Here is a 55,857-nt window from a genome sequence, read left to right as displayed (position 1 = left end):
CTCGATCGCCTGCATCCGGCTGTTGTAGCGCTGGATGTCGCCCACGCCGTGCAGGCGCGAGGCCTCCCGCCTGCCGGCCACGCCGAGCACCTGCTCGACGCGCTCCATGTGCAGCTCGAAGAAGTCGATCACCGTGCACCGGGTGCGGTGCAGCGCGACGCGGATGTCGTCGGCGGCCGCGGTGGCGAACACGAGCGGCTCGGGCCCGCCGGCGTCCAGCGCCGCGTCGAGGCGCTCCACGACCCGTTCGGCCTCCTCGGTGGAGGAGATGAACGGGATGACCGTGCGGTCGAACAGCAGGTCGGGGAACTGGATGAGCAGGGCGTTGCCCATCGTCTCGGCGCTGATGCCCGTCGAGTCGGACAGGAAGAACACCGGGACGGCGCTCGCGTCTGCCGGGGTCTGCGACACGGGCAGCACCTCCAGGGGTCGACGGGGTGCTCGACCGTACCGCGTCCACGCCCCGGCGCACGTGGGCCGCGTCACGCCGACGGGCGGGAAGGGTGCGACGTCGGTGTGCGCTGCACCTCACATGACGACTCTTGGACACAGCGACATCGACGTCTTCGGCCTCGCGCTGGGGACGAACACCTTCGGCTGGACCTCCGACGAGGCGGCCTCCCACGCCATCCTCGACGCGTTCGTCGACGGCGGCGGCAACCTGCTCGACACCGCGGACGTCTACTCCGCGTGGGCCGACGGCCACACCGGCGGCGAGTCCGAGGCCGTCATCGGCTCGTGGCTGGCGCGGACCGGCCGTCGGGACGACGTCGTCATCGCCACCAAGGTCGGCCAGCACCCCGCCAACCAGGGCCTGGGCGCCGACACCGTCCGCGCCGCGGTGGACGCGTCCCTCGGCCGTCTTCAGACCGACGTCGTCGACGTGCTCTACGCGCACTACGACGACGCCGACACCCCGCTCGTGGAGACCCTCGGCGCCTTCCAGGGCCTGGTCGAGGCGGGCAAGGTCCGCGAGGTCGCGATCTCCAACTACGAGCCCGCGCGCGTCCGCGAGTGGCTCGCCACCGCCGACGCCGAGGGCTTCCGCGCCCCGGTCCTGCTCCAGCCGCAGTACAGCCTGCTGCACCGGCAGGAGTTCGAGGCCGAGCGTCGTCAGATCGCGCTCGACCACGACCTCGCCGTCACCCCGTACTGGGTGCTCGCGAGCGGCCTGCTCACCGGCAAGTACCGCACCCGCGCCGATGTCGAGGGCCGGGCCCGCTCGAGCATGGTCCAGGGCTACGTCAGCGACGCCGCGTTCGACGTCGTCCGCGTGCTCGACGACGTCGCGACCGAGGTCGGCTCGCAGCCGGCCACCGTCGCCCTGGCCTGGACGCGCCTGCAGCCGGGCGTCACCGCCCCGATCGCCAGCGCCAGCAGCCTGGACCAGCTGCAGCCGCTGCTCGACTCGGTCACGCTCGAGCTCGACGACGACCAGCTCGCGCGGCTCACCAAGGCGTCGGACGCCGTCGGCGCCTGACGCCGGGGGTGCTCGCCGGCAGGCACCGACGGACGCTCACCGAGACCCGAGCACGGCCGCCGACCCTTCCCGCCGCGTACGACCTGGGTCGTCCGCGGTGCGTCAGTAGCCGCGGCCGGGGTTCATCAGGCCGTCGGGGTCGAAGGCGGCCTTGACCCGGTGCATGAGGGCGATCTCGGCGTCGCCGTACATCTCGGGGACGAACGGGAGCTTGAGGCTGCCGATGCCGTGCTCGCCGCTGACGGTGCCGCCGAGGTCGATCGCGGCGCGGACGATGGCCGCGAAGGCCTGACGGGCGCGCTCGCGCTCGGCGTCGTCGGCGGGGTCGTAGATGAGCGTGGGGTGCAGGTTGCCGTCGGCGGCGTGGCCGAACGTGCCGACGGTGACGTCGTGCTCGGCGGCGATCTTCGCGATCGCGGCGACCATGTCGGGCAGCAGACCGACGGGCACGCCGACGTCGTCGAGCAGGATCGAGCCCTGCTTCTCCAGCGCGGGCAGGGCCATGCGTCGGGCGTTCATCAGCTCGGCGCCCTCGGCGCGGTCGTCGGTGCGGAACACCTCGGTGGCGCCGTGCGCGGCGGCGACCTCCTCGCAGACGGCGGCCTCGGCCGACGCGGCGGGCCCGTCGCAGGTGATGAGCAGGACCGCCTCGGCGTCAGCGTCGATGTCCATGCCGGTCATGGCGTTGACGGCGGCGATGGTGGTGCGGTCCATCAGCTCCATCGCCGACGGGGTGGTGCGGGCGGTGGTGGCGACGACGGCCTGGACGGCGGCGTCGACGGTGGCGAACATGGCCACCAGCGTCGACTCGTCCTCGGTGACGGGCTTGAGCCACACGGTGGCCTCGACGACGACGGCCAGCGTGCCCTCGGAGCCGATGAGCAGGCTGGTGAGGTCGAGGCCGGTGACGTTCTTGCGGGTGGCGCCGCCGGTGCGCACGACGGTGCCGTCGGGCAGCACGGCCGTCAGCGCGGCGACGTGGTCGGCGGTCACGCCGTACTTGCAGCAGGTCATGCCGCCGGCGTTGGTGGCGATGTTGCCGCCGATGGAGGAGATGTCGCGGCTGCCGGGGTCGGGGGTGTAGCGCAGGCCGTGCTCGGCCGCGGCCCGGCCGAGGTCGGCGTTGATGACGCCGGGCTGGACGGTGGCGGTGCGGCGGGCGGGGTCGACGGACAGGATCCGGTCCATCCCGGCCACGGAGAGCAGGATGCAGCCGTCGGAGGCGTTCGCGCCGCCCGCGAGGCCCGAGCCGGCGCCGCGGGTGACCACGGGGACGCCGTGGGCGGTGGCGGTGCGCAGCGTGGCGACGACGTCCTCGACCGACGTCGCGCGGACGACGGCCAGGGGGGTGCCGACGTCGGCGATCGGGCTCTGGTCACGGCTCCAGGGAGCGGTCAGGTCGGGGTCGGTGACCACCTTGGGGCCCAGCACACGACCCAGCTCGGCGACGGCGTCTGATGACATGCGTGGGCCTCCTGTGACGAGCGTGACGTGAGGTGACCATCCTCCCACCCGGTCGAGCTGGTCGTTTCTCCTCCGAACGGACGATCCAGCACCGATGATTGACCAGTGAGCGTCGCCCCCGTCCGGTTGCACCCGGCCCCGGCCTGGACCGTCCTGGGCCTGATGCCCGTCCTCGTCGGCTCGTTCGCCCTCACCCGCAGCCCGGTGGTGGCCGCCCTCGTCGTCGTGCTCGCCCTCTCCTCGGCGTGGGTCGGCGGCAGCCGCCACCTGGTGTCCCCGCTGCTGCGGTGGTCGCTGTTCTCGTGCGCGCTCGCGTTCAGCGCCTCGGAGGCCGTGCGCCAGGTCGGCCTCGGTCTCGACGACCGCCCGCCAGCGTTCGTCGTCCTGCAGGCCGGGCTCGCGATCGCGGCCTACCTGCTCGGCCTGGTCTTCGTCGCGGTGATGGTCCGTCAGGTGGCCCATCGCGCGGGGCTCGTGATCTGGCTCGACGCCGCGATCATCGCCACCGGCGCCATCATCGTCGCCTGGCGCTACGTCGTGACGCCGGCCGTCGCGAGCGGTGGCGACGTGGCCGCCGCGGCCCTGCAGATGGTCTACGTCGGCTTCGACGCGCTCATCCTCGGTCTCGTCGTCCAGCTGACCGTCCGCCGGGTCGCCCGGATGCCCGCGTTCTGGATGCTCCTCGTCGGCTTCGTGTGCGTGCTCGTCAGCAACCTCGCCCGTGGCCTGACGTTCGCGGGCCTGGTCACCGACGCGCCGGTGCTGGCGCTGGAGGGGGCGTCCATCGCGGCGTTCTGCCTGCTGGCCGCGATGAGCCTCCACCCGTCCGTCGCCGACCTGCGGGCCGAGCCCGTCGACGACTCCGTGCACGCCCGTCCCGCCCGTCTGACGATCTCGTACCTCGCGCTCGTCGCGCCCACGGTGGTGCTGGTCGAGGACCAGGCCGGCGGTGGGCTCGAGCTGCACCTGCGCACCGCGCTGTACCTCCTCCTCGTCACCGCCGTGTTCGGACGGATGGCGCTGGCCGCGTCCCGGCTCGTGCGGCTGCAGAGCGCCACCAAGCACCGCGCCGACCACGACGAGCTGACCGGCCTGCTCAACCGCGCCGCCACGCTCCACGCCCTGCAGCGACGCATGGCGATGGACGAGCGCGACCTGCACGTCCTGTTCATCGACGTCGACCACTTCAAGCGGGTCAACGACACCTGGAGCCACGCGGCGGGCGACGCGGTGCTCCAGGAGGTGGCACGTCGGCTCGGCGCGGCGTGCGGGGACGAGGCCGTCGTCGGACGGGTCGGGGGCGACGAGTTCGTCGTCGGCTGCCACGAGGAGCCGCTGGCGCTGGCCGAGCGCGTCCGGGCGGCGTTCGGCCGGCCGTTCACGCACGACGGCGAACGGCTCACGGTGACCTGCTCGATCGGCGTCGCCAACCAGGGACGCGGCGACGTCGATGCCCTCGTGGCCGACGCCGACGTCGCGATGTACGCCGCCAAGGCCGCCACCCGCAACTCCGTGCGCCGGTTCGCCGACGCCGACCGGGCGCCGCTGGCGCTCGAGTCGCACCTGCGTCAGGAGCTCGACGGCGCGCTGGACCGCGGCGAGCTGGAGGTGCACCTGCAGCCGCTCGTCGACGCCCTCGACGACCACGTCAGCGGGTACGAGGCGCTGCTCCGCTGGCGCACCCGCGACGGCGTGCAGGTGCCGCCCGACCAGTTCGTGCCCGTGGCCGACGCGGCCGGGCTGATGGAGGGCATCGGGGCGTGGGTGCTCGTCGAGGCGTGCGCCCACCTCGCGCGGCTGCGCGAGCACAGCGGCGGCGACGAGTTCGTCAGCGTCAACCTCACCGCCCGCCAGCTCGCCGACCCGGCCCTCCCGCAGGCGGTCGAGCACGCGCTCGGTGCGCACGGGCTGCCCCCGCAGGCCCTGTGGCTCGAGCTCACCGAGTCGTCGATGGTGCGCGACCCCAGCGGCACGGACGCCAACGTGGCCGTGCTGCAGGCGGCGGGGGTCGTCATCGCCCTGGACGACTTCGGCACCGGCTTCGCCTCGCTGGCCCACCTGCACGACATCGCCTGCCAGGTGGTGAAGATCGACCGCTCCTTCGTCTCGCGCCTCGACCACCCGGACGCGGACGGCGCCATCGTCGTCTCGATCGTCGCGATGGCCCACGCGCTGGGTCTGACCGTCGTGGCCGAGGGCGTCGAGACGCCCGCACAGACCCAGCGGCTGCAGCACCTCGGCGTCGACTACCTGCAGGGGTACCTGTTCGGACGCCCCACCTCGGTCCGGGCGATCCTGGACCAGGCGGGCGTGACGCACCGCTCGGAATCCTCGACCCCGCACGGTCGTTCCACAGATGACGGGCCAGCCTTGACGGGCTCGGCTACGAACCACCGATGACCTCCCGCACACCACTCCTGAGGAGCAGCCCCATGGCCACGGCCACGCTCAAGATCTCCGACCGCTGCGACGCCTGCGGCGCCCAGGCCTTCGTCATGACGAGGTCGCAGAAGGGGCTCGAGCTGAAGTTCTGCGCCCACGACTACCGCAAGAACGAGGACGCCCTCAAGGCCTCCGCCGCCCGCGTCGTCGCCGACGACCGCCACCTGATCAACGCCTCGCCCTCGGTCTCGGCCAACGCCGAGTAGAGCCGGCACCACGACGAAGACGCCTTCCGTCGCGATGTCGGCGCGTCTCCCATGGCCGACCCACGGCAAGTCCGCCTGCGCCGGGCACATGAGCAGCTGCTGGCCGCAGACGGCCGGATGACGACGGTCAGCACCATCGCGGTCGGTCCGGGATCCTGAAGCTCGGGCGCTTCGCGGCCGCCCACCGGAAGGCGTTCGGCGATTCACCGTCCGAGACCTGAACCCTGGGACCTGACCCCCACGATGCGGTCACGTCGCGACGGGTCGCCGGACGGCAAGTGCGCGTAGGGTGAAGGTCTCTCCCTCGGGCCCGGCGAACGGTGGTTCCCATGAACGGTTTGAGTCTCGGGATCCCCGGGGTCGGCGAGGTCAGCCCAGGAACTCACTTCTGTGCGCTGTACTCAGGCCAGATCGAGCGCGACCGATTGCTGTACCCGTTCCTCGAGGAGGGGTTGCGGCAGGGCGACAAGTGTCTGGTGCTGGTCGACGACGTCGAGCCGGCGCTGGTCCGGGACCGGGCCGTCGGACGACCCGGCCCGGATCACTCCCGTCGATCGGCGTCGCTGGACGTCGAGCGAACGTCGGACGCCTACCTCCGAACCGGTGAGTTCACGGTCGAGGACATGACGATGTTCCTCTCCGACAGCATGGACGCGGCGATCGAGGACGACTTCGATCTGCTCCGAGCCGCGGGGGAGATGTCGTGGGTGCTGCCCCGACCTGGCGACCTGGATGCGTTGTTCCGCTACGAGTCGGGTCTCAACCGTCTCGTCGAGGAAGCGCCCATGCTCCTCGTCTGCTTCTACGACCTGCAGAAGTTCGGCGCCGACATGCTCGTCGAGGTGCTCCGCACCCACCCCAACGTGCTCCTGGACCGTACGGTCAAGGACAACCCCCACTACCTGGATCCGACGGAGTACCTGGGCCCGGTCCATGCACCCACAGCCCCACGCTTCCCGCTCGTGAAGCTGGGTGGGGACGGCGAGGACGGGACCACCTCCCGATGGGTCTCGCTCACCCAGGCTGAGCTGCGGGTCGTCTCGAGCGTTGCCGACGGCAGGACGAATCGCAGCATCGCCGAGGAGCTCTGCCTCTCCCACCACACCGTGGATGCCCACCTGAAGCACATCTACCTGAAGCTGGACATCCATTCGCGCGTCGAGCTGACTGTGCTGGCGATGCATCAGCGCACCTCGATCCGATAGGCGACGCGCCTCTTCGAGGTGCACCCGTTCACGGGATGCAAGCCGGTCACGCACCTCACAAGCATGGGCGTGCGACGTGCTCCATGGCTGTCGTCCCGTCGCGGCCGTCGGCCGAGACGTCGCCCCTTGGATGAAGGAGTTCAACCATGCTGACCAAAGCATTGCTCGTCCGTCTCGAAGCACTGCCCGGCAAGGAGGAGGAACTCGCCGAGTTCCTGACCCAGGCCCGGTCGATCGTCCTGGAGGAGCCAGGGACCGTGGCGTGGTTCGCCCTGCGGTTCGGCCCGTCGACCTTCGGTGTCTTCGACGTGTTCCCCGACGACGAAGCCCGGGACGCGCACCTGGCCGGCGGTGTGGGCCAGGCACTCGGACCCAACACCGGCGTCCTGTTCAGCGAGCCGCAAGTCGAGCGGATCGACCTGCTCGCCGACAAGATCCCTGCCTAGGCCTCGGGTCGGTGCCGACCGCCCGGCCGAAGCACCCGTTCACGGGATGCGAGGTGCCGCGGGTTCCGAGAAGCATCGGTGGCACGAGCTTCTCGACGAACGGAGTGGTCATGGGCAGGGCAGTCGGCATCGACCTGGGAACGACGAACTCGGTGATCGCGGCGACCGAAGGCGGTCAGCCGCAGGTCGTCCCCAACGCGGAGGGCAACCGCACCACACCGTCGGTGGTCGCCTTCCTCGAGAACGGAGAGCGGCTGGTCGGCCAGATGGCCCGACGGCAAGGGATCCTGAACCCGAAGGGGACGATCTACTCCGCGAAGCGCTTCGTCGGCCACAGGTACGACGAAGTCAGCAGCGAGATGACGGGCGTCTCCTTCGACGTGGTTGCCGGCCCTGACGGCGCCGCGCGCTTCGAGGTCGGCGGCAAGCTCTACGCACCCGAGGAGATCTCGGCGCAGGTGCTGCGCAAGCTGGTCGACGACGCCGGCAAGTTCCTCGGCGAGCGGGTCACCGAGGCGGTCATCACCGTCCCGGCGCACTTCAACGACGCGCAGCGGCAGGCCACCAAGGACGCCGGGAAGATCGCCGGACTCGAGGTCCTCCGGATCATCAACGAGCCGACGGCGGCCGCGCTGGCCTACGGGATGGACAAGCTCGAGAACGAGACCGTGCTGGTCTTCGACCTCGGTGGCGGCACGTTCGACGTGAGCATCCTGACCGTCGGAGACGGCGTCGTCGAGGTGCGGTCGACGGCGGGGGACACGCATCTCGGTGGCGACGACTTCGACCGCCGCATCGTCGACTACCTGGCCGACGACTTCAAGAAGTCCCACGGCATCGACCTGCGCGAGGACGCCCAGGCGCTCCAGCGACTCTTCGAGGCCGCCGAGAAGGCCAAGGTCGAGCTGTCCGCGGTCACCCAGACCGCGGTCAACCTGCCGTTCGTCACGGCGGACGCCTCGGGGCCCAAGCACCTCAACGTCAACCTGATGAGGTCCACGTTCGAGCAGCTCACCTCAGACCTCGTCGACCGCTGCCTCGGCCCGGTCGAGCAGGCCATGGTGGACGCAGGAGTCACCGCCGACGACCTCGACGAGGTCATCCTGGTCGGCGGGTCCAGCCGGATCCCGTCCGTCCAGGCGCTGGTGCGCCGCCTGACCGGCGGCAAGGACCCGAACATGACCGTCAACCCGGACGAGGTGGTGGCGATCGGCGCGGCGGTCCAGGCGGCGATCATCAAGGGCGACGTCAAGGACGTGCTGCTGCTCGACGTCACGCCCCTCTCGCTGGGCCTGGAGACGATGGGCGGGGTGATGACCAGGGTCATCGAGCGCAACACCACCATCCCGGCCCGGCGCACCGAGGTCTTCAGCACCGCCGAGGACGACCAGTCCGCGGTCGACGTCGTCGTGCTCCAGGGAGAGCGGGAGCGGGCGGTGGACAACCGCGTCCTGGCCAGGTTCCGGCTGGAGGACATCCGTCCCGCTCCACGTGGCGTGCCCCAGGTCGAGGTGACCTTCGACATCGACGCCAACGGGATCCTGCACGTCTCGGCGCGCGACAAGGACACCGGTGTCGAGCAGCAGGTGACCATCAGCGAGACCTCCACCCTCAGCCAGGATGAGGTCGACCGGATGATCACGGACGCCGAGACCCACCGCGCTGACGATTCCGCGCTGCGTGAGCGGGTCGATGCCCGCAACGAGCTCGACTCGGTCGCGTACCAGGTGCGCAAGGCCCTGGACGATGCCGGCGCCTCGGTGGCTGAGCACGACCGCGCTCGTGCCGAGATGCTGGTCGAGGAGGCCCGCCAGGCCATCGACGGCGACGAACCCGTGGATCGCCTCCGCGCGCTGACCGGAGAGCTCCACCAGCTCAGCCAGGTGCTCGGTGCCGCATCCCGCAGCGGCGCTCCGGGGTCAGCCGGGTCGGCGAGCGCCACGGACGAGTCGTCCGAGAGCGACGACGACGTCATCGACGCCGAGTTCACCACTCACTGACGGCCATGTCCGAGCACGAGGTACCGATGACGACGGCCCCGGAGGACCAGGGACCCGACGACGACGCAGGCGCGCGCCCCGACCCGGCGCTCCAGATCGCCGAGCTGAATGATTCGTGGCGACGTACCGCTGCCGAGCTGGACAACGTCCGCAAGCGGTGCGCCCGAGACGTGGTCCTCGCCCGCGAGCAGGAGCGTGCCGCAGTGGCGGCCGGCTGGCTGCCGGTCCTGGACAACCTGGAGCGCGCGCTCGAGCACGCGTCGTCCGATCCCACCTCGGTGGCCGAGGGCATCCGCGCCGTGGTCGAGCAGGGCGTCAGCGTCCTGGCGGAGCTCGGCTACCCGCGTCGCGAGGACGTCGGTCGGGCCTTCGACCCCGCCGTCCACGAGGCCGTCAGCACCGTGGTGGGCGAGGGTTCGGTGCCCGGCACCGTGGCCCAGGTCGTGCGGGCCGGGTACGGATCCGATGACAGGCTCCTGCGTCCGGCCGCTGTCGTGGTGGCCACCAGGGCGTCCTGATGGCCAAGAACTTCTACGACGTCCTCGGGGTCTCGCGCGACGCCGATCCGGCGGACGTCCAACGGGCCTACCGGAGGTTGGCGCGCCAGAACCACCCGGACGTCAACAAGCAGACCGGCGCCGAGGAGCGGTTCAAGGACGTCGCCGAGGCCTACGACGTGCTCTCGGATCCCGAGCAGCGTCGCCGCTACGACGCGTTCGGCGAGGACTTCCGCCGAGTGCCTCCTGATACCGATCCGGCCGCGTGGCGTCAGACCCAGGCGTACGCCGGTGCCGGTGCCCGCGGCCGCGGGTCGCCGAGCTCGGCCCCGCCGGGCGGTTTCGGCGACGGGGTGGACATCGAGGACCTGCTGCAGGGGATGTTCGGGAGTCGCAGCCGAGGTGGCTGGGGGCCGGGCCCGGTGCCTGGTTCGGACCACGAGCTCGAGGTGGAGGTGTCGGTCGAGGAGGCCTACCACGGCGCCGAGCGCAGTCTCTCGGTCGACGGCGCGGACGGTCCCCGCACCATCGATGTCACCATCCCGGCCGGCGTGGTCGACGGTCAACGAATCCGCCTTCGTGGCCAAGGTGGCCCCGGCAGCGGGTCGGCGGCAGCTGGAGACCTCTTCCTGGTCGTCCGCATCGCCGACCACGCGCGTTACCGGGTGGAGGGTCGCGATCTGCACGTGATCCTGCCCGTCGCTGCCTGGGAGGCCGCCCTCGGTGCGTCCGTGTCCGTCGACACTCCCGCCGGGGCGGCCACGGTCACGGTTCCGGCCGGCTCCTCGAGCCACCGTCGGCTACGGCTCAAGGGCCGAGGACTTTCTCACCGGCGGGGGAGGCCGGGAGACTTCTACGCCGAGCTGCAGGTCCGCCTACCCGGGGCTCCCAGCGACGAGGAGCGGCGGCTCTTCGAGGAGCTCGCGACCGTGTCGGGCTTCGACGCGAGGAGCGGGCGATGACCGCGACCTCCCGCTTCGCCCTCGCTCGACCTCACCGGCTCAGCCTGGACAGCTACGCGCACCTCACCGGCGTGCACCCCGAGCTCGTGCGCCGCTTGGTCGCCCTCGGGCTGTTGGACGCCACCCGTGACGGGGACGGCCACTGGTGGTTCACCCCCTCCCAGGTGAAGGAGATGGCCAGGATCCAGCGGCTTCGGACCAGCCTGAACCTCGGCTACTGCGCCATCGGGCTGGTCGTCGAGCTGCTCGACAGGATCGCGGAGCTCGAGAGAGCACAACGACGCTCGTCACGACCAGGAGGCGCTCCATGGACATGAACAGACTGACCCAGAAGTCGCAGGAGGCTCTGCACGACGCCCAGACCAAGGCGCTGCGGTTCGGCCACACCGAGGTGGACGGGGAGCACCTGCTGGTGGCGCTGCTCGACCAGGCAGAGGGGTTGGTCACGCCCCTGCTCGCCCGGGCCGGGGTCGAGCCGGACCGGCTGCGCGAGGAGCTCGAGGTCGAGCTCGGTCGACGACCGCGGGTCAGCGGGCCGGGTGTGACGCCGGGGCAGGTGCACCTCACCCAGCGGCTGTCGCGGCTGCTCGACGTGGCCGAGCGCGAGGCCCGCAGGCTCAAGGACGAGTACGTCTCGGTCGAACACCTCGTGATCGCCCTGGTGGAGGAGGGCTCCGGCTCGGCGGCCGGCCGTGTCCTCCGCGCCCAGGGGCTGACCCGGGACGTCTTCCTGGCAGCCCTGACCGAGGTGCGGGGCCACCAGCGGGTGACCTCGGCGACTCCCGAGGGGACCTACGAGGCGCTGGCGAAGTACGGCCGCGACCTCGTCGTCGCGGCGACGTCGGGCAGGCTCGAGCCTGTCATCGGCCGCGACTCCGAGATCCGACGCACCGTCCAGATCCTGTCGCGCAAGTCGAAGAACAACCCGGTGCTCATCGGTGAGCCCGGGGTCGGCAAGACGGCGATCGTCGAGGGCCTCGCCCAGCGGATCGCCGACGGTGACGTGCCCGAAGGACTGCGGGACAAGACCGTGTTCGCCCTGGACATGGGAGCGCTGATCGCCGGGGCGAAGTACCGCGGGGAGTTCGAGGAGAGGCTGAAGGCAGTGCTCAACGAGGTGCAGAGCGCTGAGGGCCGCATCCTGCTGTTCGTCGACGAGCTGCACACCGTGGTCGGTGCCGGCGCCGGCGAGGGTGCGATGGATGCCGGCAACATGCTCAAGCCCCTGCTCGCTCGCGGCGAGCTGCACATGATCGGCGCGACCACCCTGGACGAGTACCGCACGCACATCGAGAAGGACGCGGCGCTGGAGCGCCGGTTCCAGCCGGTCCTGGTCGGTGAGCCCGACGAGGAAGACGCGCTCTCGATCCTGCGTGGGCTCCGGGAGCGGCTCGAGGTCTTCCACGGCGTGAAGATCCACGACGGTGCCCTGGTGGCAGCGGTGACCTTGAGCCACCGCTACATCTCCGACCGGTTCCTGCCCGACAAGGCCATCGACCTGGTCGACGAGGCGTGCGCGATGCTGCGCACCGAGATCGACTCGATGCCGGCCGAGCTCGACGAGCTCTCCCGACGCGTGACCCGGCTGGAGATCGAGGACGCGGCACTCGCCCAAGAGGACGACGCCGCGAGCAAGGCCCGCCTGGAGGAGCTGCGCAGGGAGCTCGCCGACGCGCGGGCCGAGGCCGACGCCCTGCGAGCGCAGTGGGAGGCCGAGCGGTCGGCGCTTCGCGAGGTCCAGTCCCTGCGCGAGGAGCTGGAGCAGGTACGGCTGGAGAGCGAGCGGGCCGAGCGCGAGTACGACCTCAACCGCGCGGCGTCCCTGCGCCACGGCCAGCTGCCGGGGATCCAGCGTCGGCTGGAGGCGGCCGAGTCCCGGCTCGTCGGCAAGCAGGGCGGTCGCCGCCTGCTCCGCGAGGTCGTGACCGCCGACGAGATCGCCGACATCGTCGCGCGCTGGACCGGCATCCCGGTCACGCGCCTGCAGGAGGGGGAGCGCGAGAAGCTCCTCCGCCTCGACGAGGTGCTCCACGAGCGTGTCATCGGACAGGACGAGGCGGTCCAGCTGGTGGCCGACGCCGTCGTCCGCGCCCGCTCAGGCATCAAGAACCCGCAGCGACCGATCGGGTCGTTCATCTTCCTGGGGCCCACCGGCGTCGGAAAGACGGAGCTGGCCAAGACGCTGGCTGGTGCCCTGTTCGACACCGAGGAGAACCTGGTCCGGATCGACATGAGCGAGTACCAGGAGCGGCACACCGTCAGCCGCCTGGTCGGAGCACCGCCCGGTTACGTCGGCTACGAGGAGGGGGGGCAGCTCACCGAGGCGGTACGTCGCAAGCCGTACTCGGTGGTCCTGCTCGACGAGATCGAGAAGGCCCACGTCGACGTCTTCAACACCTTGCTGCAGGTGCTCGACGACGGCCGGTTGACCGACTCGCACGGCCGCACGGTCGACTTCCGCAACACCGTGCTGATCATGACCTCGAACATCGGCTCGGACCACCTCCTCGAGGGGGTCACCGCCGATGGCGAGGTCAAGGAGGACGCGCGCTCGATGGTGATGCGGACCTTGCGGGCGCACTTCCGCCCGGAGTTCCTCAACCGGGTCGACGAGATCGTGATGTTCAAGCCCCTGACGCTCGCCGAGATCGAGCGGATCGTCGACCTCCAGTTCACCGAGCTGCGCGAACGGCTGGCCCGGATGCGGATCACCTTGGACGTCACGGCCGCTGCGCGTCGCTACATCGCCGACCAGGGCTTCGACCCGGCGTACGGCGCCCGCCCGTTGCGCCGGCTCATCGCCCGGGAGGTCGAGACCGCGGTCGGGCGTGCGCTGCTGCGTGGCGACGCGGCCGACGGGGGCGGCATCTCGGTCGATGTCACCGACCAGGAGATCGTCGTGACCGCGACCGGGGCCCCGACCGAGGGGAGAGCAGTCGCATGATCGCGAGAACCATCAGGTCGACGAAGGTCGAGTGCAGCAGCTGCGGAGCCAAGAACCGGGTGCCGGCGGTCGCCGAGGGCGCACCGCGCTGCGGGAGGTGCGGCACGGCGCTGCGCTGGGTGGTGGACGCGAACGACGAGGACTTCCACGCGGTCGCCGACGAGTCGAGCCTGCCCGTGCTGGTCGACGTGTGGGCTCCGTGGTGCGGCCCCTGCCGGATGGTGAGCCCCGCCCTGGAGAAGCTGGCCGGTGAGCTTGCCGGCCGCCTCAAGCTGGTCAAGGTCGACGCCGACCGCAGCTCCGAGGTGAGCCGGCGGTTCGAGGTCCAGTCGATCCCGACGTTGGTCCTCCTGGACCGCGGTCGGGTGGTCGACACGCGGATCGGCGCCCTGCCGGAACCCCAGCTGGTCAGCTGGCTCGAGTCGAAACTGCCCAGGAGGTTGCCATGACCACCGACCTGCACCTGGCCCTCGTCCGGCCCGTACCTGCGCCGGAGCGGCTCGTCTGCCCCGAGTGCGTGCGGCTGGGGACCCCGTGGGTGCACCTGCGCCAGTGCCTGACCTGCGGCCAGGCCGGCTGCTGCGACTCCTCGCCGATGCGGCACGCGCGGGCGCACGCCGCTGAGACGGGTCACGTCGTCGTGCGTTCCCTCGAGCCGGGGGAGAACTGGAGATGGTGCTATGTCGACGAGCAGTTCGTCTGAGCTCGAGAGTCTCCCCGAGACGCCGGACACGATCGGCGCGTACCCCCGGCTCACCGACGAGCAGGCCATGCTGCTCACGCAGCACGGCGACCGGAAGCGCCTGACCAAGGACACCATGCTGTTCTGTGCGGGAGATCGCGGTTGCAGCTTGTTCGTCGTGCTGGAGGGCATGGTGCGCGTCGTCGACGAGGGCGGGCCCGGGGGAGATCAGCGCGTGCTCGCCGTTCACGGTCCCGGCCGCTTCGTGGGCGACCTCTCGATCCTGACCGGCCAGGCGGCTTACGTCACCGCCGTGGCCCAGACCGATGCCGAGGTGCTGGAGGTGTCCTACGACCGGCTCAAGGCGGCGGTCAACCACGACCAGGCGCTGGGAGACCTGATCCTGCGAGCCTTCATCGCGCGCCGCACGCTGCACGTCGACCTCGGAGCCGGCCTCCGGATCATCGGCTCGCGGTACTCGGCGAGCACCCGCGTGCTGAGGGACTTCGCGAGCCGCAACCGCATCCCGTACCGCTGGGAAGACCTGGAGGAGGATCCCGAGGCTGAGGCGACCCTGCACGCCTTCGACATTCCTCCCGATCAGACTCCCGTCGTGATCTGGAAGGGACGGACCGTCCTGCGCAATCCCAGCACCGCCGAGCTGGCGGACCTTCTCGGGTTGCGGGTGGCCCCGAGCCGGGCGGCCTACGACCTGGTCGTGGTGGGCGCTGGGCCCGGCGGTCTGGCAGCGGCCGTTTACGCCGCCTCCGAGGGACTCTCGACGGTCGTCCTGGACGCGCTGGCCACCGGCGGTCAGGCGGCCACGTCGTCCCAGATCGAGAACTACCTCGGCTTTCCGGCCGGCATCGCGGGGGCCGAGCTGGCCGACCGTGCGGTGGTGCAGGCCCGGAAGTTCGGCGCTCTGTTCACCATCCCCGGCGAGGCGGTCTCGCTGTCCCAATCAGACGGCTACCACGTGGTGGGGCTGGCGGAGGGAGACGCGGTCGTCGCGCACGCCGTGCTCGTCGCCACGGGGGTGCGCTACCGGCGCTTGGAGGTCCCCGGCAACGATCGCCACGAGGGCAGCAGCGTCTACTACGCCGCCACGGAGCTCGAAGCCCGGCTGTGCCGCCTGGCCCCGGTCACCGTGGTGGGCGGCGGGAACTCGGCCGGCCAAGCGGCCTGCTTCCTGGCTCGCCGGTCGCCGGTGGTCAACCTGGTCATCCGGCACGACGACCTGCGGCGGGACATGTCGCGGTACCTGGCCGACCGGGTCGAGCAGTCGTCGCGGATCAGGGTCTGGCGCGACAGCGAGGTCTGCGCGCTGGACGGCCAGAACGGGCTCGAGGAGGTGGTGGTGCGGCACCTCCCGTCGAACGAGGAGCACCGCGTCGCGACGACAGCGTTGTTCGTGATGATCGGGGCGGCCCCCCGCACGAGCTGGCTCCAGGGCGCGATCCCCGTGGACGCGAAGGGGTTCATCCTCACCGGGCCTGCGGAGTGCGGCTCCGAGGGCATGTTCGAGACCCGCCGCCCGGGCGTGTTCGCCGTGGGCGACGTACGCAGCGGTTCGGTCAAGCGCGTCGCCTCTGCCGTCGGCGAGGGATCGGTCGTGATCCGGCAGGTCCACGAGTTCCTGGAGGCCCAGGGGCGCCGGTGAGAAGCCGGCACCCACCGAGAAGACACCGTACGAGTGCGACATGGGCACAGGGCTGGGCGGATCCAGTGCGAAAAGCGGGCTCCCGGAGGAGCCCGCTTTCGCGTTCGTGCAGGTCAGAGGGCTGGTAGGGCCCTCCAGGTCGTCATCTGTCAGATGTCGTAGTAGAGCTCGAACTCGTGCGGGTGCGGACGCAGCTGCACGGGGAGGATCTCGTTCTGGCGCTTGTAGTCGATCCACGTCTCGATCAGGTCGGGCGTGAAGACGTCGCCGGCCGTCAGGAACTCGTGGTCGGCCTCGAGGGAGTCCATCACCGCGTTGAGCGACGTGGGCACCTGGTCGACGAGGGCCATCTCGTCCGGCGGCAGCTCGTAGATGTCCTTGTCGATCGGCGTGGGCGGCTCGGTCTTGTTCTTGATGCCGTCCAGGCCGGCGAGCAGCAGCGCCGAGAAGGCGAGGTACGGGTTCGCCGACGGATCGGGGCAGCGGAACTCGATGCGCTTGGCCTTGGGGTTCGCACCGGTGATCGGGATGCGGACGCAGGCCGAGCGGTTGCGCTGGCTGTAGACCAGCGAGACCGGGGCCTCGAAGCCGGGCACCAGGCGGTGGTAGGAGTTCACCGTCGGGTTGGTGAACGCCAGCAGGCTCGGGGCGTGCTTGAGGATGCCGCCGATGTAGTGGCGCGCCATGTCCGACAGGCCCGCGTAGCCGGCCTCGTCGAAGAACAGCGGGACGCCGTCCTTCCAGATCGACTGGTGCACGTGCATGCCCGAGCCGTTGTCGCCGAAGATGGGCTTGGGCATGAAGGTGGCGGTCTTGCCGTTGGCCCAGGCCGTGTTGCGGATGATGTACTTGAACTTCATCACGTCGTCGGCGGCGTTGAGCAGGGTGTTGAAGCGGTAGTTGATCTCCGCCTGGCCCGCCGTGCCGACCTCGTGGTGGGCGCGCTCGACCAGGAGGCCGGCACCCTCGAGGTTGTTGCTCATCTCGCCGCGCAGGTCGGCGAAGTGGTCGGTGGGGGAGACGGGGAAGTAGCCGCCCTTGTAGCGCACCTTGTAGCCGCGGTTGTCGGCGACGGCGCCGGTGTTCCAGGCGCCGGCCGTCGAGTCGATCTCGTAGAAGCCGGTGTTGGCCTCGGTGGCGAAGCGGACGTTGTCGAAGACGTAGAACTCGGCCTCGGGGGCGAAGAACGCGGTGTCGCCGAGCCCGGTGCTGGCGAGGTACGCCTCGGCCTTGCGGGCGATGTTGCGCGGGTCGCGCGAGTAGGCCTCACCGGTGATCGGGTCGTGGATGAAGAAGCTCATCGCGATCGTCTTGTGGATCCGGAAGGTGTCGATGTAGGCCGTCGTCGGGTCCGGGAACAGCGCCATGTCGGACTCGTGGATGGCCTGGAAGCCGCGCACGGACGAGCCGTCGAACATCAGGCCGTCCTCGAACACCTCCGGCCCGAAGGAGGACACCGGCACGCTGAAGTGCTGCTGGATGCCGGGAAGGTCGGTGAAGCGGACGTCGATGAACTCGACGCCCTCGTCCTTGACGTACTTGAAGAAGTCGTCCTGGTTGGCGAACATGGGGCCTCCTCGGCCGGGACGTGCCCGACCGTCTGGGAACGGGTTCGAAGGTGCGGCGCTGCACCGTGGCGACGGAGCGGGGCAGACCCGTCCGCTGGTGAGGTCATCACCCGACAGCGAACCTAGGCAAGGGTCGTGTCGAGGCCATGTCCCCACTGTTTCGCACATGTTACGAGGTCGTCGCCGAGGGGGCGCGGTGGCCGACCCGACCGACGTCGTGGCGCGGCCTACGCTGGAGGGGTGCCCGCACCCGCCGCAGACGACGCCCATGCCTCCTCCAGCGCCCCGGTCGTGGCGAGCTGGCCCCGACGCATCGGCGCCCTGGTCATCGACTGGTTCGTGGCGCTGCTGACCGTCTCGCTGCTCACGGCCACACCGGTCTACGGCGCCCAGCAGTCGAGCTCGTGGTACCCCCTGCTCGCCTTCTGGCTGGAGGTCACCCTGCTGACCGGCCTGCTCGGCTTCAGCGTGGGCAAGCGGCTGCTCGGCGTCGTCGTCGTCGGGCCCGACGGGGCCCCGATCGGCCTGCCGCGCGCGGCGCTGCGCACTCTGCTGGTGTGCCTGGTGGTGCCCGCGTTCGTCACCAACAAGGAGGGCCGCGGCCTGCAGGACGTGCTGACCGAGGCCGTCGTCACGCCGCGGGTGCCGGCGAGGGGCTGAGCCTCAGCGGCCCTGCATCATCTTGCGGGCGCCACGGGCGCTCGTGGGGACGGGGCCCTTGGGCACCGGCGCCTGGGGACGCATCGCGTCGAGCGCCTTGAGCTTGTTGAGCAGCGGCGTCATCTGCGCCGGCGGCAGTGCCTTGGGCAGCTTGCGGACGTGCTTGACGAGCTTGGGCAGCGGCACCTGGCCGTCGCCCGACCCGACGACCACCTCGGTGATCGTGACGTCGCCGGCGATGCGCGCGTGCTTCTTCTTCTCGACCGCGAGCAGGTTGCGGACGCGGTTGGGGTTGCCCTCGGCCACGAGCACGATGCCCGGCTTGCCGACGACGCGGTGCACGACGTCCTGGCTCTTGGTGAACCCGACGGCCGGCTTGACCGACCATCCGCGCTTGAGGATGTTGAGCGCGCCCGCGGCGGCGCCCACCTGCCCCTCGACCTGGCGGTAGGCGGCCTTCTCGGCGCGGCGTCCGAAGACGATCAGCGCGCCCAGGAGGCCGAACATCAGGCCGAGGACGATGCCGAAGATCCAGTGGAACAGCAGCCAGCCCACGACGAACCCGACGGCGCCGACCAGCAGGAAGGTCGCGAGCAGGACCAGGCCGATGAAGCGGTCGTACTGCTTGGTGACGCGGTACGCCTGGCGCAGCTGGCGCAGGCGTCCCTTCGGGGGCTCGTTCGCGGCGGTCGACATGCGCCCAGAGTACGCCGGTCGCCCCCGGCTCATCGAGCCAGGATCAGGACCCCGTGACCAGGGTGGGGGCGGGGGTGTCGAGGTCGATCTCGACACCGCGGGCGGCCATCGCCTGCTGGTACAGGCGCCCGGCGCGGTACGACGAGCGCACCAGCGGGCCCGACATGACGCCCTGGAACCCGATCTGGTCGGCCTCGTCCTTGAGCTCGACGAACTCCTCGGGCTTGACCCACCGCTCGACGGGGTGGTGCCGGGGCGACGGGCGCAGGTACTGGGTGATCGTGATCAGGTCGCAGCCGGCGCCGTGCAGGTCGCGCAGGGCCTGCGAGACCTCCTCGCGGGTCTCGCCCATGCCGAGGATCAGGTTCGACTTGGTCACCAGGCCGAAGTCGCGGGCCTGGGTGATGACGTCGAGGGAGCGCTCGTAGCGGAACGCCGGACGGATCCGCTTGAAGATGCGCGGCACCGTCTCGACGTTGTGCGCGAGCACCTCGGGACGGGACTCGAAGACCTCGGTGAGCAGCTCGGGGATGCCGTTGAAGTCCGGGATCAGGTTCTCCACCCGGATGCCGGGGTTCAGCTCGTGGATCTTGCGGACCGTCTCGGCGTAGAGCCACGCACCGCCGTCGGGCAGGTCGTCGCGGGCGACGCCGGTGATGGTGGCGTAGCGCAGCGCCATCGTGCGGACCGACTCGGCGACGCGCCTGGGCTCGTCGCGGTCGAGGTCCTCGGGCTTGCCGGTGTCGATCTGGCAGAAGTCGCAGCGACGGGTGCACTGCTCGCCACCGATGAGGAAGGTGGCCTCGCGGTCCTCCCAGCACTCGAAGATGTTGGGGCAGCCGGCCTCCTGGCACACCGTGTGCAGGCCCTCGCCCTTCACCAGCGCCTGGAGCTCGGTGTACTGCGGCCCCATCTTGGCCTTGGTCTTGATCCACTCCGGCTTCTTCTCGATCGGCGTCTCGGCGTTGCGGACCTCGAGCCGGAGCAGCTTGCGTCCCTCGGGTGCGATCGTCACTCCGTCAGCCTACGCCGCGATCGGCGTCCACCCACAGGTGGACGCCGGAGGCCTGTGTCACGCCCTACGCTGCACACGTGCTGACCATCGACGAGGGCTGGGACCGCGCCCGTCCGACCCCGCTGCAGCAGCGCAACGACGTGCTCCTCGCCGCCGGCCTGATGGTGTTCGCGCTGTTCTCCACCGAGCTGATGCACAGCGTCCAGTCCGACGTCGACATGGGCTGGCGCGGCATCGGCGGCTACCTGCTCAGCGTGGGTGGCGTCGCCGTCCTGGCCGTGCGCCGTCGCTACCCGGTCGCGGTGCTGGTCGCGTCGTCGGCGTTCTTCTACGTGCTGGGCGAGCAGTCGGCCACGCTGTCGGCGTCGGTCGCGGTGCAGGTCGGCGTGTTCATCGCCTTCTACTCGGCGTGGGCGTGGTCGCGGCACCGCCTGCGGCTCGCGGTCGTCAGCGCGGTCGTCGTGGTCGGCATGTTCGTCTGGGTGGGGGCGCTGCTCGTCACGAACCAGGACATGCCGGAGGCGCCGGCCGACAGCCCCGGGCTGTTCTCGCCGGGCTTCTCGATCGTGGTGATCACGCTGATCATCAACGTCGGCTACTTCTTCGGCGCCATCGCCTGGGGGATCGTGTCGTGGCGCAGCGCGCGTCAGCGCCAGGAGCTGCTCGAGCAGGCCGAGGAGCTGCGGCGCGAGCAGGAGCTCAGCGCGCAGCGGGCCGTCGCCGACGAGAGGCTGCGCATCGCCCGCGACCTGCACGACGTCGTCGCCCACCACGTCAGCGGCATCGGCATCCAGGCCGCCGGCGCGCGCCGACTGCTCGAGCGCGACCCCGACGCGTCCCGCGAGGCCCTCGGCACCATCGAGCGGTCGAGCCGCAGCGCCGTCCAGGAGATGCACCGGCTCGTGTCGCTGCTGCGCACCGACGACGGCGACGACCGCGAGCCCCAGCCGGGGCTCGGCGACCTCGGGACCCTCACCGCCCGGACGGGCGACGCGGGGCTCGAGGTGCGCTACCGCGAGGTGGGTCACCCCTTCGAGGTCCCCTCGACGGTGTCGCTGTCGCTGTACCGCACCGTCCAGGAGGCACTGTCCAACGTGCGCCAGCACTCCACCGCCCGCGGCGCCGACGTGGTGGTGCGCTGGATCGACGGCGACGAGGGCGCCGTCGAGGTCGAGGTGCTCGACGACGGCCGCCCGCGGACGGCGCCGACGTCGGTCCGCCGCGGCGTCGAGGGCGGCTTCGGCCTGCGCGGCATCCGCGAGCGCGCCGCGCTGCACGACGGCTCGCACGAGATCGGGCCCCGTCCGCAGGGCGGGTTCCGGGTACGCGTCCGCGTGCCCGTGAGCGAGGAGCGCGCATGAGCATCGAGGTCCTGCTGGTCGACGACCACGACCTGATCCGCAAGGGGTTCGCGATGATCCTCGCCACCGAGGACGACATCACCGTGGTCGGCGAGGCGGCCGACGGCGACCAGGCCGTCGCCCGCGCCCGCGAGCTGCGGCCCGACGTCATCCTGATGGACGTGCAGATGCCCGGCACGGACGGCATCGCCGCGACGCGCCAGGTGGTCGACGAGCTGGACGCCAAGGTCGTCATCCTCACCACCTTCGACCGCGACGACTACCTGTTCGACTCGCTGCAGGCGGGCGCGAGCGGCTTCCTGCTGAAGAACAGCGAGCCCGAGGAGCTGGTCGCGGCCATCCGACGCGTGGCGGACGGGCACGCGCTGCTCGCGCCGCAGGTGACCCGTCGGGTGATCGAGCGCTACGCCGCCGCGCCGCCGGCCGTCGTCGACGACGCGGCGCTCGCCGACCTCACCGAGCGCGAGCGCGAGGTGCTGGTGCTGATGGCCAGGGGCATGTCGAACGGCGAGATCGCCGAGCACCTGGTGCTCGGCGGCGCCACGATCAAGACCCACGTGTCCCGCGTGCTGGCCAAGACCGGCGCCCGCGACCGCGTCCAGGCCGTCGTGCTGGCCTACGAGACCGGCCTGGTGGGTCCGTCCAGCGACTGATGCCCGTTCACCCCTCGGGCTGACGCGCCGCACCACCTGTCGTCCCTAGGCTCGAGGCATGTTGAGCGTGACCTCCCTGACCCGCCGGTTCGGCGACCGCACCGCGGTCGACGCCGTGAGCTTCGACGTGCGCCCCGGTCGCCTGACCGGCTTCGTCGGGGCCAACGGTGCCGGCAAGACCACCACGATGCGGATGATCGTCGGCGTCCTCGGCCCGTCGTCGGGCGACGTCCTGTGGGACGGCGCGCCGCTCACCCGCGAGCAGCGCCGCTCGTTCGGCTACATGCCCGAGGAGCGCGGCCTGTACCCGAAGATGACCGTGCTCGACCAGCTGGTCTTCTTCGCCCGGCTGCACGGCTTCTCCCAGTCCGACGCCGTCGCCCGCGCGTCCGAGCTGCTGGAGCGGCTGGGGCTGTCCGAGCGCGTCGGCGACGTCCTCGAGACGCTGTCGCTCGGCAACCAGCAGCGCGTCCAGATCGCCGCGGCGCTCGTCCACCGGCCGATCGCGCTGGTGCTCGACGAGCCGTTCAGCGGCCTGGACCCGCTCGCCGTCGACTCGATGGTGGGACTGCTCCGCGAGGAGGTCACCGCCGAGGTGCCCGTGCTGTTCTCCAGCCACCAGCTCGACCTCGTCGAGCGCCTCTGCGATGACGTCGTGATCCTGTCCGACGGCCGCGTGGTCACCGCCGGCGACGCCGAGTCGCTGCGCCGCCAGGGACCTGTCCGCTACCGGATCGGGCTCGGCGAGGGCGACTCGGGCTGGCTGCGCGAGCTGGACGGCGTCCACGTGCTCGACGCCGAGGGCTCCACGGCCCTGGTCGAGCTGGCGGGGCTGGAGCCGGCCGACCTGCTCACGGCGGTCCACGCCAAGCACCCGGTCACCGAGTTCGCACCGGTGGTCCGTCCCCTCTCGGAGATCTACAAGGAGTCGATCGCATGAGCACCCCCACAGGCAGCACGCCGGTCTGGCGCCTCGTCGCCGAGCGCGAGCTGCGCACCAAGCTCAAGGACAAGACGTTCCTCGCCGGCGTCGGCTTCAGCCTGGCGCTGCTCGTGGTGGCGCTCGTCGTCTCCTCGTTCCTCAGCGGGTCGTCGGACGACTACGACGTCGCGGTCACCGACCAGGCGGCCACGCGGGTCGTGGACCAGGCCCAGACGGCGTTGCGCGCGAGCGGAGGGTCCGAGGACACCGTCGACGCCCGGTCGTTCGACGACGCCTCCGCCGCCGAGGCGGCCGTCCGCGACGGCGACGTCGACGCCGCGCTGCTGCCCACCGACGACGGGTACGAGGTGGTGGGCGACGACGAGGTCGACTCCGGGCTGCGCGCCGCCCTCGCGACCTCGGTGGCGGCCGAGGCGCTCGCCTCCAACGCCGCGGACGCGGGCGTCGAGGTCTCCGCCCTGCAGCAGGGCTCCGAGCTCGAGCAGCGGCTGCTCGACCCGGACGCGGCGCAGAGCGACGGCGAGAGCGCGATCGCGTTCGGCTTCGTCATCATCTTCTTCGTGACGGCCCTCGGGTTCGGCATGTCGATCGCGCAGAGCGTGGTGCAGGAGAAGGAGAGCCGGGTCGTCGAGATCCTCGCCGCCGCCGTGCCGATCCGCGCGATGCTCTGGGGCAAGATCGCGGGCAACACGGTGCTCGCGCTCGGCCAGGTCGTCCTGCTCGTCGCGGTCGCGATGGTGGGGCTCAACCTCACCGGCCAGGGCGGGCTCGTCGCGAGCGTCGGACCGGCCGTCGGGTGGTACGTCGCGCTGTTCGTGCTGGGCTTCGTCGCCCTCGCGAGCCTGTGGTCCGTGGCCGGCGCGATGGCCGGCAGCCAGCAGGACCTGCAGTCCACGACGTTGCCGGCCCAGATGATCCTGCTGGTGCCGTACATGGTGTCGATCTTCGCCAGCGACAAGGTCGCCGAGGTCATGTCGATGCTGCCGATCGTCTCGACGATGACGATGCCGGGGCGGATCGCGCAGGGCGACGTCCCGCTGTGGCAGATCGGCGTCGCGATCGGGGTCACCGTGCTCGCGGCCGTGGTGTTCGTCCGGGTGGGCACCCGGCTCTACGAGCGGACGCTGCTGCAGACCGGTCGCAAGATCGGCTACCGCGAGGCGTTCCACATGACCGACACCGCAGGCTGAGGCGCGTCGGGCACGTCGGGGGAGCGGTCGAACGGCGCCCACGCGAGCAGCTCGCGCAGGTGCGGCTCGACCGCCCCGGCCGCCTCCTCCACGCCGACCCGGCGTCCCAGCTCGGCACTGAGCGAGGTGACGCCGGCGTCGGCGATCCCGCACGGGACGATGCGGTCGTACCAGTCGAGGTCGATGTCGCAGTTGAGCGCGAAGCCGTGCATGGTGACGCCGCGCGAGACGCGCACGCCGATGGCGGCGAGCTTGCGCTCGGGCCCGCGGTGGTCGGCCGCCAGCCAGACGCCCGAGCGGCCCTTGACCCGTCCGCAGGTCAGCCCGAGGTCGGTGACCGCCCGGATCAGCGCCTCCTCGAGGCGGCGGACGTAGTCGACGACGTAGACGTGCTCGGCCAGGCGCACCACCGGGTAGCCGACGAGCTGGCCGGGGCCGTGGAAGGTGATCTTGCCGCCGCGGTCGACGTCGACCACCGGCGTGCCGTCGACGGGCCGCTCGTGCGGCTCGGTGCGCTTGCCCGCGGTGTAGACCGGGGGGTGCTCGAGCAGCAGGACGGTGTCGTCGCCGCTCCCGTCGGCCACGGCGGCGTGCAGCTCGCGCTGCCGCTCCCAGGCCTGCTCGTAGTCGACGACCTCGCTGCCGAGGCCCACGCGCTGGATCGTCAGAGGCACCTCGCCAGCGTACGCCGCCGCCTGTGGACGGAGCCCGACGCGTCGCGGCCGTCTGGGGCAGGCTGGGCCGATGGACGTCGTCTCGCCGATCGCGCAGGTGGTGGGGGCGATCGCGCTGCTCGCGCCGTCCCCCGCGCCCGGGCCGTGGACGGCCACCCTCGACCACCTCGACCTCGTGCGCAGCGCCGCGTTCGCGCGGCGCGACCCGTCGATGCTGGAGGGGGTCTACGTCGCCGGCACGGGGCTCGCCGAGGAGGACGCCGCCGTGATGGCCGACTGGCGGCGGCGCGGCCTGGCCCTCGGCCCCGTGCGGGTGCGCGTGCTGCGCGCGTCGGAGGTGTCGCGCACCGACCGCCGGGTGGTGCTCGACGTGGTCGACCGGCTCGAGCCGGTCGGCGCCCGCGACGGCGACGGCCGGTGGCACCGGCTGCCCCGGGACGGTGCGACCGACCGTCGCGTCGTCCTCCGGCTCACCGACGGCGGGTGGCGCGTGGAGTCGTCGGTGCGCGTGGCGGGCTGATCAGTCCTGGTGCAGCGCGGCCCTGACGAGCGTCTCGAGGTCGCCGTGCTCGAAGACGAACCCGGCGTCGAGGAGGCGCCTCGGGTAGGCCCGCTTGGAGCCCAGCAGCTCGCCGGACAGCTCGCCGAGGCCGACGCGCAGCGGCAGGCCCGGCACGGGGAACAGGGTGGGACGGTGCAGCGCCTCGCCGAGCACGTGCGTGAACTCGGCGTTGGTGGCGTCGACCGGCGCGGTGAGGTTGTACGGGCCCGACGTCTCGGGGTTGGTGGCCAGGAAGATCGCGGCGCGCACCCAGTCGGTGCGCGTGATGATCGGGAAGTACTGCTTGCCCGATCCGATGCGCCCGCCGACGCCGAGCTTGAACGGCAGGCTCATCAGCTGCAGCGCGCCACCGTCGGCGTCGAGCACGACGGCCGTGCGGAGGTGGCAGACGCGCGAGCCGGCGTCGGACGCGACCTGCGTCGCGGCCTCCCACTGCTCGACGACCTCGGTGAGGAACCCCTCGCCGGAGCCGGCGTCCTCCTCCAGCCAGGTGTCGCCGCGGTCGGTGCCGTAGGCGTTGATGCCCGAGCCCGAGATCAGGGCCGGCTTGTCGCCCGTGACCCCGGCGACGGCGCGCGCCAGCGTGGTGGTGGCGTCGAGACGCGACTTCATCAGCTCGCGGCGGTACGACGCCGACCACGGCCACCGCGCGATCGGGGCGCCCGACAGGTTGACCACGACGTCGCTCTGCGCGACGAGCGCGACGTCGACATCGCCCTTCGCGGCGTCCCAGCGCGACTCGTCGGGCGCGGTGGCCTCGTGGCGCACCAGACGCGTGACGGTGTGGCCCTGGGCGGTGAGCTGGGAGCAGAGCGAGGACCCGAGGAATCCGGAGGCACCGCCGACGAGGAAACGCATCCACCCATCCTGCCGGACGCACGACGGCGCGGCACCCCGGTCGGGTGCCGCGCCGTCGTGGCGTGCTCTGCGGGGCGGTGTCAGCCCAGCTCGGCCTCGAAGTTGGCCTCCTCGAGGCGCTGCTTGATCGCGCTGAGGAAGCGGGCCGCGTCCGCGCCGTCCACGATCCGGTGGTCGTAGGTGAGCGCGAAGTAGACCATCTGACGCACGGCGATCGTCTCGCCGAGGTTCGCGTCGTCGATCACCACGGGACGCTTGACGACGCTGCCCGTGCCGAGGATCGCGACCTGCGGCTGGTTGATGATCGGCGTGTCGAACAGCGCGCCACGGCTGCCGGTGTTGGTCAGCGTGAAGGTGCCGCCCGACAGGTCGTCCGGCGAGATCTTGTTGTCACGCGTGCGCTCGGCGACGTCGGCGATCTTGCGGGCCAGGCCCGCGATCGACAGGTCGCCGGCGTCCTTGATCACCGGCACGAGCAGGCCGCGCTCGGTGTCGACGGCCATGCCGAGGTTCTCGGCGCCGTGGTAGGTCACCGTGCCCTCGTCCATGTCGATCGTCGAGTTCACCTGCGGGTACTGCTTGAGGGTGTCGACGGCCGCCTTGGCGAAGAACGGCAGGAACGAGAGCTTGACGCCCTCGCGCGCCGCGAACGCCTCCTTGTGCTTGGCCCGCAGCCGCGCCACCCGCGTCACGTCGATCTCGACGACGGTGGTGAGCTGCGCCGAGACCTGGAGGGACTCGACCATGCGCGTGGCGATGACCTTGCGCAGACGGCTCATCTTCTCGGTCTTGCCACGCAGCGGCGACGGCTCGACCTTGGTGGCCGGTGCGGGCGTGCTCGCGGCGGGGGCCGACTCCTGGGCCGGGGCGGCCTTGGCGTCGTCCTGGGCCTTGGCGGCGTCGAGGACGTCCTGCTTGCGGATGCGTCCGCCCACGCCGGTGCCGGTGATCGCCTCGAGGTCGACGCCGTGCTGGTTGGCGAGCTTGCGCACGATCGGCGTCACGTAGGAGCCGCTCGAGCCCGACGGGGTCTGCGACCCTCCGGAGCCCGACGGCGTCTGCGCCGAGCCGGGACGCTCGGAGCGGGCGTTGGGCGCCGGGGCGTCGGACTCCGACGCGTGGTGCTCGGCGTCGGACTCCTTCGCGGCCGGCTTCTCGGGCTCGGGGGTCGGCTCGGGCTCCGGGGTGGGCTCGGGCTCGGGGGCGGGCTCGGGCTCGGGGGTCGGCTCGGGCTCGGGCTCCGGCTCGCTGCTGCCGCCGGACGCGGGCTCACCCGACCCGACGATCGCCAGCTCGGCGCCGACCTCGACGGTCTCGTCCTCGGCGACCTTGATCTCGAGGAGCTTGCCGGCCACGGGGGAGGGGATCTCGGTGTCGACCTTGTCGGTGGAGACCTCGAGCAGGGGCTCGTCGACCTCGACGTCGTCGCCGACCTCCTTGAGCCAGCGCGTGACGGTGCCCTCGGTGACCGACTCGCCCAGCTCGGGGAGCTTCACGGGGGTGCCCTCGGACGACCCGCCGGAGGACGCCGCCGGGGCGGGCTCGCTCTCCTCGGCGGGGGTCTGCTCGGCGGGCTGCTCCTGGGTCTCGGGCTCCGAGGTCGGCTCGGGCTCGGCCTGGGCGTCGTCGGACGCCTCGTCGGCCGAGGAGCCGTCGTCGGACGAGCCGGTGTCCTCGTCGGAGTCGCCGATCACCGCGAGCGCGGCGCCGACCTCGACGGTCTCGTCCTCCTCGGCCTTGATCTCGAGCAGGACGCCCGCGACGGGGGAGGGGATCTCCGTGTCGACCTTGTCGGTGGAGACCTCGAGCAGGGGCTCGTCCACCTCGACGGTGTCGCCGACCTGCTTCAGCCAGCGCGTGACGGTGCCCTCGGTGACGGACTCACCGAGCTCGGGAAGATTGACGGGCGTGGCCATGGTGTCCTCTGCTGGTCGTCGTCTGTGGGGTGTGGGTGGCGGTCAGGCGTGCGAGTGGAGGGGCTTGCCGGCCAGGGCGAGTGCCGCCTCGCCGAGGGCCTCGTTCTGCGTGGGGTGCGCGTGGATGAACTGCGCGACGTCCTCGGGGAACGCCTCCCAGTTGACGGTGAGCGAGGCCTCGCCCACCTGCTCGCCGAAGCGCGAGCCGATCATGTGGATGCCGACGATGGGGCCGTCCTTCTCGCGGACGAGCTTGACGACGCCCACGGTCTGCAGGATCTGGCTCTTGCCGTTGCCGCCGAGGTTGTACTCGTAGGTCTCGATCTCGTCGAACTTCTCCTTGGCCTGCGCCTCGGTGAGGCCGACCGACGCGAGCTCGGGCTCGCAGTAGGTGACGCGCGGGATGCCGGAGTCGATGACGGGCATCGGGTCGAGGCCGGCGATCTCCTCGGCCACGAAGATGCCGTGCGCGAAGCCGCGGTGGGCGAGCTGCAGGCCGGGGACGAGGTCGCCGACGGCGTACACGTTCTCGACGTTGGTGTGCAGGCGCTCGTCGGTGGGCACCCAGCCGCGGTCGACGGTGACGCCGGCGTCCTCGAAGCCGAGACCCTCGCTGCTCGGCCCGCGGCCGACGGCGACGAGGACCAGGTCGGTCTCGATCGTCTCGCCGGTCTCCAGGGAGACGGTGACGCCCGCGTCGGTCTGCTCGACACCGGTGAACTTGGTGCCGGTCTTGAAGTTGATCTTGCGCTTCTTGAACGCGCGCTCCAGGCCCTTGGACAGGACCGGGTCCTCGAGCGGGACGAGCGTGGGGAGCGCCTCGACGATGGTGACGTCGGAGCCGAACGACTTCCAGACCGACGCGAACTCGACGCCGATCACGCTGCCGCCGATGATGACGACGCGCTCGGGCACCTCCTCCATGCGCAGCGCCTCGTAGCTGGTGACCACGCGGCCGCCGAGCTCGAGACCCGGCAGGGTGCGGGCGTACGAGCCGGTGGCGAGCACGATGTTGCGGCCCGTCAGCGTCTGGTCGCCGACCTGGACGGTGTTCTTCGAGGTGAGCTTGCCCTCGCCCTCGACGACGGTGATGCCGCCGGACTTGATCAGGCCCTGCAGGCCCTTGTAGAGGCGGGCGGTGACGCCGTCCTTGTAGGAGTTGACGCCCTTGATGTCGATGCCGTCGAAGGTGGCCTTGACGCCGAAGTTCTCGCTCTCGCGAGCGGCGTCGGCGATCTCGGCCGAGTGCAGGAGCGCCTTGGTGGGGATGCAGCCGTAGTGCAGGCAGGTGCCTCCGACCTTGTCCTTCTCGACCAGGGCCACCGAGAGGTCCAGCTGGGCCGCGCGCAGTGCGCACGCGTAGCCCCCGCTCCCACCTCCGAGGATCACGATGTCGTACGTGTTCTCGGCGGTGTCTGTCACGCGGGCCTCCGGCCGGTCGAGCGGGCGAGATCGTCGCCCATCGCGGTGGGTGTGCAGGTGGTGGTGCCTTGTCATCTTGTCACTTCGCGCCACGCGCCACACCCGCGGGTCGAGAGCCCGCGGACACCGTCGCGTCAGGTCGCGTAGGGCACACTAGACCGTCACAGGGTTACTCGGGAGTTCGCGACGGACGCGGCTTCGGCCCGGTGGCGCAGGCAGTGCGACGACGGGAGTCCGGTGGCGATGGCGTGGTTCCGACGACGCAAGGGTGGACGCACCGAGGGCGGTGCGGCGGTGGCCGACCGCGCCGCGACGAAGGTCGACCGCGAGCACCTCGCGCAGTTCATCGAGACCCGCAGCGGCGTGGAGGGGTTCGTCGAGCCGCCCACCACCGTCAGCTCGGTGACGCTCCTGCTCGTGGCCAAGGACGGCGAGTGGACGCGGCGCCGCGTCCCGTCGGCCGCGTGGGCGCACGAGTTCGCCAACAAGATCGGCGTGCCCACCTACGACGCGGGCGTCGTCGGCTACCCCCAGCGCATGCGCGAGTACAACCACCGCAAGAGCCAGGCCGAGAAGGAGCGCCGCCGGTCCTCCTGACCACCGGCACCTAGGCTGTCTCCCGTGACAAGCCTGCTCGGCGCCGTGCGCCGTCCCCTCGGTCGTGACGGCACCCTCCTCGTGGCGCTGGCGGCCTGCCTGTGGGGCACGTCGTCGCTGATGCGCGGCCCGCTCGCCGCGGCCTACCCGGCCTCGACGATCGTCTTCCTCGAGCACCTGGTGATCGTGCTGCTGCTCAGCCCGTGGGTGCTCCCCGCGGTCCGCGCCTTCGGACGGGTCTCGACGCGCGCCAAGGTGTCGGCGGTCGTCGTCGGCGGCGGCTCCTCGGCCCTGGCCACCACGCTGTTCACCGCGTCGTTCGCCTACGGCGACCCGATCACGCCGCAGGTGCTGCAGAAGCTGCAGCCGCTGGTGGCGATCCTGCTGGCCGCCGTGGTGCTGGGCGAGCGGCTGCGTCCGCGGTTCGCGCTGTTCGCCGTCCCGGCGCTGGTCGGCGCCTGGGTGATGACGTTCCCCGACCCCCTCGACGTCAGCGCCACCAACCTCCAGGCCGCCGGGCTCGCCGTCGGCGCGGCGGCCCTGTGGGCGGCCGGCACCGTCCTCGGCCGGCTGATGGGCACCGAGCTCGGGGCGCGCGACGTCACCGTGCTGCGCTTCGTCTTCGGGCTCCTGGTGGCCGCGGTGATCGCCGTGACCCGCGGCGTCCCGCTGACGATCGACCGCTCCGACCTCGACCTGCTCGTCCTGCTCGCGCTCCTGCCCGGCGTCCTCGGCCTGACGCTGTACTACCGCGGCCTGCGCACGACGCCCGCGTCCCGCGCCACCCTGGCCGAGCTGATGTTCCCCGTCACGGCCGCCGTCGTCGGCGTCGGCTTCCTCGGCGGCACCCTGGTGGCCAGCCAGTGGCTCGGGCTCGTGGTCGTGGTCGCGTCCGTCACCGGCCTGGCCCTGCACGAGCAGCGCGCCCGCCGCACCACCGTCACCCCCGGCGTCGCCGCCCCGGAGGCCCCCGCCCCCGTCTAGCGGTGGGTACGGCCCCAGGATCGGGCGGATTGTGGGGCCATACCCACCGCCGGCCCGGCCGGGCGGTGGCTGACCCACCACGTTCGGCCCCGACGTGGTGGCTGGGGCACCGCCGGTGGTGGGTGGGACACCGCCACCGCGTGCCGTCCTCGGTGCGTCCTGTCGTCGGCGCGCCCCGCCCCGTGTGTGCCTGGCGGTGGGTACGGCCCCACGTTCGGGCGGATCCTGGGGCCATACCCACCGCCACCCGGCTGAGCGCGCCCCTTCGTCCCGGGAGACGAGAAGGCGACCCCGGCCGCTGGCCGAGGTCGCCGTCACCGTCCCACCGACCGCGTCACTCCTCGGCGAGACCGCCCGCGACGAGCTCGTCGGCGATCGCGACGAGGGTGCGGACCGACGAGCCGGTGCCGCCCTTGGGGGTGTAGTCGAAGGCCGTGTCGCTGAACGCCGGACCGGCGATGTCGAGGTGCGCCCAGCGGGTGTCGCCGACGAACTTGGACAGGAAGGCCGCCGCGAACAAGGTGCCACCGGCGGGCTTGGGGTTGTGCTGGCGCAGGTCGGCGATGTCGGAGGTGGTCACCTTGGCGGCGATCTCCTCGGTGATCGGCAGCGGCCAGAACGCCTCGCCGACGGTCTCGGCGACCTCGGGGATGCGGCGGCGGAGCACGTCGTCGTTGGACAGGACGCCGGCGGTGCGGTCGCCGAGCGCGACGACGGCCGCGCCCGTGAGCGTCGCGACGTCGACGATGACGTCGGGCTGCTGCTCGGTGGCCAGCACGAGCGCGTCGCCGAGGACGAGGCGTCCCTCGGCGTCGGTGTTGTGCACCTCGACGGTGGTGCCGCCGCGCATCGTGAGCACGTCGCCGGGCCGGGTGGAGTCGCCGCTGACCATGTTCTCGGCCATCGCGGCGTACGCCGTCACCTGGACGGGCAGGCCGAGCTCGGCGATGGCGATGGTGGCGGCCAGCACGGCGGCGGCGCCGGCCATGTCGCACTTCATCGTCATCATGCTGGCGCCGGGCTTGAGCGACAGGCCGCCGGAGTCGAACGTGATGCCCTTGCCGACGAGGGCGAGGTGCGCGACGGCCTTGCGGGGCTTGTAGGTCAACGTGACCAGGCGCGGCGGGGCGGTCGACGCGCGGCCGACGCCGAGGATGCCGCCGCACTTCTCGCGGGCCAGCTTCTCCTCGTCCCACACGGTCACCTTGACCTTGGACGACGCCGAGCTCGCCGCGACGGCCGCGCGGGCCTCGTCGGCGAACCCCGGCGGACGCAGGTCGCCGGCGGGGGTGTTCACCCAGTCGCGGGCGAGCGAGACGGCGGACGAGACGGCGACGGCCCGGGCGAGCGCGTCCTTCGCGCCGGACGTGCGGGCGCGGTCGGTGATCACGGTGACGCCGTGCGGACGGTCGTCGTCGGCCTCGGTCTTGTAGCGGTCGAAGGCGTACCCGCCGAGGAGCACGCCCTCGGCGATGGCCTGGACGCTGGAGTCGCGCGGCGTGGGCAGCGCGAACGCCACCGTGGCGGCGTTGCTGACCGCCTTGATGCCGTGCGCGGCCGCGCGGCGCAGAGCCTCGTCGGTGGGCTCGTCCTTGCCCAGGCCGACCACGACCACGAGAGCCGCCTTGACCGCCCCGCCCGACGGCACCTTGGCCACCTGGCCGGGCTTGCCCTTCATGCCGAGGGTCGAGAGCGTGGCGGCCAGACCCCGCCCGAACGCCTTGCCGACGTCACCGGCGGGGTCGACGAGACGCAGGTCGGGGTCGACGCCCACCACGAGCACGTCGGCCCGAGTGGACACGGCCTTGCCGGAGCCGAGGGACAGGTCGGGAGTCTTCGCAGGAGCCATGCAACCAACCTATCCGGGCGCCGGAACGCCGCCGGTCGCCGGATAGGTTGGCCCGCATGACGCTGCTGCGCTCGCCCCTGCACGACCGACACGTCGCCCTCGGTGCCAAGCTCGCCGAGTTCGGCGGGTGGGAGATGCCGCTCGAGTACGCGGGCGGCGGCGTGCTCGCCGAGCACAGGGCGGTGCGTGAGGCGGTCGGCGTCTTCGACGTCAGCCACCTGGGCACCCTGCGCGTCAGCGGCGAGGGTGCCGCCGCGCTCGTCGACACCAGCCTGACCAACGACCTCGGCCGCATCGGGCCGGGGCAGGCGCAGTACACGCTGTGCTGCGACGAGTCCGGCGGCGTCGTCGACGACCTCATCGTCTACCGCGTCTCCGACACCGACCTGCTGCTCGTGCCCAACGCGGCCAACGCCGCCGAGGTGGCGCGCCGGCTCGTCGCCGCGGCGCCCGACGGCGTCGAGATCACCGACCTGCACGAGGACGAGGCGATCATCGCCGTCCAGGGCCCGGAGAGCGAGGTCGTCCTGCAGGCGATGGGCCTGCCGACGGCCCACGACTACATGGCGTTCGAGACCGGCCGCCTCGGTGACCGGCGCGTGACGGTGTGCCGCAGCGGCTACACCGGCGAGATCGGCTTCGAGCTCGTCGTCGAGGCCGACGGCGCGCTCGCGGTGTGGGACGCCGTCATGGCCGCGGGCGAGCACCACGGCGTCCGCGCCTGCGGCCTCGGCGCCCGCGACACCCTGCGCACCGAGATGGGCTACCCGCTGCACGGGCAGGACCTGTCGCTCCAGATCAGCCCGGTGATGGCCCGCTCGGGCTGGGCCGTCGGCTGGGACAAGCCCGCCTTCTGGGGACGCGACGCCCTGCTCGCCCAGCGCGAGGAGAAGACCGTCCCGCTCCTGCGCGGTCTCCGGGCCGCGGCCCGCGGCATCCCGCGCGCCGGCATGACGGTGCTGGGGACCTCCGGCGAGCCCGCGGGCACCGTCACGTCGGGCACCTTCTCTCCCACCCTGCGCACCGGCATCGGCCTGGCCCTGCTCGACCGCTCGATCGGGTTCGGTGACCAGGTCACCGTCGACGTCCGCGGACGCTCCGAGGTCTTCGACGTCGTCAAGCCGCCGTTCGTCGAGGCTTCGACCCGCTAGGCCCGACGGCGCGAGCTGCTCGCCGACAGCGCCACCGACGCGCCGCAGGCCGCGACGAGCGCGAGAGCGGCGGGCACCGTCCAGCCCGGACGGAGCGGGTCGCCGAGCAGGGTGGAGCCGAGGACCGACGGCACCGCGATCTGCACCACCCACAACCACGCCGTCACGGTCGCGACGCCGTGCTCGCCCGCCACCTCCACGGCACGGGCGAACGCGAGCGCGCCGACGAGCGCCCCGCCGACCGTCACCCACGCGAGGGGTTGCGACGGCAGGTCGACCCAGTCGCCCGTCCCGTGCATCCCGCGCGCGGCAAGGGCCGACACCGTCCACGACAGGCCGGCGAGGCCGGCGGTGGTCGACGCGTGTCGCACCCGCCGCGCGACCGCGTAACCGGCCGCCACGAGGAGCAGGCCCACGCCCAGCGCCGGCGCCAGCCAGGCCGGGGGAGCAGGTGCCCGACCCGGAGCGGCCGACCAGGCGAGCACGGCGACCGACAGCACGACCACCACGACCGCCGCGGACGCGCGCCGGCTCGTCCGCACACCGAGCACCGGTGCCATCAGGAGCACGGCGACGGCGAGCGACGTCGCGAGCAACGGCTGGACGACGATCAGCGGCAGGTGCCGCAGGGCCACCACCGACAGGCCCCAGCCGACGAGGTCCAGCGCCCAGCCCACCTGGTAGGCGCGCTGCCGGACGATCCCGGTGCCCCCGGCGCGACGGGCGGCCAGGGCCTGCGCGACCGTGCCGATGCCGTTGAGCAGCGCCGACAGCAGGGCGGCGGCCAGGCTCACGAGCGTCGTGGACACGGCCGGACTCTGCCACGCGGGGACCGCTCCACGCCCGTAGGGTCGTGGCCATGGCATGGACGTGGCAGCTCGAGACCTCCGACGGCACCGTGGTCGACCCGGCCACCCTGGACGACCTCGGAGGTGCCGACGGCGTCGTCTTCCCGAGCCGCGGGGACGCCGAGTCCTGGGTCGGCGAGGTCTTCTCCGACCTCACCGCCCAGGGCGTCGACCAGGTCACCTTGTTCGAGGACGGCCGCAGCGTCTACGGTCCGATGTCCCTCCACCAGCAGTGACTGATCGCTGAGAGTGACCGGGCGATGGGACGTCAGTCGCCGGGGCGCTGCTCCGGCGTCGACCTCGCCACGATCGCGGGGTCGCGGGTGACGACGTCGCCCAGCGCCTCGTCGATCGCGGCCAGCAGGTCGGCCTCGAGCGTGACGCCCGCGGCCTTGACGTTGTCGGTGACCTGCTCGGGACGCGAGGCCCCGATCAGGGCCGCGGACACGTTCGGGTTCTGCAGCACCCACGCGACGGCCAGCTGCGCCATCGTCAGCCCGGCCTGGTCGGCCAGAGGTGCCAGCCTCTGCACCGCAGTGAGGGTGTCGTCCTTGAGCCAGCGCGACACCATGTCGGCGCCGCCCTTGGTGTCGGTGGCGCGCGAGCCCTCGGGGTAGTCCTGGCCCGGCTTGTACTTGCCCGTCAGGACGCCCTGCGCGATCGGCGACCAGACGATCTGCCCGAGCCCGAGCTCCTCGCACGTCGGCACGACCTCGTCCTCGATGACGCGCCACAGCATCGAGTACTGCGGCTGGCTCGAGACCAGCGGGATGCGCAGCTCGCGCGCGAGCGCCGCCGCCTCGCGGATCTGGTCGGCCGTCCACTCCGAGACGCCGATGTACTGCGCCTTGCCGCTGTGGACGACGTCGGCGAACGCGGACATCGTCTCCTCGAGCGGCGTGTGCACGTCGTAGCGGTGCGCCTGGTACAGGTCGACGTGGTCGGTCTGCAGCCGGCGCAGCGAGCCCTCGATCGACTCGACGACGTGCTTGCGCGACAGGCCGGAGTCGTTCGGGCCGCCGGGGCCGGTCGGGAAGTAGACCTTGGTGAAGATCTCGAGCGACTCGCGGCGCTCGCCCTTGAGCGCCTCGCCCAGCACCGTCTCGGCCGCGGTGTTGGCGTAGACGTCGGCGGTGTCGAACGACGTGATGCCCTCGTCCAGGGCCTGACGGACGCAGGCGGTGGCGATGTCGTTCTCGACCTGCGAGCCGTGGGTGAGCCAGTTGCCGTAGGTGATGGCCGAGATCTTCAGGCCGCTGCGACCCAGGTGGCGGAACTCCATGCGTGCTCCTCGCGTGGGGGGACCACCGCAGGGATCAGCGGTGGACCTCCACCTTCGCACCGCGCTCGACCTGCGGCTTGGGGAGCCGGAAGCGACGGATCTGCGTGGTGCGCAGCACGCCGTAGCCGACCGCACCCTTGGTGACCTCGTTCGGGAACGCCTCCTTGAGGCGCTTGCGCAGACGGCTGACGAACCAGAAGGTGTCGCCGAGCGTGCCGATAATCGTGACCGCCCAGAGCAGGAACACGGCCTGCGCGGCCCACGCGGCCGGGATCAGGCTCAGCGCCAGCACCGCGACCAGGATCGGCAGCAGGTACTCGGCGACGTTGCGGCGGGCGTCGACGTAGTCGCGGACGAACCGGCGCACCGGGCCGGAGTCGCGGCGCGGGAGGTACTTCTCGTCACCGCTGTCCATCGCGGCACGCTGCTTCATGCGCGCCTCGTAGCGCTGCTCGCGCGCCCGCTTGGCCTGCTCCTTGCGCGTCAGCGTGGGCTTCATCCGCTCGCGGCGGGCGGCCTCGGCCTCGCGGCGGCTCGGCGTCGGCCGGCCCTTGGCCCCCGGCGCGACGACGGGCTCGGAGGTGGTGGCGGCGGACTCGTCTCGCCGGTGACGCTGGAACACGTGCGGGCCTTCGCTCGGGGATCGGGTGCCGTGCCACCCTACCGGCGGCCCGCGAGGCTCCCGCCCGCGCGACCGCACCCGTAAGGTGGGAGTCGACTGCGCCGAGCGCCGCCTTCGAAGGGGACTGACAGCACGATGAGCATGATGAAGAGGATGAGCGGGATCTTCCGCGCCAAGGCGAACGCCGCCATGGACCGGGCCGAGGACCCGCGCGAGACCCTCGACTACAGCTACCAGAAGCAGCTCGAGCTGCTCCAGAAGGTCCGACGCGGCGTCGCCGACGTCGCCACGAGCCGCAAGCGCGTCGAGCTGCAGATGAACCAGCTCGAGCAGCAGGGCCAGAAGCTGCACGACCAGGCCCAGAAGGCGCTCGCGCAGAACCGCGAGGACCTCGCCCGCGAGGCGCTCACCCGCCGGTCCGGCGTCCAGCAGCAGGTCGCCGACCTCCAGACGCAGCACGCCAACCTGCAGGCCGAGGAGGAGAAGCTGACGCTGGCGTCGCGCCGCCTGCAGACCAAGGTCGAGTCCTTCCGCACGCGCAAGGAGACGATCAAGGCCACCTACACCGCGGCCGAGGCGCAGACCAAGATCAACGAGGCCTTCACCGGCATCTCCGAGGAGATGGGCGACGTCGGCCTCGCGGTGCAGCGCGCCGAGGACAAGACCGCGCAGATGCAGGCCCGCGCCGGCGCCGTCGACGAGCTGATCGCCTCCGGCGCCCTCGACGACGTCACCGCCCCCGGTGGCAGCGACGACATCTCGCGCGAGCTCGACGCCCTGTCGGCCGACTCGAGCGTCGAGGCCGAGCTGGCCAAGCTCAAGGGCGAGGTCGGCCCCGGCTCCACCCCCGCCGCGTCCATCGAGGCCGGCGCCGAGGCGCCCAGGACCGAGGAGCAGCGATGATCATCCGCATCCTCGGCGAGGGCCAGTTCCAGATCGCCGACGAGCACTACGACCGTCTCAACGAGCTCGACGCGGCGGTGGAGAAGGCGATCGAGGCCAAGGACGAGGACGCGTTCGGCCCCGCGTTCGTCGCGCTCCTCGACGCGGTGCACCAGCACGGCGAGACGCTGCCCGACGAGGAGCTGGTCGAGTCGACGCTCGTCCTGCCCCCGTCGGACGCGACCCTCGACGACGTCGCGCAGCTCCTCGGCGACGACGGGCTCATCCCCGGCTAAGACGCACCGTGGGCCTACCGTGACCCGGCTCACGGCGAACGGGCGCTGTTCCGAACGGCTCGGTGGAACTGATTCCGCCGGGCCGTTCGTTGCACAGGTGACACCAGAGAGGACGGCACGACGACATGGCCAAGACGAGGTTCAGGGACGACAGCGGACTCACCCGACGGATGGGGTTCGTGGTCTTCCTGCTGGGCGCGCTCTACGTCGCGTTCGGGGCGGTGCTGATCACGCGCACCGGCTTCGCGCTCGGTCTGGTCATCGTCGTCGGCATGGCCGTCGGCCAGTGGTACTTCTCCGACAAGCTCGCGCTCGCCTCGATGAAGGCCCGCGAGGTCTCCCCCCAGCAGGCACCCGAGCTGCACGGGATGATCGACCGGCTCGTCGCGCTGGCCGACATGCCCAAGCCCAAGGTCTACATCGCCGACACCGACCTGCCCAACGCGTTCGCCACCGGCCGCTCGCCGCAGCACTCGGCGGTCTGCGTGACCACCGGCATCATGCGCCGCATCGACGCCGACGAGCTGGAGGGCGTCCTCGCCCACGAGCTGTCGCACATCGCGCACCGCGACGTCGCGGTGATGACGGTCGCCTCGTCGCTCGGTCTGCTCGCCGGGTTCATCACCCGCTGGGGCCTGTACTTCGGCGGCGGCAACAACCGCAACTCCAACAGCGGACCCGCGCTGATCGTCGTCTGGGCGGTGTCGCTCGTCGTGTACGCGATCAGCTTCCTGCTCACCCGCGCCCTGTCGCGCTACCGGGAGCTCAGCGCCGACCGCGCCGGCGCGTACCTCACCGGCAAGCCGTCGTCGCTCGCGTCGGCCCTGGTGAAGATCTCCGGCGAGATCGGCCGCATCCCCACCAAGGACCTGCGCGACAAGGAGTCGATGAACGCCTTCTTCTTCGCGCCCGCCTTCAGCAAGGACTCGCTCAGCTCGCTGATCGCCACGCACCCCTCCACCGACAAGCGCGTCGAGCAGCTGTCGTCGATCGCGGCCGACCTCGGCCGCCCGTTCTGATCGGACTGGTTCCCTGATGGGACTCTGGGACTCCCTGATGGGCCGCAGCAAGCCCGTCCAGGCCAACCTCGACGTGCTGTTCGGCGTGCCCCAGGCGGCGCTGAGCCTGCAGGCCGGCGGCGACTTCGTGCCCACCGGCATCGGCGCGGTCTGCTACCGGGCCAACGAGGGCGCGGCCTTCAGCGCCGCGCAGTCCGACGTCCAGGAGCTCCTCGACGCCGGCGGCGGGCCGAAGGTCGAGCGCAGCGACGACTCCTACGGGTTCACCTGGCTCCTCGACCGCGCCGACCCCGGCGACGTCACCGGTCTGGTCACCAACCTGCACGCCGTCAACACCGCCCTGCAGGACAACGGCTTCGGCTCGTCCCTGCTCTGCTCCTACGTCGGCTTCACCTCGCCGAGCGGCGCCCCCGTCGCGATCGTCTACCTCTACAAGCGCGGCACCTTCTACCCCTTCGCCCCCACCGGCCCCGACCGTCGCGACAACGTCCTCGAGCTCCAGGTGCGCGGCCTCATCGCCGACGACGTGCCCGTCGAGCCCGAGCTCGGGCGGTGGCTCGCCATCTTCGGCGCACCGGGCCTTTGAGGTCGTCGATCCTCGGCTGACTCGCCGTCGGGGTGCTCGCCGACAGGCACCTACGGACGGGGTGGTCGACGGTGGCTACGTCGGCCGTCCTCGCGTCCCGATCGGTGAGACGGTTCGTACCACCGGCACCTCGAGTCACACCGACCCAGGCAAACCGACGCACCCCACGGCAAATTCACCGCGGTCCGTGACCATGTGCCACGGTCGGTGACGACGGTGTCTCACCCACCGAGACCTGCACCCGGCCGGGGTGCGATCCGACCCGGATCCCTCCCGTAGGTGCGCCCTTCGACTGGTGAGCACCCCCGAAGGGAGATGCGGTGCCGGTCGACGGGGACGCCGCCCCACCAGGTCACGAACAGGTGACGACGCTGGATAGGCTGCACGCGTGACGCTCACCGACCTGCCCCAGGACCAGCTCGCCGACCTCCTCTCCCGCCTGCGGGAGGACTACTCCGCGCTCCAGGCGCGAGGGCTGAAGCTGGACCTGACGCGGGGCAAGCCGTCGGCCGAGCAGCTCGACCTGTCCGACGCGCTGCTGGGGCTGCCGGGCCGCGGGACCGTCACCGACGAGGACGGTGTCGACGTCCGCAACTACGGCGGGCTCGACGGGCTGCCGCAGCTGCGCAGGATCTTCTCGGACCTGCTCGGTGTGCCCGTGCCGCAGCTGCTGGCCGCGAACGGCGCCAGCCTGACGCTGATGCACGACACGATCGTCTACGCGCTGCTCCACGGCACCCCCGACTCCGAGCGTCCCTGGTCGCGCGAGGAGACGGTGAAGTTCATCTGCCCCGCGCCCGGGTACGACCGGCACTTCGCGCTGTGCGAGGAGTTCGGCATCGAGATGGTCACCGTCCCGATGAACGCCGACGGCCCCGACGCCGAGGCCGTCGCGGCGCTGGTCGCCGACGACCCGGCGATCAAGGGCATGTGGGTCGTCCCCACCTACGCCAACCCGGACGGCTCGGTGGTCTCGCAGGAGGTTGCCGCCCGCCTGACGTCGATGCCGACGGCCGCGCCCGACTTCCGGATCTTCTGGGACAACGCCTACGCGGTGCACCACCTGACGACCGAGGAGGCCAAGACCGCCGACGCGCTGTCGCTCGCCGCCGTCGCCGGCAACCCCGACCGCGTGCTGCTCTACGCGTCCACGTCGAAGATCACCTTCGCGGGCTCGGGCGTCGCGTTCTTCGGGTCGTCGCCGGCCAACGTCGCCTGGTACAAGCAGCACCTGGCCAAGCAGTCCATCGGGCCCGACAAGGTCAACCACCTGCGCCACGCGATGTTCTTCGGCGACGCCGACGGCGTCCGCGCCCACATGGCCCGGCACCGCGCGATCCTCGCGCCCAAGTTCGAGGCCGTCGTCGCCGCGCTCGAGTCCGCCCTCGGCGAGCACGACGTCGCCACCTGGACCACCCCCGTCGGCGGGTACTTCGTCAGCCTCGACGTGGTGCCGGGCACCGCGGCGCGGGTGGTGGCGCTGGCCAAGGAGGCCGGCATCGTCCTCACCCCGGCCGGGGCCACCTACCCCTACGGCCAGGACCCCCAGGACACCAACATCCGTCTCGCGCCCACGTTCCCGCCGCTCGAGGAGGTGCAGGTGGCCGTCGACGGCGTCGCCACCTGCGTCCTGCTGGCCGCCGCGGAGGCCGCCGCCGCCTGACCGTCCCTCACATGAAGTGGGGTGACGGCACGTACGTCCGCGGTGGACGCATCCACTGCAGCGCCAGGAACCCCTCGTGCCTGAGCGTGAGGCGTGCCGCCATCGCGACGTCGACGAGCCAGTCCTGCTCGCCGGTGACGTGGCGCACCGCGAAGGTGTCGCCCGGGGTCCTGGCGATCGACTCCCACAGCAGGGCGGTGGCCGTGCGCTCCGACGTCGCGGCCAGCAGGTAGGCGCCGGAGGGGGAGAGGTAGGCGTAGCCGGACCCCAGGTGGCTGTCGCTCACCAGCAGCGGCTGCGCGGCGCCCATGAACGCGTGGTCGGGGCCGTGCGTGGCCGCACGGGTCTGGCGGTCGACCGACTCCATCAGGTCCAGGTCGGCCTGCGACCCCTCGCGCACGTGCTCGACGACGGGCAGCAGCGACCGGTCCACCGGACCCTCGGCGGTCATCGTCGGGTGCAGCCGGAACCCGGCCTGGTGGTAGCGGCGCAGGGCGCCGGCGTCGGACGTCGCGCAGATCATGCCGCGCGTGCAGCCCACCGAGTGGGTGAGGGCCGCGTCCAGCAGCGCCTTGCCGACGCCGCCGCCCTGGGTGCCGGGCCGGACGAAGAACGAGGCCAGGCCCCACAGGGTGTCGCGGCGCATCGACACGGCGAGGCCCGCCAGGCCGTCGTCGTCCTCGGCCACCCAGCACCCCGGCCCGTCGTGCTCGACGAGGTGCTCGGCGCGACGCCGCCACTGTCCCTGCCACCACTCCGCGCGTCGCGTCGCGGGCGGGTCGACGGCGCGACGGGTCCGTTCACCCACCTGGAGCATCGCCGCGGCGCTCACCTGCTCGGCGGCGTCGACGTCCGAGGTCCGCATCGGTCGGATCTGCATGGGACGAGTCTGGACGAGGTAGGCCAGGATGGCCCCATGCGTGTGCTCGTGGCCCCCGACGCCTTCGACGGCACGCTCACCGCGCCCGCCGCGGCGCGGGCCATCGCCGAGGGCTGGTTGCGACGCGCCCCGGACGACCAGGTGACGCAGGCGCCGATGGCCGACGGCGGCACCGGCTTCGTGGACGTCCTCCACACCGCGCTCGGCGGCGAGCTGCAGGTCGTCACCGTGCCCGGCCCGCACGGCGCCCCCACGCCCATGACGTTGCTGGTCCACGACGACACGGTCTACGTCGAGTCGTCCCAGGCGTGCGGCCACCAGGTCGCCGGCGACGGCGACCCCGAGCGGGCCTCGAGCCGCGGCGTGGGCGAGGCGGTCGCCGCGGCCCTGGCCGTCGGCCCCGCCCGGGTCGTGGTCGGCGTCGGCGGCTGCGCCAGCAACGACGGAGGCGCCGGCCTGCTGTCCGCGCTGGGCGTGACGGCCGACGTCCCGCTCGACGCCGGCCCCCTCGGGCTCGAGGGCCTGACGGTCGTCGACGCCACGGCCGCCCGCGCGGCCACCGAGGGCGTCGAGCTCGTGGTGGCCACCGACGTCACCACCGTGCTGCTCGGCATGTTCGGCACCACCAACGTGCACGGCGCCGACCGCGGGCTCGACGAGGACGCCCGCCAGCGGGTCGACCGGCTGCTGGACGGCTGGGTGGACGCCCTGTGCGGCCGCACCCCGGCCGAGCGACGCGCGGCCGACGCGCCCGGCTCGGGCGCCGGGGGAGGGATCGGGTTGGCGCTGATGCAGCTCGGCGCGACCCGCCGGTCCGGGATCGAGGTGGTGGCCGACGCCGTCGGGCTGCGCGCGCTCGCGGCGGCGCACGACGTCGTCGTCACCGGCGAGGGGGCCTACGACTTCTCCTCCCGCGAGGGCAAGGTCGCCCACGGCGTCGCCACCGTCGCGGGGGAGGCCATCCGTCCGTGCGTGGTGCTGGCCGGCCGCGTGCTCGTGGGGGCGCGCGAGATGCGCGCCATGGGCGTCGAGGCCGCGTACGCGGTGGTGGACCTGGTGGGGGAGGAGGCCGCGGTCCGCGACCCGGCCGCGTCGCTCTCCCGGCTGGCCACCCGCGTGGCCCGCACCTGGTCGTTCTGACGCCGTGTGTCGGACACCTCCTGGATCGGTCGCCGATGCGGCGTACGATGGACCGTGCCGGTGACCAGCACGAACCCGTCACCGGCCCCAAAGCGCACCCAGGTGAACACCACCGACCCCGGGAGACCAGCACATGACCGTCAACGACACCGAGACCACCCAGGCCACGCAGGGCGTGACCATCACCGACGGCGCTGCCGACAAGGTCCGTAGCCTGCTGCAGCAGGAGGGTCGCGACGACCTCCGCCTGCGCATCGCCGTCCAGCCCGGCGGCTGCTCCGGCCTGCGCTACCAGCTCTTCTTCGACGAGCGCGACCTCGACGGCGACGAGGTCAAGGACTTCGGCGGCGTGGCCGTCGTCGTCGACCGGATGAGCCTGCCGTACCTCGGCGGCGCGACGATCGACTTCGTCGACACCATCGAGAAGCAGGGCTTCACCATCGACAACCCGATGGCCACCGGTTCGTGCGCCTGCGGCGACTCGTTCCACTGATCCACCCCTGAGCAGACCGGCAGGGCTCGCGCTGCGCGAGGTCGGCCACGCTCTACGCTGAGAGGCGTCGTCCCACCGGGACGGCGCCTCTTGTGTTGCCCAGGGCCGTGTCGTGCCCAGCCCCCGTAGACGGAGACCCCATGCCGATCGCCGTGACCGGATCCATCGCCACCGACCACCTGATGACGTTCCAGGGACGGTTCGCCGACTCCCTGGTGGTCGAGCAGCTCGACAAGATCTCGGTCTCGTTCCTGGTCGACGACCTGCAGGTGCGGCGCGGCGGGTGCGGCGCCAACATCTCGTTCGGCCTGGCCGCCCTCGGGCTGCGCCCGGTGCTCGTCGGCGCCGTCGGCCGCGACTTCGACGAGTACCGGCGCTGGCTCGAGGACCACGGCGTCGACTGCAGCGCGATCCTGGTCTCCGCGACCAAGCACACCGCGCGCTTCGTCTGCACCACCGACGAGAGCCACGCGCAGTTCGCGTCCTTCTACGCCGGCGCGATGAGCGAGGCCCGCGACATCGACCTCGCCGCCCTCCACGCCGCCCACGGCTTCGACCTGGTGCTCGTCGGGCCCGACGACCCCGACGGCATGCTGCGCCACACCCAGACCTGCCGCGACCTGCAGATCCCGTTCGCCGCCGACCCGTCCCAGCAGCTCGCCTTCGCCGACGGCGAGACGATCCGCGGCCTCGTCGACGGCGCCACGTACCTGTTCACCAACGAGTACGAGGCCACGCTCACCGAGCGCAAGACCGGGTGGAGCGCCGACGAGATCGCCTCGCGCATCGGCACCCGTGTCATCACGCGCGGAGCCGACGGCGTCACCGTCCAGGCCAAGGACCAGGCGCCGATCGAGGTCGCCGCCGTCCCCGGCGTCCTGGCCGTCGACCCCACCGGTGTGGGCGACTCGTTCCGCGCCGGCTTCCTGGCCGCCATCGAGGTCGACCTCGGGCTCGAGCGGGCTGCGCAGGTGGGCTGCGCGCTCGCCGCGGGCGTCGTCGAGACCACCGGCACCCAGGAGTACGACCTGCGACGCGGGCCGTTCGGCAAGCGGTTCGCCGACGCGTACGGGAGTGACGCGTGGGACGAGGTCGCGGCCGTGCTGAGCGTGCCGGAGTGAGCGTGCGCGACCGTCGTCCTGAGGGTGACCTGAACGTCGCACCAGGGCATGTCCGGGGTACGCTGCTCGCGTCTGTGAACACCGTGCTGAACGCTCGACGAGGAAGGCGCCCCGTGGGTCCTGCTCCTACTGCGCACACCGCCGGCCGCACCCCTCGCGGCCGCGCCCCGAAGGCTGCCCTGGTGGTGGTCGCCGGCCTGACGCTGCTCCTCACGGGGTGCTCGTCGACCGACCCGAGCGAGTTCAAGCGGCTCGCGCTGCCGGTCGCCGCGAGCGACCGCACGGGCTACATGTTCGACCTGTGGCTGGGCGCCTGGATCGCCGTCCTGGTGACCTTCCTGCTGGTCTTCGGCCTGATCGTCTTCGCGATGGTGAAGTACCGCCAGCGCTCGGAGGACGAGATCCCCTCGCAGGTGCGCTACAACCTGCCCATCGAGGTGCTCTACACGATCGCCCCGGTGATCGTCGTGGCCGTCTTCTTCTTCCACACGGTCGACTCGCAGAACAAGATGCTCGAGAAGGTCGACAACCCCGACCACACCATCGAGGTCGTCGGCTTCAAGTGGCAGTGGGCGTTCAACTACCTCGACGAGAGCGCCGTGGGTGAGGACGTCTTCGACCTCGGCACCCCGGCCGAGCCCACCGAGCTGTGGCTCCCCGTCGACGAGTCGGTGCGCTTCGACCTCCGCTCGCCCGACGTCATCCACTCCTTCTGGGTGCCCGAGTTCTACTTCAAGATGGACGTCGTCCCCGGTCGCAAGAACACCTTCGACCTGACGCCCACCCGCACCGGCACGTTCACCGGGCGCTGCGCCGAGCTGTGCGGCATGTACCACTCCCGGATGATCTTCAAGGTCAAGGTCGTGGACCGCGCCGAGTACGACGCGCACCTCCGCGAGCTGCAGCAGGCCGGCCAGACCGGCGCCCCGCAGGGCGGCGCGAACGCCGACACCATCGACGGACTCGAAGAGAACGGAACCGAGTGATGGCGACGTACGCCGAGCGCAACACCGGCGGGGCCAGCACGAGCCGTGCGGGCACCGCACCCACCCGCACCCTCGGGCAGCAGGCCGTCCGTCTGATGACGACGACCGACCACAAGCTGATCGGCAACCTGTACCTGACGACGTCGTTCGTCTTCTTCATCATCGGCGGCATCCTGGCGCTGCTGATCCGCGCCGAGCTGGCCGCCCCGGGCACCCAGATCGTCGACGACGAGACGTACAACCAGCTGTTCACGATGCACGGCACGATCATGCTGCTGCTGTTCGCGACGCCCCTGTTCTTCGGGTTCTCCAACGCGATCATGCCGCTGCAGATCGGTGCGCCCGACGTCGCGTTCCCGCGGCTCAACATGTTCAGCTACTGGCTGTACCTGTTCGGCGGGCTCACCGTCGTCTCGGGCTTCTTCGTCCCCGGTGGCGCCGCCAGCTTCGGCTGGTTCGCGTACGCGCCACTGAGCGACGCGGTCAACTCCCCGGGCATCGGCGGTGACCTGTGGATCGTCGGTCTGTACATGGCCGGCCTCGGCACCATCCTCGGCGCCGTCAACTTCATCACCACCATCTTCTGCATGCGTGCGCCCGGCATGACGATGTTCCGGATGCCGATCTTCACCTGGAACACGCTGGTCACCAGCCTGCTGGTGCTGATCGCGTTCCCGATCTTCGCCGGCGCGCTGCTGGCGCTGCTCGCGGACCGGCAGCTGGGGGCGCACGTGTTCGACGCCGCCAACGGCGGGCCGATCCTGTGGCAGCACCTGTTCTGGTTCTTCGGGCACCCCGAGGTGTACATCATCGCGCTGCCGTTCTTCGGCATCGTCACCGAGATCTTCCCGGTCTTCAGCCGCAAGCCGATCTTCGGCTACGTCGGCCTGGTCGGGGCCACGCTCGCGATCGCCGCGCTGTCGGTGGCCGTCTGGGCGCACCACATGTACGTCACCGGCGCCGTCGACCTGGCGTTCTTCTCCTTCATGACGTTCCTGATCGCGGTGCCCACGGGCGTCAAGTTCTTCAACTGGATCGGCACCCTGTGGGGCGGCTCGCTGTCGTTCGACACCCCGCTGATCTTCGCGCTGGGCTTCCTGGTCACCTTCCTGTTCGGCGGGCTGACCGGCGTCATCCTGGCCTCGCCGGCCCTGGACTTCCAGCTGTCGGACTCCTACTTCGTGGTGGCGCACTTCCACTACGTCGTGTTCGGCACCGTCGTGTTCGCGATGTTCGCGGGCTTCTACTTCTGGTGGCCCAAGTTCACCGGACGCATGCTCGACGAGCGCCTCGGCAAGATCCACTTCTGGCTGCTGTTCGTCGGCTTCCACCTCACCTTCCTGGTGCAGCACTGGCTGGGCGTCGAGGGCATGCCGCGTCGCTACGCCGACTACGCGGCCGCCGACGGGTTCACGATCCTCAACCAGATCTCGAGCGTCGGCGCGTTCGTCCTGGGCGCCTCCACGCTGCCGTTCTTCTACAACGTGTGGAAGTCGCGCCAGAACCCCGTCGTCGGCGTCGACGACCCGTGGGGCTGGGGCCGCTCGCTGGAGTGGGCCACCTCGTGCCCGCCGCCGCGTCACAACTTCACGACGCTGCCGCGCATCCGGTCCGAGAGCCCCGCGTTCGACCTGCACCACCCCGAGATCGCCGCGATGGAGCTCGAGGACAACCCCGGTCTGCGTGGCGGCGGACCGTCCGACGCCCCCGACATGTCGGGTCGCGAGGAGGCGCTGGGTCACGCCACCCGCACCAAGGAGGACGACGCGTGAAGATCGAAGCCTGGACCATCGGCATCTGCGGCATCTTCTTCGCCGCCGTCTCGCCGGTCTACTGGCTGATGAGCGGTGACCCCACGGGCACCAGCGCGCTCGTCATGACCACCCTGCTCGCCGGTCTGCTGGCGTTCTACCTGGGCGTGGTCGCCAAGCAGATCCCCGACCGTCCCGAGGACCGTCACGAGGGCGAGATCGTGGAGGGCGCCGGCGAGCTCGGCTTCTTCCCCCCGTACTCGTGGTGGCCGCTGTTCGCCGCACTGGCGTTCCTGGTGGTCGTCCTCGGCCTGGTCATCGGCTGGTGGATGTTCATCATCGGTGTCGGCATCGGCGCGATGACCGTCATCGGCTGGGTCTACGAGTACTACCGCGGCGTCCACGCACACTGACGACGCGGCGCGGCGCGCGCACGTGATTCGGAACTGACGGCACTGGCGGTTACGCTGGATCAGTCTGTCCAGAATCTCCCCTTGGAGCGCCATGAGCCCGCGTCGCAGCGTGCCCGCCACGTCCGTCCGTCACGGCCTGGCGGCGGCCGCCGTCGCCACCGCGCTGGTGGCCCTCGTCGGGTGCACCGGGTCGTCGTCCTCCGACGACGGCACCGCCGCGGGCAACGACGCCTCACCGGCCTCGTCGAAGAAGCAGGCCGCCCCGGCCACGGTCGACGTCAACGTCCCCGACGGGACGAAGGACCAGGGTGTCGACACCCTCGTGACGGCGACGGCCCAGGGCGGCAGGCTCGGTGAGGTCACCGTCTACCGCGGCGACGCCCCCACCGAGAAGTCCACGGTGGTCGGCTCGGTCGACCAGGCCGGGACCACCTGGACCGCGCGCGACATGCTCGACCCCGGCTCGACGTACACCGTCAAGGCCGTCGCCATGAACGCCGACGGCAAGGCCACCGACGTCACGCGCACCTTCACCACCGAGGACCTCTCGCTCGACCAGCAGACGTTCCCGAGCCTGCAGCCGCTGCGCGGCGAGACGGTCGGCGTGGGCATGCCCATCGTCATCCGCTTCGACGTGCCGGTGAAGAACAAGGCCGAGTTCGAGAAGCGCCTCGAGGTTCAGTCGACCCCGCAGGTGGAGGGCACCTGGAGCTGGGTGAGCGACACCGAGGTCCGCTACCGTCCCCGCGAGTACTGGCCCGCCGGCACCCAGGTCAAGGTGCGCGCCCGCCTCAACGGCGTCAACGCCGGCGACGGGGTCTACGGCCAGGAGAACCGCTACACCGCCTTCACCGTGGGCAAGAAGGTCGTCAGCACCGTCGACGTCGGCGGGCACACCATGACGGTCCGCGTCGACGGGAAGGTGGCGCGCAAGCTGCCCGTCACCACCGGCAAGGACGGCCTGGAGACCCGCGAGGGCACCAAGATCATCATGGAGAAGTTCGCCGTCAAGCGGATGGACGCCGCCACCACGGGCGTCTCGGAGGACTCGCCGGAGTACTACGACATCCCCGACGTCCGCTACGCCATGCGCGTCACCAACACCGGTGAGTTCATCCACGCGGCACCCTGGTCGGCCGGCTCCCAGGGCTCGGCGAACGTCAGCCACGGCTGCGTCGGGCTGAGTACCTCCAACGCGGCGTGGCTCTACGGCATCTCCCACCGCGGCGACGTCGTCAAGTTCATCGACAGCCCCCGCTCCCTCGAGGACGACAACGGCTGGACGGACTGGAACGAGTCCTACGAGGCGTTCAAGAAGGGCTCGGCCCTGAGCTGAGCCCCGCGCCTCCCCGGCGCTCACACGGCCTCCTGCGGCCCCACGAGAGGTTCCTCGTGGGGCCGCTGTCGTTGGTACGGCCCGGCGGTGGCTGACCCACCACCTACGGGCCCGAGGTGGTGGGTGGGGCACCTGGAGGTCGTGGGTACGGCTCGTGGGCTGTCGGCCCGCTCCGGCCGCCGCGTGGCGCCATGTGGCGTCCGTGGGTGGTTGCTACCGCCCTGGCGGTGGGTATGGCCCCAGGATCGGGCCGGATGTGGGGCCGTACCCACCGCCGGCCGGAACCCCATGGCCCGGTGGGGGAGGGGAGACGACGAGGCCCCCGTCACCAGGTGGTGACGGGGGCCTCGGACGTGGTGCGGGCGGGATCAGTGCTGGCGGGGGACGCCCGTCTCGCTGATGCCCTGGAACTCGTCGCGCGCGCCGGGCTCGAGTGCGTGCCCGTCGTGGTCGGCGTGGTGGTGGTGCGCCTCCTCGACCTCCTCGCGGGTCGCCTTGTCGGCGATGTCCTCGTGGTAGAACCGCGAGGCGCGGGCGTGGAGCCTGGCCTTGAGGCCACCGGGGGAGCGGACGCCGTGCTCGTCGGTGTCCTCGGGGGCCTCGACGACCTCCGGACGGTCGCGCGCGGTGAGCGCGTACGCCTGGTTGGCCGGCAGCGGGGCGTGACGCTCGGAGTACCCGCCGTCGGGCGAGCGCTCGAGGATGCCGGTCTCGTAGCCGTGCAGGACGGTCTCGGTGTCCTTGCGCTGCAGCGAGATGCAGATCCGCTTGGTGACCACGAAGGCGACGACCGGGGCCACGAAGAACCCGATGCGGCACAGCCACGTGATCGTGTAGATGTCCATGTGGAACTGGGTGGCGATGACGTCGTTGCCGCCGGCGATCCACAGGACGCCGTAGGCGGTCATGCCGGCCACACCGAGGCCGGTGCGGACCGGGGCGTTGCGGGGACGCTCGAGCAGGTGGTGCTCGCGGTCGTCCTTGGTCACCCAGCGCTCGACGAACGGGTAGGCGGCCAGCAGACCGAACAGGGCCGTCAGCAGCACGACCGCGGGGATGAAGACGTTCCAGCTGAACGTCCAGCTGAAGATCGTGGTCTCCCAGTTCGGCATGATGCGCACCGCGCCCTCGACCCAGCCCATGTACCAGTCGGGCTGCGAGCCCGCGGTGACCTCGGAGGGGTTGTAGGGGCCGTAGCTCCACACCGGGTTCAGCTGCAGCGTCGCCGAGACCAGCGTGATGAAGCCGAAGACGACGAAGAAGAAGCCACCGGCCTTGGCGGCGTAGACCGGCAGGACCGGGTAGCCGACGACGTTGTTCTCGGTGCGTCCCGCACCGGGCCACTGGGTGTGCTTGTGGTACACGAGCAGCAGCAGGTGGGCGGTGATCAGGCCGAGCAGGATCGCCGGGACGAGCAGGATGTGCGCCATGTACAGGCGCGGGATGATGAGCTCGCCCGGGTACTCCCCGCCGAAGACGAAGAACTCGGCGTAGGAGCCGATGATCGGGATCGAGCGGATCAGTCCGTCGACGAACCGCAGGCCGGTGCCCGACAGCAGGTCGTCGGGGAGCGAGTAGCCGGCGAAGCCCTCGATGAGCGCCAGGCTGAACAGGCCGACACCGATCAGCCAGTTGACCTCACGCGGCTTGCGGTACGCGCCGGTGAAGAACACGCGCAGCATGTGGGCGATCATCGACGCGATGAAGAGCATCGCCGCCCAGTGGTGGATCTGCCGCATGAGCAGGCCGCCACGGATGTCGAAGGAGATGTCGAGCGTCGAGGCGTAGGCCTTGGACATCTCGAGGCCGCGCAGCGGCACGTAGGAGCCGTTGTACGTCACCTCCTCCATGCTGGGCACGTACCAGAACGTCAGGAAGACGCCGGTCAGCAGCAGAATGATGAAGCTGTAGAGGGCGATCTCGCCGAGGAAGAACGACCAGTGGTCGGGGAACACCTTCCGGACGAGACCCTTGCCGGCCTTGGCCAGGCCGAGGCGGGAGTCGAGCCAGCCGACGGGGCCGGCCGCCTTCTTGCCGAAGGCCGACTCCTCGAGGGGGGTCTCGGTCGTGATCTGGGTCACTTGTCTTGCTCCACTTCGGGGAAGCTGGGTCCGACGGGAACCGTGAAGTCGCTACGGGCGACCAGGTACCCCTCGTCGTCCACCGCGAGCGGCAGCTGGGGGAGCGGCCGGTGCGCGGGTCCGAAGATCACCTTGCCTCCGTCGGAGAGGTCGTAGGTGCTCTGGTGGCACGGGCAGAGAAGGTGGTGCGTCTGCTGCTCCCACAGGCTGATCGGGCAGCCGACGTGGGTGCAGATCTTGGAGAAGCAGAGGATGCCCTCCACGCCCCAGTTCTCTTGTCCGGGGGCGGGGGTGATGTCCTCCGGACGCATCCGGACGACGATCACCGACGCCTTGGACTTCTCCTGGAGCAGCTCGGCTCCGTGGATGATCTTCTCGCCCGACTCGTCGGTCTCGAAGAAGGCGAAGGGCTGGGCGTTGACGAGCTGGCCCACCTCGATGTCGCCCGGACGCAGCGGGGTGCCGGCGACGTCGTTGACGACGCGCATGCCCTTGGCCCAGACGGTCTCGAACTGCTTGCTGCCGGGCAGCGGGCCCAGGTCGCGGAGCAGGACGATCGCGGGGAGGCCGAGCACGCCGAGCGAGCCCAGCAGGGTGTTGCGGATGAGGGGACGACGGCGGATGCCGGACTCGTTGACGCCCTGGTTGAACTTGGCGAGCATCTCGGTGCGGTCCTCGTCGTTGGAGACCGCCGGGTGGCGCATCTCCACCATCTCCTCGTCGGCCATCAGCTTCTTGGCCCACTGGACGGCGCCGAGGCCGATGAGCAGCAGGGCCGCGCCGAGGGTGCCGCCGAGGGCGAAGTTCAGGCCCGACCAGCCGAGGAACGTGGAGTCGATCGGGACCACGAAGTAGAAGACGCAGAACGCGAGCGTCAGGACGGTGGCCAGCGCGAACATCCCGGCGACCTGACGCTCCGCGCGGCGCTCGGCCTCGGGGTAGACGTCGGTGGGGCGGGGGAGGTGCTCGGGCAGACCCGGGTTGTCGATCGGGTCGGCCTTCTCGGCGAAGCTGCCGGGCTTGGTCTCGACCTCGCCGTGCGGGTCGGCGTCGTCGGCGCGCTGCAGGGCGTCGCCGGGCTTGTCGGTGCTCACGAGCGCGACTCCCTCCGCTTGACCCGGGCGCCGTGGGCGGCGATCCAGGTGGCGATGACGACCAGGCCGCCGATGCCGATGATCCAGGTGAACATGCCGTCGACGACGGGGCCGAGGCCACCGCCACCGAGGCCGCCGTAGGTCGGCTCCTCCTGGACGGTCTTGATGTAGGCGATGACGGCGCGCTTGTCCTCGGGGGTGATGACCGCGTCGTTGAAGACGGGCATCTGCTGCGGGCCGGTGACCATGGCCTCGTAGATGTGCTTGCCGCTCACGCCGGTGAGCTTGGGGGCGTACCGGCCGCCGGGCAGGGCGCCGCCGGCGCCGACCGAGTTGTGGCACGCGGTGCAGTTGGTGCGGAAGAACTCGCCACCCTTGGTGATCTCCTCGTCGGAGGCGCCCTGGGCGTTGGTGTACTCCTCCTCGGGGATGGCCGGTCCGGGCGCGAGCGTCGCGACGTACGCGGCCAGCTGCGAGACCTCCTCGGGGGTGTACTGAGGCTTCTTGCGGGGGGCCTGCTGCGAGGCGTTGGCCAGCGGCATGCGGCCGGTGCCGACCTGGAAGTCGACGGCGGCGGCGCCCACGCCCACGAGGGCGGGGCCGTAGTTGCCGCCACTCTTGGTGGGGATGCCCTCGGCGTTCTTGCCGTGGCAGGTGGCGCACCCGACGAGGAACAGCTGGCGTCCTGCCTCCACCTTGCGGGCGTCGGTGGTCTCGGCCCTCGCTGAGTCGGGGGCGACGGCCGAGTAGAGGCCGCCTGCCGCGATCAGACCGAGGAGCAGCACGACGAGGCCGGCCATCGGATGCCGGCGACGCGTGGACAGGAACCGCACGACTGGGACCTCTTCCATCTCAGGGGGATTCACGTGTTGCTGCTGAGTTCATTGAACCCCGCAGGATGTTCAGTTGTCCGATCAGGTCAGGCTAAGTTTCCGGGCCCGCCGACAGGCGTTACTTGATCAGGTAGACGGTGGCGAAGAGCCCGATCCAGACGACGTCGACGAAGTGCCAGTAGTAGGACACGACGATGGCCGACACGGCCTGTTCGTGCGTGAACCGGCGCGCCATGAAGGTGCGGCCGAGGACCAGCAGGAAGGCGATCAGACCGCCGACCACGTGGATGCCGTGGAACCCGGTGGCCAGGTAGAACACGCTGCCGTAGGGCGAGGAGGCGATCGTGACGTTCTCGTGCACCAGCTCGGCGTACTCGAAGGTCTGACCGCCGATGAAGATGGCGCCCATGATGTAGGTGAGGGCGAACCACTCGCGCATGCCCCACTGCGAGACCTGGAAGACGCTGCCGGTGCGGCCGACGCGGCCCTTCTCGGCCGCGAACACGCCCCACTGGCAGGTGACCGACGAGAGCACCAGGATCGTGGTGTTGACCGTCGCGAACGGGACGTTCAGCTTCTCGGTCTCGATCGCCCACAGCTCGGGGCTGACCGCGCGGATGGTGAAGTACGCCGCGAACAGGGCGGCGAAGAACATCAGCTCGCTGGCGAGCCACACGATCGTGCCGACCGTGACCATCGAGGGTCGGTTGCTCTGGCCGTGGAGGCGGGAGGCGGGGATCGCAGACGTCGTAGCCACGCAAGCATTATGAACGCACGGAGGTCCGAAGGGCATCCCCGCCCCCCGACGGGACGTCACAACCTGGCTACGATGCCTGCGTGAGCGACCACGACCGTCCCGCAGCCGCCGCGCGCCCCCTCAAGGTGCTGCTCTACAGCGACGACTCGAGCACCCGCGCACAGGTGCGGACGGCCCTCGGGCGACGTCCCCACCCCGACCTCCCCGAGCTCGAGTACGTCGAGTGCGCCACCGAGCCCGTCGTCATCGCGACGATGGACGCCGGCGGCGTCGACCTCGCCATCCTCGACGGCGAGGCCACCCCGGCCGGGGGCATGGGCGTGGCCCGTCAGCTCAAGGACGAGATCTACCGCTGCCCGCCGGTCGTCGTGCTCACCGCCCGGCCGCAGGACGCGTGGCTGGCCACGTGGTCGCGCGCCGACGGCGTCGTGTCGCACCCGCTGGACGCGTTCGCGCTCGCCGAGTGCGTGATCGGGCTGGTCCGCAGCCGGGTCGCGTGACCACCCAGAGCTGGCCGGTCGTCCTGACGGCCCTGGTGGCCGGCCGGGACCTCGACGTCGACGCGACCGCGTGGGCGATGGAGGAGATCCTCAGCGGCGCCGCCACGCCCGCCCAGATCGCCGGGTTCGCCGTCGCGCTGCGCGCCAAGGGCGAGACGGTGGCCGAGGTCGAGGGCCTCGTCGAGACCATGTACCGCCACGCCGCGCCGATGGACGTCGAGGGCCGCGTGGTCGACATCGTCGGCACCGGCGGCGACCTCGCGCGCACCGTCAACATCTCCACGATGTCGTCGGTGGTGATGGCGGGCGCGGGCGTGCCCGTCGTGAAGCACGGCAACCGGGCCGCGTCCAGCTCGAGCGGGTCGGCCGACGTGCTGGAGCAGCTCGGCATCCGGCTCGACCTGCCGCCGGCCCAGGTGGCCGAGGTGGTCCGACGCGCGGGAATCACCTTCTGCTTCGCACCGGTCTTCCACTCCTCGCTGCGCTACGCCGGCGCCCCGCGCCGCGAGCTCGGGATCGCCACGACCTTCAACTTCCTGGGCCCCCTCACCAACCCGGCCCGTCCGGCTGCCTGCGCCGTGGGCGTGGCCGACCGCGCGATGGCCCCGGTGATGGCCGGCGTGTTCGCACGCCGCGGCGTCGACGCCTTGGTGTTCCGCGGCGACGACGGCCTCGACGAGATCACGGTGACCACCACCACCTCGGTGTGGGTGGTGCGCGACGGCGAGGTCGAGACCGCCACCCTCGACCCGCGCGACCTCGGAGTCGAGCCGTCGCCGATCGACGCCCTCGCCGGGGGCGACGCCGCGTTCAACGCGGACGTCTTCCGGCGCCTGGTCGACGGCGAGACGGGCGCCGTGCGCGACGCCGTCCTGATGAACGCCGCCGCCGGCCTCGCCGCCCACGCCGCCGAGCCCGGCGACCTCGTCACCCGCCTCCGCGCGGGCATGGAGCGCGCGCAGGAGTCCATCGACTCCGGCTCGGCCCGTCGGGTCCTCGACCGCTGGGCCGCCGTCACCGCCGAGCTGTCCGCGGGCTGAGCCCGGCGCTGTCGGTTTCCCAGGTATACCTGGGAAACTGTCCGACCACCCGGGAAGTTCTCCGTGGCAGACGAAGATTCCCAGGTATACCTGGGAATCTTCGTCTGCCCCCACCCGGCAGTCGCCCGCGCCGCCGCACGAGCAGGC

Annotated in this window: 55 protein-coding genes (1 of these 55 only partly in view); 37 read left to right on the top strand and 18 right to left on the bottom strand. The window is 71.4% G+C overall.

The genetic code is table 11. The features are described 5' to 3' along the window. On the bottom strand, positions 1 to 411 hold the beginning of the coding sequence (locus tag ACI6PP_RS01360; RefSeq protein WP_421108409.1) for a pyruvate, water dikinase regulatory protein. 426 nt of this gene lie to the left of the window's left edge; only the first 411 of its 837 coding nucleotides appear in the window; it begins with the start codon at positions 409 to 411; the stop codon falls past the left edge of the window. A gap of 121 nt (positions 412 to 532) precedes the next feature. Here ACI6PP_RS01360 and ACI6PP_RS01355 point away from each other — a divergent pair, with 121 nt between their 5' ends. After that, entirely contained in the window at positions 533 to 1,480 is a 948-nt protein-coding gene (locus ACI6PP_RS01355) for an aldo/keto reductase (RefSeq protein WP_421108407.1), read from the top strand. A gap of 102 nt (positions 1,481 to 1,582) precedes the next feature. Here the strand turns inward: ACI6PP_RS01355 and ACI6PP_RS01350 are convergent, their stop codons facing one another. Beyond that, positions 1,583 to 2,944 (bottom strand): FAD-binding oxidoreductase, encoded by a 1,362-nt coding sequence (locus tag ACI6PP_RS01350; protein WP_421108406.1) that lies wholly within the window; start codon positions 2,942 to 2,944, stop codon positions 1,583 to 1,585. Positions 2,945 to 3,049: 105 nt separating this feature from the next. Between ACI6PP_RS01350 and ACI6PP_RS01345 the strand changes: the two genes are divergently transcribed. The 12 genes from ACI6PP_RS01345 (at position 3,050) to ACI6PP_RS01290 (ending at position 15,988) form a co-directional block, all read left to right on the top strand. Next, positions 3,050 to 5,344 carry a putative bifunctional diguanylate cyclase/phosphodiesterase gene (locus ACI6PP_RS01345; protein ID WP_421108404.1) on the top strand — a complete coding sequence of 765 codons (2,295 nt, stop codon included), beginning with the start codon at positions 3,050 to 3,052 and terminating at the stop codon, positions 5,342 to 5,344. Positions 5,345 to 5,376: 32 nt separating this feature from the next. Further along, positions 5,377 to 5,592: a DUF7455 domain-containing protein gene (locus ACI6PP_RS01340; RefSeq protein WP_421108402.1), complete on the top strand. Its 216-nt coding sequence runs from the start codon at positions 5,377 to 5,379 to the stop codon at positions 5,590 to 5,592. Positions 5,593 to 5,921: 329 nt separating this feature from the next. Further along, positions 5,922 to 6,797, top strand: coding sequence for an MEDS domain-containing protein (locus ACI6PP_RS01335; protein ID WP_421108401.1), 876 nt, complete (start codon positions 5,922 to 5,924; stop codon positions 6,795 to 6,797). A 146-nt stretch (positions 6,798 to 6,943) separates the two neighbouring features. Next, entirely contained in the window at positions 6,944 to 7,243 is a 300-nt protein-coding gene (locus tag ACI6PP_RS01330) for a putative quinol monooxygenase (RefSeq protein ID WP_421108399.1), read from the top strand. Between the two features lie 110 nt (positions 7,244 to 7,353). Next, positions 7,354 to 9,243 carry a molecular chaperone DnaK gene (gene dnaK, locus ACI6PP_RS01325; protein WP_421108397.1) on the top strand — a complete coding sequence of 630 codons (1,890 nt, stop codon included), beginning with the start codon at positions 7,354 to 7,356 and terminating at the stop codon, positions 9,241 to 9,243. A gap of 26 nt (positions 9,244 to 9,269) precedes the next feature. Further along, positions 9,270 to 9,761 carry a nucleotide exchange factor GrpE gene (locus ACI6PP_RS01320; protein ID WP_421108395.1) on the top strand — a complete coding sequence of 164 codons (492 nt, stop codon included), beginning with the start codon at positions 9,270 to 9,272 and terminating at the stop codon, positions 9,759 to 9,761. Further along, positions 9,761 to 10,702, top strand: a complete 942-nt coding sequence (locus ACI6PP_RS01315; RefSeq protein ID WP_421108393.1) for a DnaJ C-terminal domain-containing protein — start codon at positions 9,761 to 9,763, stop codon at positions 10,700 to 10,702. Before ACI6PP_RS01320 ends, ACI6PP_RS01315 begins: the two co-directional genes overlap by 1 nt. Next, entirely contained in the window at positions 10,699 to 11,019 is a 321-nt protein-coding gene (locus ACI6PP_RS01310; protein WP_421108392.1) for a chaperone modulator CbpM, read from the top strand. The genes ACI6PP_RS01315 and ACI6PP_RS01310 overlap by 4 nt, the downstream gene beginning before the upstream one ends. Continuing rightward, the gene (gene clpB, locus ACI6PP_RS01305; RefSeq protein WP_421108391.1) at positions 11,010 to 13,646 is read left to right on the top strand and encodes an ATP-dependent chaperone ClpB; all 2,637 of its coding nucleotides are present in this window, start codon (positions 11,010 to 11,012) and stop codon (positions 13,644 to 13,646) included. Before ACI6PP_RS01310 ends, clpB begins: the two co-directional genes overlap by 10 nt. Continuing rightward, a complete protein-coding gene (gene trxA, locus ACI6PP_RS01300) occupies positions 13,643 to 14,095 on the top strand; it encodes a thioredoxin (protein ID WP_421108389.1) in 453 nt (150 codons plus the stop codon). Before clpB ends, trxA begins: the two co-directional genes overlap by 4 nt. Continuing rightward, a complete protein-coding gene (locus ACI6PP_RS01295) occupies positions 14,092 to 14,349 on the top strand; it encodes a UBP-type zinc finger domain-containing protein (protein ID WP_421108388.1) in 258 nt (85 codons plus the stop codon). Before trxA ends, ACI6PP_RS01295 begins: the two co-directional genes overlap by 4 nt. 67 nt (positions 14,350 to 14,416) lie before the next feature. Continuing rightward, positions 14,417 to 15,988, top strand: coding sequence for an FAD-dependent oxidoreductase (locus tag ACI6PP_RS01290; RefSeq protein ID WP_421108386.1), 1,572 nt, complete (start codon positions 14,417 to 14,419; stop codon positions 15,986 to 15,988). A gap of 149 nt (positions 15,989 to 16,137) precedes the next feature. Here the strand turns inward: ACI6PP_RS01290 and glnA are convergent, their stop codons facing one another. After that, complete coding sequence (gene glnA, locus ACI6PP_RS01285; RefSeq protein WP_421108385.1) at positions 16,138 to 17,556, bottom strand: type I glutamate--ammonia ligase; 1,419 nt, start codon at positions 17,554 to 17,556, stop codon at positions 16,138 to 16,140. A 240-nt stretch (positions 17,557 to 17,796) separates the two neighbouring features. On the opposite strand from glnA, the gene ACI6PP_RS01280 reads away from it, so the two are divergent. Next, the gene (locus ACI6PP_RS01280; RefSeq protein WP_421108383.1) at positions 17,797 to 18,216 is read left to right on the top strand and encodes an RDD family protein; all 420 of its coding nucleotides are present in this window, start codon (positions 17,797 to 17,799) and stop codon (positions 18,214 to 18,216) included. 3 nt (positions 18,217 to 18,219) lie between these two features. Here the strand turns inward: ACI6PP_RS01280 and ACI6PP_RS01275 are convergent, their stop codons facing one another. Together ACI6PP_RS01275 and lipA are read right to left on the bottom strand one after the other, a co-directional pair. After that, entirely contained in the window at positions 18,220 to 18,912 is a 693-nt protein-coding gene (locus ACI6PP_RS01275; protein ID WP_421108381.1) for a DUF4191 domain-containing protein, read from the bottom strand. 43 nt (positions 18,913 to 18,955) lie between these two features. Further along, the gene (lipA, locus tag ACI6PP_RS01270; RefSeq protein ID WP_421108379.1) at positions 18,956 to 19,927 is read right to left on the bottom strand and encodes a lipoyl synthase; all 972 of its coding nucleotides are present in this window, start codon (positions 19,925 to 19,927) and stop codon (positions 18,956 to 18,958) included. 77 nt (positions 19,928 to 20,004) lie between these two features. On the opposite strand from lipA, the gene ACI6PP_RS01265 reads away from it, so the two are divergent. From ACI6PP_RS01265 to ACI6PP_RS01250, 4 genes are read left to right on the top strand one after another with little or no spacing between them, the layout of a single operon-like run. Beyond that, the gene (locus ACI6PP_RS01265; RefSeq protein ID WP_421108377.1) at positions 20,005 to 21,288 is read left to right on the top strand and encodes a histidine kinase; all 1,284 of its coding nucleotides are present in this window, start codon (positions 20,005 to 20,007) and stop codon (positions 21,286 to 21,288) included. 2 nt (positions 21,289 to 21,290) lie between these two features. After that, on the top strand, positions 21,291 to 21,941 hold the full coding sequence (locus tag ACI6PP_RS01260) for a response regulator (RefSeq protein ID WP_476712917.1): 651 nt from the start codon (positions 21,291 to 21,293) through the stop codon (positions 21,939 to 21,941). Between the two features lie 58 nt (positions 21,942 to 21,999). Next, the gene (locus ACI6PP_RS01255; RefSeq protein ID WP_421108374.1) at positions 22,000 to 22,881 is read left to right on the top strand and encodes an ABC transporter ATP-binding protein; all 882 of its coding nucleotides are present in this window, start codon (positions 22,000 to 22,002) and stop codon (positions 22,879 to 22,881) included. Further along, a complete protein-coding gene (locus tag ACI6PP_RS01250) occupies positions 22,878 to 24,074 on the top strand; it encodes an ABC transporter permease (RefSeq protein ID WP_421108373.1) in 1,197 nt (398 codons plus the stop codon). Before ACI6PP_RS01255 ends, ACI6PP_RS01250 begins: the two co-directional genes overlap by 4 nt. Here ACI6PP_RS01250 and lipB read toward each other — a convergent pair. Continuing rightward, positions 24,035 to 24,748 (bottom strand): lipoyl(octanoyl) transferase LipB, encoded by a 714-nt coding sequence (lipB, locus tag ACI6PP_RS01245; protein ID WP_421108372.1) that lies wholly within the window; start codon positions 24,746 to 24,748, stop codon positions 24,035 to 24,037. The genes ACI6PP_RS01250 and lipB overlap by 40 nt on opposite strands. 70 nt (positions 24,749 to 24,818) lie before the next feature. Between lipB and ACI6PP_RS01240 the strand changes: the two genes are divergently transcribed. Then, a complete protein-coding gene (locus ACI6PP_RS01240) occupies positions 24,819 to 25,268 on the top strand; it encodes a hypothetical protein (protein WP_421108371.1) in 450 nt (149 codons plus the stop codon). Here the strand turns inward: ACI6PP_RS01240 and ACI6PP_RS01235 are convergent, their stop codons facing one another. The 3 genes from ACI6PP_RS01235 to lpdA all read right to left on the bottom strand — a co-directional run bounded on the left by ACI6PP_RS01235 (position 25,269) and on the right by lpdA (position 29,506). Further along, positions 25,269 to 26,168, bottom strand: coding sequence for a TIGR01777 family oxidoreductase (locus ACI6PP_RS01235; RefSeq protein ID WP_421108370.1), 900 nt, complete (start codon positions 26,166 to 26,168; stop codon positions 25,269 to 25,271). Positions 26,169 to 26,248: 80 nt separating this feature from the next. Continuing rightward, entirely contained in the window at positions 26,249 to 28,084 is a 1,836-nt protein-coding gene (gene sucB, locus ACI6PP_RS01230) for a 2-oxoglutarate dehydrogenase, E2 component, dihydrolipoamide succinyltransferase (RefSeq protein ID WP_421108368.1), read from the bottom strand. Between the two features lie 42 nt (positions 28,085 to 28,126). Further along, positions 28,127 to 29,506 (bottom strand): dihydrolipoyl dehydrogenase, encoded by a 1,380-nt coding sequence (lpdA, locus tag ACI6PP_RS01225; protein WP_421108366.1) that lies wholly within the window; start codon positions 29,504 to 29,506, stop codon positions 28,127 to 28,129. Between the two features lie 243 nt (positions 29,507 to 29,749). On the opposite strand from lpdA, the gene ACI6PP_RS01220 reads away from it, so the two are divergent. Both ACI6PP_RS01220 and ACI6PP_RS01215 read left to right on the top strand, forming a co-directional pair. Then, positions 29,750 to 30,103 carry a hypothetical protein gene (locus tag ACI6PP_RS01220; protein WP_421108365.1) on the top strand — a complete coding sequence of 118 codons (354 nt, stop codon included), beginning with the start codon at positions 29,750 to 29,752 and terminating at the stop codon, positions 30,101 to 30,103. 24 nt (positions 30,104 to 30,127) lie between these two features. Continuing rightward, complete coding sequence (locus tag ACI6PP_RS01215) at positions 30,128 to 31,087, top strand: DMT family transporter (RefSeq protein ID WP_421108363.1); 960 nt, start codon at positions 30,128 to 30,130, stop codon at positions 31,085 to 31,087. Positions 31,088 to 31,421: 334 nt separating this feature from the next. On the opposite strand, the gene ACI6PP_RS01210 is transcribed toward ACI6PP_RS01215, so the two are convergent. Further along, on the bottom strand, positions 31,422 to 32,936 hold the full coding sequence (locus ACI6PP_RS01210) for a leucyl aminopeptidase (protein ID WP_421108362.1): 1,515 nt from the start codon (positions 32,934 to 32,936) through the stop codon (positions 31,422 to 31,424). 56 nt (positions 32,937 to 32,992) lie between these two features. Between ACI6PP_RS01210 and gcvT the strand changes: the two genes are divergently transcribed. After that, on the top strand, positions 32,993 to 34,087 hold the full coding sequence (gcvT, locus tag ACI6PP_RS01205) for a glycine cleavage system aminomethyltransferase GcvT (protein ID WP_421108360.1): 1,095 nt from the start codon (positions 32,993 to 32,995) through the stop codon (positions 34,085 to 34,087). On the opposite strand, the gene ACI6PP_RS01200 is transcribed toward gcvT, so the two are convergent. Beyond that, a complete protein-coding gene (locus ACI6PP_RS01200; RefSeq protein WP_421108359.1) occupies positions 34,084 to 34,896 on the bottom strand; it encodes a hypothetical protein in 813 nt (270 codons plus the stop codon). The two genes, gcvT and ACI6PP_RS01200, sit on opposite strands and share 4 nt — an antisense overlap. 50 nt (positions 34,897 to 34,946) lie before the next feature. Here ACI6PP_RS01200 and ACI6PP_RS01195 point away from each other — a divergent pair, with 50 nt between their 5' ends. Next, positions 34,947 to 35,171, top strand: a complete 225-nt coding sequence (locus ACI6PP_RS01195) for a hypothetical protein (protein WP_421108357.1) — start codon at positions 34,947 to 34,949, stop codon at positions 35,169 to 35,171. 32 nt (positions 35,172 to 35,203) lie between these two features. On the opposite strand, the gene ACI6PP_RS01190 is transcribed toward ACI6PP_RS01195, so the two are convergent. Then, on the bottom strand, positions 35,204 to 36,217 hold the full coding sequence (locus tag ACI6PP_RS01190; RefSeq protein WP_421108355.1) for an aldo/keto reductase family protein: 1,014 nt from the start codon (positions 36,215 to 36,217) through the stop codon (positions 35,204 to 35,206). A 34-nt stretch (positions 36,218 to 36,251) separates the two neighbouring features. Further along, the gene (locus ACI6PP_RS01185; protein ID WP_421108353.1) at positions 36,252 to 36,839 is read right to left on the bottom strand and encodes a DUF3043 domain-containing protein; all 588 of its coding nucleotides are present in this window, start codon (positions 36,837 to 36,839) and stop codon (positions 36,252 to 36,254) included. A 135-nt stretch (positions 36,840 to 36,974) separates the two neighbouring features. Between ACI6PP_RS01185 and ACI6PP_RS01180 the strand changes: the two genes are divergently transcribed. The 5 genes from ACI6PP_RS01180 (at position 36,975) to ACI6PP_RS01160 (ending at position 41,285) form a co-directional block, all read left to right on the top strand. Next, complete coding sequence (locus ACI6PP_RS01180; protein WP_421108351.1) at positions 36,975 to 37,742, top strand: PspA/IM30 family protein; 768 nt, start codon at positions 36,975 to 36,977, stop codon at positions 37,740 to 37,742. After that, positions 37,739 to 38,017: a PspA-associated protein PspAA gene (gene pspAA / locus ACI6PP_RS01175; protein ID WP_421108349.1), complete on the top strand. Its 279-nt coding sequence runs from the start codon at positions 37,739 to 37,741 to the stop codon at positions 38,015 to 38,017. Before ACI6PP_RS01180 ends, pspAA begins: the two co-directional genes overlap by 4 nt. A 125-nt stretch (positions 38,018 to 38,142) precedes the next feature. Further along, positions 38,143 to 39,036: a zinc metalloprotease HtpX gene (gene htpX, locus ACI6PP_RS01170; RefSeq protein WP_421108347.1), complete on the top strand. Its 894-nt coding sequence runs from the start codon at positions 38,143 to 38,145 to the stop codon at positions 39,034 to 39,036. A gap of 16 nt (positions 39,037 to 39,052) precedes the next feature. Beyond that, positions 39,053 to 39,622 carry a PspA-associated protein PspAB gene (gene pspAB, locus ACI6PP_RS01165; protein WP_421108345.1) on the top strand — a complete coding sequence of 190 codons (570 nt, stop codon included), beginning with the start codon at positions 39,053 to 39,055 and terminating at the stop codon, positions 39,620 to 39,622. Positions 39,623 to 40,010: 388 nt separating this feature from the next. After that, a complete protein-coding gene (locus tag ACI6PP_RS01160) occupies positions 40,011 to 41,285 on the top strand; it encodes an aspartate aminotransferase type Ic (protein ID WP_421108344.1) in 1,275 nt (424 codons plus the stop codon). A 7-nt stretch (positions 41,286 to 41,292) separates the two neighbouring features. Here ACI6PP_RS01160 and ACI6PP_RS01155 read toward each other — a convergent pair whose 3' ends face one another. Continuing rightward, entirely contained in the window at positions 41,293 to 42,165 is an 873-nt protein-coding gene (locus ACI6PP_RS01155) for a GNAT family N-acetyltransferase (protein WP_421108342.1), read from the bottom strand. 36 nt (positions 42,166 to 42,201) lie between these two features. Here ACI6PP_RS01155 and ACI6PP_RS01150 point away from each other — a divergent pair, with 36 nt between their 5' ends. From ACI6PP_RS01150 to ACI6PP_RS01120, 7 genes are all read left to right on the top strand, one after another. Continuing rightward, positions 42,202 to 43,305, top strand: a complete 1,104-nt coding sequence (locus ACI6PP_RS01150) for a glycerate kinase family protein (RefSeq protein ID WP_421108340.1) — start codon at positions 42,202 to 42,204, stop codon at positions 43,303 to 43,305. A gap of 133 nt (positions 43,306 to 43,438) precedes the next feature. Next, complete coding sequence (locus ACI6PP_RS01145) at positions 43,439 to 43,798, top strand: HesB/IscA family protein (RefSeq protein WP_421108338.1); 360 nt, start codon at positions 43,439 to 43,441, stop codon at positions 43,796 to 43,798. A gap of 140 nt (positions 43,799 to 43,938) precedes the next feature. Next, complete coding sequence (locus ACI6PP_RS01140) at positions 43,939 to 44,919, top strand: carbohydrate kinase family protein (RefSeq protein ID WP_421108336.1); 981 nt, start codon at positions 43,939 to 43,941, stop codon at positions 44,917 to 44,919. Positions 44,920 to 45,101: 182 nt separating this feature from the next. Further along, a complete protein-coding gene (ctaC, locus tag ACI6PP_RS01135; RefSeq protein ID WP_476712916.1) occupies positions 45,102 to 45,905 on the top strand; it encodes an aa3-type cytochrome oxidase subunit II in 804 nt (267 codons plus the stop codon). Continuing rightward, the gene (ctaD, locus tag ACI6PP_RS01130; protein WP_476712915.1) at positions 45,905 to 47,677 is read left to right on the top strand and encodes an aa3-type cytochrome oxidase subunit I; all 1,773 of its coding nucleotides are present in this window, start codon (positions 45,905 to 45,907) and stop codon (positions 47,675 to 47,677) included. The genes ctaC and ctaD overlap by 1 nt, the downstream gene beginning before the upstream one ends. Further along, positions 47,674 to 48,069 (top strand): cytochrome c oxidase subunit 4, encoded by a 396-nt coding sequence (locus tag ACI6PP_RS01125; RefSeq protein ID WP_421108335.1) that lies wholly within the window; start codon positions 47,674 to 47,676, stop codon positions 48,067 to 48,069. The genes ctaD and ACI6PP_RS01125 overlap by 4 nt, the downstream gene beginning before the upstream one ends. Positions 48,070 to 48,160: 91 nt before the next feature. Next, positions 48,161 to 49,405, top strand: coding sequence for a L,D-transpeptidase (locus ACI6PP_RS01120; protein ID WP_421108333.1), 1,245 nt, complete (start codon positions 48,161 to 48,163; stop codon positions 49,403 to 49,405). A gap of 368 nt (positions 49,406 to 49,773) precedes the next feature. On the opposite strand, the gene qcrB is transcribed toward ACI6PP_RS01120, so the two are convergent. From qcrB to ctaE, 4 genes are all read right to left on the bottom strand, one after another. Beyond that, positions 49,774 to 51,486, bottom strand: a complete 1,713-nt coding sequence (gene qcrB, locus ACI6PP_RS01115; protein WP_421108331.1) for a cytochrome bc1 complex cytochrome b subunit — start codon at positions 51,484 to 51,486, stop codon at positions 49,774 to 49,776. Beyond that, positions 51,483 to 52,580 carry a cytochrome bc1 complex Rieske iron-sulfur subunit gene (qcrA, locus tag ACI6PP_RS01110; protein ID WP_421108329.1) on the bottom strand — a complete coding sequence of 366 codons (1,098 nt, stop codon included), beginning with the start codon at positions 52,578 to 52,580 and terminating at the stop codon, positions 51,483 to 51,485. Before qcrA ends, qcrB begins: the two co-directional genes overlap by 4 nt. Further along, positions 52,577 to 53,413, bottom strand: coding sequence for a cytochrome bc1 complex diheme cytochrome c subunit (gene qcrC / locus ACI6PP_RS01105; protein WP_421108328.1), 837 nt, complete (start codon positions 53,411 to 53,413; stop codon positions 52,577 to 52,579). Before qcrC ends, qcrA begins: the two co-directional genes overlap by 4 nt. A 118-nt stretch (positions 53,414 to 53,531) precedes the next feature. Then, positions 53,532 to 54,170 carry an aa3-type cytochrome oxidase subunit III gene (gene ctaE, locus ACI6PP_RS01100; RefSeq protein ID WP_476712914.1) on the bottom strand — a complete coding sequence of 213 codons (639 nt, stop codon included), beginning with the start codon at positions 54,168 to 54,170 and terminating at the stop codon, positions 53,532 to 53,534. Positions 54,171 to 54,250: 80 nt separating this feature from the next. Between ctaE and ACI6PP_RS01095 the strand changes: the two genes are divergently transcribed. Both ACI6PP_RS01095 and trpD read left to right on the top strand, forming a co-directional pair. Then, positions 54,251 to 54,670: an Rv3143 family two-component system response regulator gene (locus ACI6PP_RS01095; protein WP_421108327.1), complete on the top strand. Its 420-nt coding sequence runs from the start codon at positions 54,251 to 54,253 to the stop codon at positions 54,668 to 54,670. Beyond that, positions 54,667 to 55,710 (top strand): anthranilate phosphoribosyltransferase, encoded by a 1,044-nt coding sequence (gene trpD, locus ACI6PP_RS01090; protein ID WP_421108325.1) that lies wholly within the window; start codon positions 54,667 to 54,669, stop codon positions 55,708 to 55,710. Before ACI6PP_RS01095 ends, trpD begins: the two co-directional genes overlap by 4 nt. Positions 55,711 to 55,857: the final 147 nt, after the last annotated feature.

The sequence above is a fragment of the Solicola agrisoli genome (genome assembly GCF_049059935.1).
Taxonomy (GTDB): Bacteria; Actinomycetota; Actinomycetes; order Propionibacteriales; family Nocardioidaceae; genus JAURVT01.
Note: the sequence above shows the minus strand (reverse complement) of the source record. Positions and strands in the feature narration are given on the sequence as shown.

Bases quoted from the DNA above. Each gene is read 5' to 3' on its own strand.
- ACI6PP_RS01155 (WP_421108342.1), bottom strand. From the start codon at position 42,165: ATGCAGATCCGACCGATGCGGACCTCGGACGTCGACGCCGCCGAGCAG.
- clpB (WP_421108391.1), top strand. From the start codon at position 11,010: ATGGACATGAACAGACTGACCCAGAAGTCGCAGGAGGCTCTGCACGAC.
- ACI6PP_RS01190 (WP_421108355.1), bottom strand. From the start codon at position 36,217: ATGGAGTTCCGCCACCTGGGTCGCAGCGGCCTGAAGATCTCGGCCATC.
- ACI6PP_RS01255 (WP_421108374.1), top strand. From the start codon at position 22,000: ATGTTGAGCGTGACCTCCCTGACCCGCCGGTTCGGCGACCGCACCGCG.
- ACI6PP_RS01330 (WP_421108399.1), top strand. From the start codon at position 6,944: ATGCTGACCAAAGCATTGCTCGTCCGTCTCGAAGCACTGCCCGGCAAG.
- sucB (WP_421108368.1), bottom strand. From the start codon at position 28,084: ATGGCCACGCCCGTCAATCTTCCCGAGCTCGGTGAGTCCGTCACCGAG.
- htpX (WP_421108347.1), top strand. From the start codon at position 38,143: ATGGCCAAGACGAGGTTCAGGGACGACAGCGGACTCACCCGACGGATG.
- ACI6PP_RS01320 (WP_421108395.1), top strand. From the start codon at position 9,270: ATGACGACGGCCCCGGAGGACCAGGGACCCGACGACGACGCAGGCGCG.
- ACI6PP_RS01140 (WP_421108336.1), top strand. From the start codon at position 43,939: ATGCCGATCGCCGTGACCGGATCCATCGCCACCGACCACCTGATGACG.
- ACI6PP_RS01355 (WP_421108407.1), top strand. From the start codon at position 533: ATGACGACTCTTGGACACAGCGACATCGACGTCTTCGGCCTCGCGCTG.
- ACI6PP_RS01240 (WP_421108371.1), top strand. From the start codon at position 24,819: ATGGACGTCGTCTCGCCGATCGCGCAGGTGGTGGGGGCGATCGCGCTG.
- ACI6PP_RS01145 (WP_421108338.1), top strand. From the start codon at position 43,439: ATGACCGTCAACGACACCGAGACCACCCAGGCCACGCAGGGCGTGACC.
- ACI6PP_RS01210 (WP_421108362.1), bottom strand. From the start codon at position 32,936: ATGGCTCCTGCGAAGACTCCCGACCTGTCCCTCGGCTCCGGCAAGGCC.
- ACI6PP_RS01310 (WP_421108392.1), top strand. From the start codon at position 10,699: ATGACCGCGACCTCCCGCTTCGCCCTCGCTCGACCTCACCGGCTCAGC.
- ACI6PP_RS01220 (WP_421108365.1), top strand. From the start codon at position 29,750: ATGGCGTGGTTCCGACGACGCAAGGGTGGACGCACCGAGGGCGGTGCG.
- ACI6PP_RS01250 (WP_421108373.1), top strand. From the start codon at position 22,878: ATGAGCACCCCCACAGGCAGCACGCCGGTCTGGCGCCTCGTCGCCGAG.
- ACI6PP_RS01150 (WP_421108340.1), top strand. From the start codon at position 42,202: ATGCGTGTGCTCGTGGCCCCCGACGCCTTCGACGGCACGCTCACCGCG.
- ACI6PP_RS01275 (WP_421108381.1), bottom strand. From the start codon at position 18,912: ATGTCGACCGCCGCGAACGAGCCCCCGAAGGGACGCCTGCGCCAGCTG.
- ACI6PP_RS01350 (WP_421108406.1), bottom strand. From the start codon at position 2,944: ATGTCATCAGACGCCGTCGCCGAGCTGGGTCGTGTGCTGGGCCCCAAG.
- ACI6PP_RS01335 (WP_421108401.1), top strand. From the start codon at position 5,922: ATGAACGGTTTGAGTCTCGGGATCCCCGGGGTCGGCGAGGTCAGCCCA.
- ctaD (WP_476712915.1), top strand. From the start codon at position 45,905: ATGGCGACGTACGCCGAGCGCAACACCGGCGGGGCCAGCACGAGCCGT.
- ACI6PP_RS01315 (WP_421108393.1), top strand. From the start codon at position 9,761: ATGGCCAAGAACTTCTACGACGTCCTCGGGGTCTCGCGCGACGCCGAT.
- ACI6PP_RS01235 (WP_421108370.1), bottom strand. From the start codon at position 26,168: ATGCGTTTCCTCGTCGGCGGTGCCTCCGGATTCCTCGGGTCCTCGCTC.
- ACI6PP_RS01120 (WP_421108333.1), top strand. From the start codon at position 48,161: ATGAGCCCGCGTCGCAGCGTGCCCGCCACGTCCGTCCGTCACGGCCTG.
- gcvT (WP_421108360.1), top strand. From the start codon at position 32,993: ATGACGCTGCTGCGCTCGCCCCTGCACGACCGACACGTCGCCCTCGGT.
- ACI6PP_RS01290 (WP_421108386.1), top strand. From the start codon at position 14,417: ATGCTGCTCACGCAGCACGGCGACCGGAAGCGCCTGACCAAGGACACC.
- ACI6PP_RS01340 (WP_421108402.1), top strand. From the start codon at position 5,377: ATGGCCACGGCCACGCTCAAGATCTCCGACCGCTGCGACGCCTGCGGC.
- glnA (WP_421108385.1), bottom strand. From the start codon at position 17,556: ATGTTCGCCAACCAGGACGACTTCTTCAAGTACGTCAAGGACGAGGGC.
- pspAB (WP_421108345.1), top strand. From the start codon at position 39,053: ATGGGACTCTGGGACTCCCTGATGGGCCGCAGCAAGCCCGTCCAGGCC.
- trxA (WP_421108389.1), top strand. From the start codon at position 13,643: ATGATCGCGAGAACCATCAGGTCGACGAAGGTCGAGTGCAGCAGCTGC.
- dnaK (WP_421108397.1), top strand. From the start codon at position 7,354: ATGGGCAGGGCAGTCGGCATCGACCTGGGAACGACGAACTCGGTGATC.
- pspAA (WP_421108349.1), top strand. From the start codon at position 37,739: ATGATCATCCGCATCCTCGGCGAGGGCCAGTTCCAGATCGCCGACGAG.
- ACI6PP_RS01195 (WP_421108357.1), top strand. From the start codon at position 34,947: ATGGCATGGACGTGGCAGCTCGAGACCTCCGACGGCACCGTGGTCGAC.
- ACI6PP_RS01180 (WP_421108351.1), top strand. From the start codon at position 36,975: ATGAGCATGATGAAGAGGATGAGCGGGATCTTCCGCGCCAAGGCGAAC.
- ACI6PP_RS01295 (WP_421108388.1), top strand. From the start codon at position 14,092: ATGACCACCGACCTGCACCTGGCCCTCGTCCGGCCCGTACCTGCGCCG.